Genomic DNA, 57,671 nt, shown 5'->3' with positions numbered 1-57,671 from the left:
ATACCCCGTTTCTTGGTGAGAAGCTCCCGGGCAAGATATTCTTTACCATCTGCAGGGGACAAATAGTATATAAAGCTGATTGAGGTGGATATATGGCAAAGAAAATGAAAACAGAGGCAAAAGTCCTCTCCCAGAGGCTATTAGCCGACGGAATCTATGACATGTGGCTTGAGACGGAGATGGCAGCCGATGCCCATCCCGGGCAGTTTGTGGGAGTGTATCCCGCAGGCAAGGCAACACTTCTTCCAAGACCCATAAGCATCTGCGAGGTTGATGGTGCAAGGCGTGCCATCAGGCTGGTGTACAGAGTAGTAGGCCAGGGAACTGCTGAGTTTGCGCTCTATCAGCCGGGAGACTACATCAGTATTCTGGGCGTATTGGGAAACGGCTTTCCGCTTGATAAGGCAGAGGGCAAAAGAGTTCTTCTCATGGGCGGAGGAATCGGAGTTCCGCCTCTTCTTCAGACAGCAAAAGAGCTAAAGGCTGCAGGTAAGGCAGCATCTGTGACCTGCGTAATGGGATACAGGAACGCCGAGACTTTCCTGCGTGACGATTTTGAGAAGGCAGCAGAGCTTGTCATTGCCACAGAGGATGGCAGTATCGGAACCAAAGGGAATGTCATTGATGCTATTAAGGAAAACGGTCTTGAGGCAGATGTTATCTATGCCTGCGGACCAATGCCGATGCTCAGGGCCATCAAGGCTTATGCTTCAGAGAATGGCATGAAGGCATATGTTTCTTTGGAAGAGAGAATGGCCTGCGGCGTTGGAGCCTGTCTTGGATGTATCTGTAAGACAAAAGAGATCGATGAGCACTCACAGGTTAAGAATACAAGGATATGTACAGATGGACCTGTGTTTGATGCTGACGATCTTGACATGTGATGGTTGGAGGTGAAGCTTTGAAACTTTCTGTTAATATAGCCGGCGTTGAATTCAAGAACCCCGTGATGACTGCTTCGGGAACCTTTGGATCCGGCATGGAATATTCTGATTTTGTTGATTTAAGCAGACTTGGTGCTGTGGTTACCAAGGGCGTAGCTAACGTGCCCTGGGAGGGAAATCCGACACCGAGAGTTGCGGAAGTTTACGGCGGAATGCTAAATGCCATAGGACTTCAGAACCCGGGGATCGAGACCTTTGTCAAAAGAGATCTTGAGTTCCTTAAAGGGTATGACACAAAGGTGATCGTCAATGTATGCGGAAAAAGTATTCAGGACTATGTTGATGTGGTAGAGAGATTATCGGATGAGCGTGTGGATATGCTTGAGATCAATGTCTCCTGCCCTAATGTAAAGGAAGGTGCCATTGCATTTGGACAGAATGCCAAGGCCCTTACTGAAATAACCACCGAGATCAAAAAACACGCAAAGCAGCCTGTGATCATGAAGCTCAGCCCCAATGTCACCAGTATTTCAGAGATGGCAAAGGCTGCAGAGGCAGCAGGTGCGGATGCGATATCACTTATAAACACTATTACGGGAATGAAGATAGATATTCACAGAAGAAAGTTTGCTCTGGCAAACAGAACAGGCGGTCTTTCAGGCCCTGCCATCAAGCCTGTTGCCGTAAGGATGGTCTACGAGGCATCTCATGCGGTAGATATCCCGGTTATCGGAATGGGTGGAATAGCCACAGGAGATGATGCCATCGAGTTTATCATGGCAGGAGCAAGTGCTGTGGCAGTGGGAGCCATGAACTTCCATGACCCTTACGCAACAATTCATGTGATAGAGGGAATCGAGAATTACATGAAGCAGTACGGCGTAGAGGACATAAACGAACTTAGAAAAATACTGTGATAAAAGGAAAAAGAGGAAGAGCTTTTTACGGCACTTCCTCTTTTGTGTTACTAGCAACGGTATTAAGTTTCTACTTTCCCTGTGAGCTCGTCGAAACCTTTCATAACGGCGTCAAAGGTCTGTTTTGAAATATCAGGGAGCTCTCCACCCCAGGTCTTTTCGGCCTGTTTGTATCCCTTTTCAAATGCAGATCTCATCTTCTCGAGCTTTTCGGGATCGTCTCCTGCAAGCGCCTTGGCAAAATCAAGAATACGCTCTGAGGTCTGTTTAACGCCCCAATAGCCGTTTTCTGAAATGTCCTCCTGCGCCTGCGCTTTGGTAGCTGCGTCTACTGTGAAATCACCCTTTGCAAGGAATTTCCAGATAGAATCCTCATCATTTTCGCTGTTTGCAATGCCATAGGTCTTGGCCTGCTTGCCCATCATCTTGTGGACGATGTCCAAAAGCTGCTGTTGGCGAAGCGCATCATCTGCTTTCAGCTGTTGAATGATCTTGGTTCTGTCTGTCTCTTTCGATGAAACCTTGGAGGTACTTGAATTTTCCTCGGATTTCTCGTATACGGCAGCCGCTTCTTTTTTGACCTCTACCTCTTTGTCTTTTTTCTTGTCTTCGACAGGAGAATTAACGGTTGAAGTATAGGTCGTTGCGATGTTGTTAGTAACCTCGGTAACTCCGTTTACGCCCATATAGAACTCCTTTTCCGCACAGGTTAGCTAATACCGCGCTGAAACGAAACTATAGTTTACCTATTCTGACTATCGGCAATTTTTTGAAAAACTTAACCCCTGAAATAAAAATTTTTCAATTTTTTTGTATTTTTTTTCTTGTAATGGATTATGGATGGTGAGAAGATGTGAAGTAGCGGGGGATGTAGAGATTTCTTTTGCAAATTACCAGTAGGGGAGCGGATTCGTAAGATGAAGATAACCAGAAAAGCTTATGCCAAGATAAACCTGGGACTTGATGTAATCGGGAAAAGAGATGACGGCTATCATCTGGTGAAGATGATAATGCAGAACGTAGACATATATGACACGCTGACCTTTGAAGATAATGCCGGCGGGGAGATAACCCTTAAGGCTAATTCCGAGACCATTCCGACGGATGGAAGCAACCTTATCTGCAAGGTGGCAAATCAGCTGAAAGAGGAATTTGGTATTAAGGCCGGCGTAAATATCACTTTGGAAAAGAGAATTCCCGTGGCGGCAGGTATGGCGGGAGGAAGCACCGACGGAGCAGCAGCGTATCTCGCATTGAATGAGCTGTGGAATCTCGGGCTTTCCAAAGAGGAGCTGTGCAAAAGAGCTGTTAAGCTGGGAGCGGACATTCCATACTGCATTATTGGAGGAACGGCTCTATCCGAGGGAATAGGCGAGGAGCTTACCGTTCTTAAGGATGCCCCGGAATTCTATCTTGTGGTTGCAAAGCCTGCTATAGCTGTTTCGACAGGCTGGGTATATACAGAGCTTGATAGCAATGTTATTGAAAAACATCCTGATATAGATGGTATCAGGAAGGCCATTGAGGATGGCGATGTCAGAGGAATGTGTGACAAGATCCACAACGTACTTGAGCCTGTAACTACAGGTAAGTACAGCGTTATCAAGGATATAGAGAGAGTCCTTGAGGATAACGGAGCCGTAAGGGCTTTTATGACAGGAAGTGGTCCAACTGTTTTTGCTGTTTACGAGAGAAAAGAAGATGCCAGAAAAGGTTATGAGGCGGTCAAAGAATCCGGCCTTGCTCCGGAGCTCTTTTTAACAAAGCCAATTAATCCCGGCAAATGATCAGGTGAATTGTATGAAGAGAAATGTAGAGGTCAATGTTACAGGCATACATTCAAGAGAAGGTGAACCGACTGAAAAGGTTGAATCCTTGGCAGCGGGAATATATGAGCTTTTGGAGGACGGAAGTTTTATCGTCGAATATGACGAGGAACAGGATACCGGAGCCGGGAGCATGAAGGTCCACAATCGGGTGCATATAGGTGCCGATGGCAGGAAGATGGAGATTGTAAGAGGAGGAGCAACTACTTCAACGCTTACATTTGCCGATGACCTTGAGTATGATACAGAGTATGCAACGCCCTACGGAACCATGCTGATGAAGGTAAGGACCAAGAGCTTTGACTTTACCAAGGTCGGCGGAGACGAGGAAATAAAGCTGGTTGCGGATTATGACCTGGAGATTGAAGGACAGGTGGTTTCAAGTTCGATGATAGTTATAGACATAAAAAATGCGGTGGCAAGCTAAGTTGTCACCGCATTTATATTTTTTTATTATTTAACCATTTTTGCTCCGGCCTTTTCCTGAGCTTTAGCAACGAGATTCTTGAAGAATCCCTTCTTCTGCTCGGGAGCCTGAACCTTACCGTGAAGGCCCTTAACTTCTGTTACGTAGATACCGCTTACTGAAGCCTTAACCTCTTTCTTGGTAGGAACTGAGTCGAAGATCTTCTCATCACAGATAAGACTCATCACTCTGTTGCCGATCCTAACCTTGAGGATAGGAAGTCTTGAACCACGAAGGAGCTTGGGAGTCTGATCGATAACTGCCTGTGGAAGACCTGCTTCCTTGAGCTTCATTCTCTTCTTGTCAATGATCAGCATTGTGACTGTCTGCTTCATGGCATCGAGCTGAACCTGCTGCTCTTCCTGCTTCTTCTGAGCTCTCTTGCCGAGTATGAAAAGTGCAACACCAGCTGCAATCAGAACAACTAAAACTACAATTAAAACTATTAATCCTGTACTCAAAATGTAATCCTCCAAACTAAATAAAAAGTGCACTACCTATTCTAGCATTCTTTTTAGTTTTGCGCAATTAAATACTTTAATAAGAAGTTAGAGTGTGGTAGTATAAGAAATATTGTTTGAAGGAGTAACATATTATGAAGAAAAACTATAGAATAATCGCTGCTTTGGCAGCATCAATGGTTATGCTCTGTGCCTGCGGAAAAGAGGCAGCAACAGAGACAGCAACAACAGAAGCAACAGCAGAAGCATCAACAGAGGCTACAGCCGATGAGGCAGCTCAGTCAGATGCACAGGTTACAGCTGATGCAGCTGCGGAAGGGGCTTCCGGAAGTATCGACGTTTCAGGGCTTGAGGCAGTAACACTTAATGATGTTGACATCGACAGCCTGGTTAAGCTTGGAGATTACAAGGGAATCACACTTGATCTCAAGAAGACAGAAGTGACAGATGCAGACGTTGAGGACAGCCTTAAGAGTGCTTATTCTCAGAACCCTAACATGAAGGAAGTTACTGACAGAGCTATCGAGAGCGGAGATACAGCCAATATCGATTTCGTTGGAAAATACGCTGACACCAAGGAAGAGTTCCAGGGCGGAGCAGGACAGGGATATGACCTTGTGATCGGTTCAGGTTCATTTATCGATGGATTTGAGGATGGCCTTATCGGAGTTAAGAAGGGTGAGACAGTTGATCTTAACCTCACATTCCCTGAGGACTACGGCGCTGCAGATCTTGCTGGCAAGGATGTTATCTTTACAGTAACAGTTAACAGCATCAAGGTTGCAGATACTGAGCCTTCAGATGAGTGGGTTAAGGGTCTCGGCCTTGAGGATGTTGAGAACATGGATCAGTTCAGAGCACATCTTCGTGCAGAGCTTGAAGCTGATGCAGACACTCAGTACAATGAGGACCTCAAGAACGCAGCTGTTGAGATGGTAGCAGATAATGCTACAGTAGACGATATGCCTGAGAAGCTTTACAACAGATACTACATTCAGATGGTGGATTCACTTAAGAGCTATGTTCAGCAGATCTATTACACATACGGTGTTCAGGTTTCAGAGACAGAGTATGTTCAGACAGTAATGCAGAATAACGGTCTTACAGGAACTCCTGAGGATTACCTCAATGACCTTGCTAACCAGCAGACCAAGAGGATCATGGTTCTTCAGGCGATTGCAAACAAAGAGGGTATCGAGGTTTCACAGGAGACCATTGATAAGTATATCCAGGAAGACTATGACAATTACTTCAAGTCAAGCTACAACACCATTGATGAGTTCAAGGCATCCTTTGACTCAGAGGATTACAGAGAGCAGATCATGGCTGAGCAGGTTGCAGACTTCCTCGTAGAGAATGCAAATATTTCAGAATAATGTTATACTACATATAGTAGTAATTGGTTTTATTTGATACTAGTTGTTGAAATCAAAGCAAGGGGGTATTGGGATGAAAAGATTTTATTCTATCGTTGCCGTGATACTTTCCCTTGCTTTTTTTGTACTTACTCCGGTGCAGTCTTTTGCAACAACCAGTGAAGAACTCCAGGAACAGCAAAAGAAACTGGAGGAGGAAGAAAAGGCCCTGAAGCAGCAAAAGAAAGCGGCTGAGAGCCAGAAGGCAGCAAGCCAGAATAAGTTAAACGAGGCAAACAGCCAGATCTCGGAATCAACAGAGGGACTTGGAGAAACCCAGGAAGCTATTGATTCCACCAATGCTGAGATCGTTGGCCTGATGACAGATATTGAACTCATCAAAGAGGATATTGAAGATAAGACACAGCTGATAGAGCAGACCAATGCTGAATATGAAGAGGCCAAAAATCATGAGGAGACCCTTTATGAATCGATGGTACAAAGGGTTAAGTTCATGTATGAAAAAGGAAATCTGTCTTATGTACAGCTCCTGCTTACGGCTACAAGTTACGCAGATGCTTTGAACAAAGCTCAGTATATCGAACAGCTCTACGAGTACGACAGACAGAAACTCTCAGAGTATGTGGCAGCCAAGGAGGCAGCAGCTGCACTGGCGCAGAGGCTTGAAGAGGAAAAGGCAGAGCTTGAGGCCTCACAGTTTGAGCTTGAAGAGGAAGAAGCTTACATGGAAGAGCTTCTTGCTCAGTACAAGGCGACTTATGCAGACTATGAAGTTAAGCTTGCCAAGGCAAAACAGGACGCGGCAGTTTATACGGCTCAGGTCAAGAGCCAGCAGGCCAGCATTGCAGGACTTCAAAAGAAGATTGAGGATAAGCAAAAGGAAGTTGACGCAGCCAAGCAGGCTACTCAGAATGCATTAGAAGCAGAAAGAGCAGCTGCCGAGGCGGCTCAAAATACGGAATCTGACAGTGGTGAAACTTCATCGGGCAGCGGTTCAGGCTCAAACAGTTCATCAGGTGGCGGTAAGACCTATGCTGCAGCAGGAAGTGCTACCGGAAGCAATATTGCCAAGTATGCATGTCAGTTTGTCGGTAATCCTTATGTACCCGGTGGTACAAGCCTTACCAATGGAGCAGATTGCTCAGGATTTGTTCAGTCAGTTTACAAGGCCTTTGGAATAAGCGTTCCCAGAACCTCCTGGGGACAGGGATCCTACGGCAGAGAAGTTTCCTATGCGGATGCCCAGCCGGGAGATGTTATCTACTACGGCGGACACGTTGGAATATACATTGGCGGCGGACAGATTGTCCACGCCAGCACTCAGAAGACGGGTATTAAGTACAGCCCGGCAACTTACAGATCGATCATCACTGTAAGGAGATTTTTGTAAGGCAGTATTTGATGTTATAGCAGTTGAGATTTAGTTGTGAGGAGGAAGAATGGCTTCAGAAGAAAAGGTCATAGTCATTGACTTTGGCGGGCAGTACAACCAGCTTGTTGCCCGAAGAGTCAGAGAATGCAATGTGTACTGTGAGATTTATTCTTATCGTACGCCAATTGAGCAGATTAAGGAGATGGCGCCCAAGGGAATCATCCTTACCGGTGGTCCCAATTCCTGTTATGAGGATGGTGCACCTTCATACACCAAAGAGCTCTTTGAACTGGGAATTCCGGTTCTTGGACTTTGCTACGGCGCACAGCTTATGATGCACCTATTGGGTGGCAAGGTTGAGAAGGCTCCTGTAAGGGAGTATGGCAAGACCAATACTTTTATTGACGGATCCTGCGATACACTGTTTAAGGATATCGACAAGGAGACCATTGTATGGATGAGTCACTTTGACTACATCAGCAAGGTTGCACCCGGATTTGATATCATTGCACACACGGCAGATTGCCCTGTCGCAGCAGCTGCCTGCGAGGACAAGAAGCTCTACGCAATCCAGTTCCACCCTGAAGTTCTTCATACCGTTCAGGGTAAAGAGATTCTCCACAACTTTGTAAGGGATATCTGTAATACACAGGGAACCTGGAGAATGGACTCCTTCGTTGAGAATACGGTTAAGGAGATCAAAGAAAAGGTCGGCGATGGCAAGGTACTTCTTGCTCTTTCCGGCGGTGTTGATTCATCGGTTCTTGCAGCACTTCTTGCTAAGGCTATTGGAAGACAGCTCACCTGTGTCTTTGTTGATCACGGACTTCTTCGTAAGAACGAAGGCGATGAGGTCGAGGGAGTATTTGGACCAAACGGTAATTTCGATATAAACTTTGTACGTGTTAATGCGGCTGAGAGATATTATGCTAAGCTCAAGGGTGTTGAGGAACCTGAGAGAAAGCGTAAGATAATCGGAGAGGAATTCATCCGCGTATTTGAGGAAGAAGCTAAGAAGATCGGAGCAGTTGACTTCCTCGCTCAGGGAACAATTTACCCTGACGTTGTAGAGTCAGGACTTGGTGGAGAATCAGTTGTCATCAAGTCTCACCACAATGTTGGCGGACTTCCCGACTATGTTGATTTCAAGGAGATCATTGAGCCGCTTCGTCTTTTATTCAAGGACGAAGTCCGTAAGGTTGGTCTTGAACTCGGACTTCCCGAGTACCTGGTATTCCGTCAGCCATTCCCCGGCCCCGGACTTGGTATTCGTATCATCGGTGAAGTTACAGCCGAGAAGGTTCGCATCGTTCAGGACGCTGACTACATCTACAGAACCGAGCTTGCCGAGGCAGGTCTTGAGAAGCTCCCTGACCAGTACTTCGCAGCTCTTTCCAACATGCGCTCCGTAGGTGTTATGGGAGATGAGCGTACCTACGACTACGCCGTGGTTCTCCGCGCCGTTGAGACCGTAGACTTCATGACCGCAGAGGCATCAGAGATTCCATTCGCAGTTCTTCAGAAGGTCATGAGCCGCATCATAAATGAGGTCAAGGGTGTTAACCGCGTAATGTTTGATCTTACAAGTAAGCCCCCGGGAACGGTGGAGCTTGAGTAAAAAATCAAAACCCGCAAACCTAGTATTTTCAAGGCTTTGCGGGTTTTTTATTATCTTTTTTGCCTTTTTCTATCTGACGAATTATTTTTCTATGCAGGTCATCCTGCTTGGCTTCTTCGACGCTAAGGAAGTCAATTGGTTACAAATTGTAACCAGATGAAAATGAAATAGTGATAGATCTGAAACAAACATAAGTTGACGATAAAAAGCACATGATTTACGTCTGAAATTGAATTTTTTGAAATTGAGATATATGCCTCAAAATGGACTACATCTGGATTTGAAAAAATGCTATTTTAGACGTAAAGAACAGGCGTAAGGCTTGGGTGAATACTAATTCATGTCTTGGTATTGTCGGGGATTGTTTGATAAAAATGCATATTGTCAGACAACTGTTGTCAAATAATGCTTGTAGAAAGAAAACTCTGCTTGCTATAATAGTGCTCAATACATCTGAAATTCGAAAAATATGATTTCAGACGTAATAGTTAAAATGGCATCGTCCAAAATCGAGAAAAGTAAGATTTGAGACGTAAAATGGGAGCAGGATATGATATTACTTGTAGTAGATGTCCAAAAGGGCATAACAAACGACAGGCTTTATGGGTGCGAGAGCTTTATCAATAACATAACTGAATTGATTAACACAGCCAGGAGCAACCATACAGAAGTAATCTACGTTCAGCATGATGATGGACCGGGAACGGGATTTTCGATTGGGGATGAAGCTTTTGAAATCGCAGAGCAGGTGGCGCTAAACAAGGATGAAAAAGTCTTTGTAAAAACCATCAACAGCTGCTTTGGAAATCTCGATCTTACAGAATATTTGAAACAGACGGGTGAAAAAGAGCTGATGATTATCGGACTTCAGACAAACTTCTGTATCGACGCAACTATAAAATCTGCTTTTGAGAGAGGCTATAGAGTAATTATTCCAGAAGGGACCAATTCAACATTTGACAATGATTACATGGATGCAGAGACCACTTACAGGTACTATAACGAAATGATGTGGCCGAAAAGATTTGCGGAATGCGTATCGATGGAAGAAGCAATTAAACTATTGCAGAAAATCTGAGAGACAAGAACCCAGAAACACAAAAAACAAAGAACAAAAAGAGTAGGCGAGATATCATGGAACTTAGAAAGATAAACAAAGAAGATGCAAAAGCACAGTGGGAGTATACTACAGCACTTCCTGAAGATGAGAACGGCTTAACAAATCCATATAACGGAGTATCATATGAGGAGTATATAGATCAGGTTCTGCAAACCCTGATTTCCTATGAACACCCTGTTAATATGCCGGATTGGTTTGTTCCGGAAACATATTATTACCTTTGGGATGAAGGACATCTTGTCGGAGAATTTCGCATCAGACATCACCTCACAGAAGCTCTTAGGAATGGTGCAGGTCATATCGGTTATAGCATCAAAAGAGACGAGCGAGGAAAAGGGTATGGTACAGCCGGCTTAAAGCTAACGCTCCTAGAAGCGAAAAAGATTGTACCAGAAGATGAAATCTACCTTCGCGTAAACAAAGATAATATTGCATCACAGAAGGTAATGCTTAAGAACGGAGGAAAGATAGTCGGTGAAGATGAGGGGCACTTTTTTGTTCGAATACAGAAAAATACATAAATAGACAGTGGTAAAAGGCAATTCACTTTTTGCCAGCGAATTGCCTTTTTTGTTATATTCCTAAATCATTTTCAGGTTTTGTTTTTTCAAAACTAAAATACATATCGTACAAGGTCTTGATTACGGTAGAATTTTCACTTTTCTCTGCAAGTTCTCCCCAACCGGAGCCGTCTCTTTGATACGATAAATAGTTCAGACTACCGATAATGTAGTATTTGTTATCTACCATCATCAGCTTTGAGTGAGAACGATGACGATAACTTATGAACATTCCGGGATATTCTTTGTCGAATCTTTTATGCAAATCCATTATGTTTTTGACGGACCACTCAAAGCGAGTACCGGGCATTTCTTTTTTGGCTATTTTTTCCCTCAATCTGCTATCTGAATAGTCTTTGTCTTTATTATCATCCTTTAGTCCATAACGAATTTTTATTTTTACATTTCTTTTAAGGCAGCTTTCCATAAGGTCTGGAAATTCGTCGGATGCATATTTCCCCAGCCATGGAACAGCAATATCTATTTCACTACTAGCTGTTTTAAATGCATTTTTAAACTCATTTAGTATCTTATTCTCTTTTAAAATTGTCGAGCTCTTAAGCTCATTTTCAAGTTTTTCTTTGTCACGCTGCAGCTGGGAAATCTTATTATCCTGCAATGTGATTATTTCCTGGACCTTATTTTTCGCCTCCTCTAAAACTGAAATCTCTTTTTTGAGTTGTTTTTGCTTTTCTTCATTTTGGGTTATTTGCGTGGCTTGTGCTTGAATTACACCTTCATCATATTTCTTCTCGCTTTCCAATTTTTCAATTATATTATTAAGCTCAGTTGCTTTAGCACCCTGCGAATCTAATTTCTTTCTTCTTTCATCAAGCAACTTCTGTTTCAAATAGATATCGCTTTCAAGTTTATCATTATTATTTTTTAGTTTTTCATTTTCCTGATTAAGGGCTCCAATTACAGACACTTTCTCTGAAATAGCAGCTTCTAAATTCTTAATTTCAGCATGTCCTTGCTTTATGTCCGTTAACAGCTTTTGGTATTTTTCTTCATAAGTCTTATTAAGGTTATCTATTTCAATCTTCTTATCCTTCAAGTCATTTTCCAACTCTGATATTTTCTTATTTAATTCATTCAGTTTGGCTTGTAGCTCAAGCCTTTCAGCTTCGTCGACAATTGACTTTTCTAGTTGGCTCTTGAGTTCGTCACGTTCTTCTTCTAAGCGCTCTTTTTCAGCTTCCTTTGAAGCAATTTCCAGGTTCAATGTCTCCTTTTCAACTACAAGCTGTGCATTCTGATGTGAAAGATCGTTGAGTTTTACTTGGCTCTCTTTAAGTTTTACTGCCAGAGAGTTTATAATCTTTTTAGCAGAAATACCTCCCGTGGACACAGGTTCTTGAGCGTCTTTGATAATGCCATACTCTATGAGAACACGGCGTAAATCATCTTCTCCAAGCGCAATATCATCCGGCTTGGGAAGCCCTCGGAGTACCCCGGTCAAATTGATTTTTTTATCAACTTTATAGAAGATCTGACCACACTCTTGCTTTGTTGAAAACTTGATAAACAGTTGATCGTTGGTGGAAGGTTCGCCGAGAGCCTGAGGGTCTTGAGCCCTTAGTAGTTCAATAAGTCGTCTTTCTATTTTCTCAAACGCATTCCATTCGCATGAATCCACCATTGATTCAAAAAAACCGTTTAGCAGATTGAGTTCTGAATATGATGAAATCCAGAGCTTGCTGATTTGGCCCACCAGTATTTTTCTTAGAGCTATTTTCTGTTCATCGAAATGTTTAATCGCATCCTTAGCTTGAGATATGGTGTTTTCTCCTTGAAGGATCGATTCTTTTTTTCTTATTTTCTCGCTTTCTTTCTCCTTTATCTGATTATTTATGAATGAAACATCTGCATTGGATTCAGATAGAGATATATTGAGTGTTCTCAGATATTCATCATCTTTTTTTATCTCTGCGGATAGCCTGTCATTGTTTTCAGAAAGGCTTTTAATCTGACTTCTTATAAGGTCAATTTGCCCGGCAATAGTATGCAGAGCTCTAAGTCCTGCCTCATATCTTGTTGACAAATCCTGATCTATTTTCGAGATTGTGGTTTCATCTATCGAAACCGAAAAGGTCTTTCCATACCCTGTTCCACCTACTGCAATCACATAAGCCAGTTTTTCCAAAGAAAGCTTTTTCTTTGTAGAAAGGAACCATATGACCTCGCTTATTAGTCCGATTGCAATAACAAATAATCTGATCTTATTTATTTGCGACTGAGGAATGCCATAACCAGATAATTTGTGGCTTATATATATAAGCAAAAACAAAGTGATAATGATAATTACAATGGCGACAATTCCCCATATTGCCGGCAAGCGCTTTATTTTATTGACGCCCCTGTTTTTGCATTTGACTGTGAGATCATCGGCCATTTCCGCAGGAGACATCACTGAATAATGCTGCTTTCCATACAAAGCGGAAACAGCACGCATCATTGAAACGGAGAGCATATCATCGCTGCCACCCCGGACGCCAACTCTTTTTCCGTATTTCACAATATCATTTCTTGCTCGTGACATAAGAATGTCATGGGGTGTTCGAACAAGTTCATCAACCTTTGCTTCGTACAACACATTTAGTCCGGCGGGAATTACAGTTTTTTTAGCGTTTTTTCTAAAGATATTTGCAAGGCTTTTTACGGTCTGACCTACCCAGTTTGCTGGGGTATAAGACTCAATACAGGCTAGAAGCTCTGCAATTTCAGTTTTTGTCGTTTTTTCAAGTCCATCAATTATAGTTGACATACGGTTTCCTTTCTGACGGAATGATATCACACTATTAATCGTAAAATAATACGGCATCAAATTCAAGATGACGGGCGGATAGTACATGTTATAATGGTAACCGTTAGGGGAAGGAGTTGTATGAAGAGTAAAGTATCAAAAGACAGAATATGGATTGTAGCCCTACTGGTAGCACTGGCGCTGGGCTTTGCAATCTTTGTAATAGCAGCTCTGTTCATGGAAACAAAGAAGATCAGGGAGTTCAAGGTAGACGTATTTGTACTCAGCAATGAGTCTGACATATGCATGGCTGACGGCCCGGATGGAACAGTGAAGATGAGCGCTGACAATCTTCCGGCCATCTATTCGATAATCTTAAAGTCCAAGGGCAGGATTGTCTTTGGAGAGCCCAAGGTGCAGGATACAGTGGTGTTTAACTTTGAGTGCCATGATGAAGACTGGACCATGACAGTAGATGAGATTGATGAAGATAAGATCAGGATAAACCTTGAAGGCCCGAGAACTTATACCATGTACCTGAACAATAACAAGAATTTCGAGGCATTTCAGAAGGCAGCATCAGCCGAAGGTTACGTTAGTAAAAACAAGGTTATCAGGTAAAAAGACAGTTAATTTAAATAATTGTGTTGACAAAGCCCATCAATTAGCATAATGTAATAATTACTTGTAGCAAAGCAAACTAAGAAAGGAGGTAAGGACAATGTTAAAGACTAGAAATTATGTGGCAGTGAATATGGAAATTGTGGTTACCTCGCAGGAGTTTGCTCAGTAATTGGATTTATCTTGAAGCAATCAGGCGTGGTATCCGCATGGAGACCACGCTATTTTTATGGCTGTTTATGGCGGTAGGGTCTCCGGGCTTTACCGCTGTTTTTATATGAGGATGTGATAATTATGAAAAAGTATTTGATAAGGAACTGGTGGAGATATACCCTCGGCGGAATATCACTTATATGCAGCACAGCAATCGATGTGCTTCTTCCCTTCGTAACACTTTCCATGGTGGATGATGTCATCGTCGGAAGAAACATGGATATCTTCAGAAGAGACATCCTGTTGTTTGTGGCAGCAGGCCTGGGAAGAGCTTTCTTCCAGTTCGTAAAAGAGTTCCTTTGTGACATGTCGGGATGTCGCGTGGCATCCAGCCTTAGAAAAGATATGATGAAGCATATCTTCACGCTCCACAAGGGATATTTTGACAAGACCAACACCGGCGAACTCATGGCAAGGGTCAAGGATGACGCCGGAGCAGTCTGGGATCTGACCGGATTTGTTGGAATGCTGCTGACAGAGGCGACAGTTTACTTCATCGGAGTAGTCATCTGCATGATCAGGCTCAACTGGAAGCTCAGCCTTGTTCCCTTGGTGTTTATGCCTTTCCTTGCCTATGTGGCTCTTCATCTGGAAAAGACACTTAGCAAGGATTACGACGACATAAGTGAGAGAAATGCAGCCCTTACCAAGGTCGTTGAGGAGAACATTTCAGGCGTAAGGACCGTTAAGGCTTTTTCTGCCGAAGGCACTGAGATGAAGAAGTTCGATGAGAAGAACCTCGACTACGCTAAGGCCAACAAGAAGTTTGCCTCTGACCTTGCAGACTCTGATCCGCTCATCGGCCTTATACCTAAGGTTATGCAGGTGGCTGTGGTTGCAATCGGCGGCTATGCAGCGATCAAAGGAAGCATAACCTACGGAACACTTGTGGCATTCGTGTCATATTCCATCAACATCGTATGGCCCATCGAGAACCTTGGCTGGATGCTCTCACTGGTTTCTCAGGGACTTGCAGGCTACAAGAAGATCTCCAAGGTTCTTGGCACAATACCCGATATCACCGATCCTTCGGGAAAAGAACTTTCGGAATCAGCAAACGCTCCGGGACAGATCAGCTTTGAGAATGTAAGCTTTGCTATCGACGATAAGCCCATTTTAGAGGATGTGTCTTTTACCATAGAAAAAGGAAAGACTCTGGGTATCATGGGCGCAACGGGTGCGGGAAAGAGTACCATCGTCAACCTGCTTGAGAGATTCTATGACGTGACAGACGGATGCATTCGCATCGAGGGAAAAGACATTAAGGACATGCCACTTAGTGATGTAAGGGCCTTTTCATCAGTGGTAACCCAGGATGTATTTCTTTTCTCCGACACAATCACTGAGAATGTAAGACTTGGATTTAAGGACAGCATGGACGAGGTGACGGTAAGAAATGCCATTAAGAGCGCCCATGCAAAAGACTTTGTCGAGAAGATAACCGATAGCTACGAGGCGGTTATCGGAGAGAGAGGCATTGGTTTGTCCGGCGGTCAGAAGCAGAGACTTTCAATTGCGAGAGCCCTTGCCAAGGAGGCAGATCTTCTGGTTCTTGATGACTCCACATCTGCTCTTGATATGGAGACGGAAGCTGCGATCCAGCAGGAGCTTTTAAAGAAAAAAGACATGAGTAAGATCATCATCGGTCATCGTATATCATCGGTCAAGGACGCAGATGAGATCATAGTTTTGGAAAACGGAAGAGTAAAAGAGAGAGGAACCCATGCTGAGCTCATCGGAAAGAGGGGACTGTACTATAGCACCTACGAAGCCCAGTACGGAGACTATCGGAATGCTCTTGCGGTAAATGAGTAAGGAGGTGCATATATGGCAATAAACAGCACCAGAGAGGATGAGGATTTAAAGGAGAGCCTTAAGCTTGACGTCCTAAAGAGACTTCTTAAGAATCTTCTGGAATATAGGGGGAAAATTGTGCTGGTAACCGGACTTATTCTGGTGACGGTTGCCATCCAGACCACTTATCCTCTGCTGATAGAAAAAGTAATTGATGATGAGATCATAGATGGAAATGTCCGGGGGCTTTTTACCATGGCCGGATTTATGATAGTCCTGGCCTTTGTGAACTACGCAGCCACCAGGATCTGGAGGCGTATAATGGCTGTGATCTCCAACGACATGATCATGAACATCAGAAGAAGGCTCTATGTTCATATCCAGGAGCTGGGCGTAGACTTTTTTGACCAGAGACCATCCGGTAAGATCCTGGCAAGGATCACGGGTGATGTCAACGCGTTAAAAGAGGTTCTTTCGAGCACTATTACAACCCTGGCACCTGAGGCTGTGATGCTTGTTGCGATACTGGCTATCATGATCGTAAAGAGCCCGGTTCTGTCGCTGTCTGCGGCAGTTGCAGTTCCGATCATCATGCTGGGACTTTACTTCTGCGAGATCCTGGCCCACAAGAGGTGGCAGATCTGGAAAAAGAAAGATTCCAACATGACAGCATATATCCATGAGGGTATTGAAGGCGTATCCATTATCCAGAGCTTCAACGCTCAGGAGGAATCCTCAAAGGAATTCGACGGACTTGTTAATGAGGTTATTAAAGCCTTCAGAAATGCGGTAGTTATAACAGATATCTACAGTCCTACAATCGAGATTGCAGGCGGACTTGGAACGGCGACACTTTACTATCTGGCAGTTACAAAACTTAATGTTCAGCCGGAGTCCATAGGTACGCTTTCAGCTTTTGTTCTCTATCTTGGCATGTTCTTCAGTCCTATCAGAAACCTGGCCAACTACTACAACAAGCTGATAACTAATCTGTCATCAGCTGAAAGAGTATATGAAATCATGGACATGGATCCTCTTGTTAAGGACGGAGAAAGAGCTATCGACCTTCCCGAGATTGAGGGAAATGTTGAGTTTGATCACGTGACTTTTGCTTACCCCGATGAGCCGGATGTGGACATTCTCCATGACGTCAGCTTTAAGGCTAAAAAGGGAGAGACCATAGCTCTGGTCGGTCCTACAGGAGCAGGTAAGACGACCATTGTGAGCCTTATCAGCAGGTTCTATAACACCAAGAGCGGAAGGGTTCTGGTGGACGGATATGACATCAGCAAGGTGACAATCCAGTCACTTAGAAATCAGCTGGGAATCATGACTCAGGACAACTATCTCTTTTCCGGAACCATAAGGGATAATATCAAGTACGGAAGACCTGATGCCACGGATGAGGAGATGCTGGCGGTGTCAAAGGCTGTGCATGCCCATGATTTTATCTCACAGATGGAGAAGGGGTATGACACTGTTATCACAGAGCGCGGAGGCGGACTCTCCAACGGACAGAGGCAGCTTGTGGCCTTTGCGAGAACTCTTTTGACAGATCCCAAGATCCTGATACTGGATGAAGCTACGGCAAGTATCGATACCAGAACTGAGATCCTGGTTCAGCAGGGAATTGAGGAGCTTCTTAAAAAGAGAACTTCATTTGTGGTTGCACACAGGCTTTCCACTATCAAGAATGCGGACAAGATATTTGTGATCGATGACGGCGGAATCCTTGAGTGGGGCGATCACGAGAGCCTGATGGCAAGAAGAGGAGCCTACTATGAGCTCTACTCGGCGCAGTTTGTCAGCGCGTCGTAATGTTGTATAATTTACATTATGAAAGATATAGATAAGGACTACTTATCCTGCAGGTTATGCCCCAGAAACTGCATGGTTGACAGGACCACCACAAGGGGCTATTGCAGGGAACTGAATACTTTGCACGTATCAAGGGCTGCTCTCCATATGTGGGAGGAGCCCTGTATTTCCGGTACGTCCGGGTCAGGTACGGTGTTCTTTTCCGGCTGCAACATGGGATGTGTCTTTTGCCAGAACAGGAAGATCAGCCGTGGAGAAGTCGGTAAATTTATATCGACGGAGCGCCTCGTGGAGATATTCTTTGAGCAGCAGGAGAGAGGCGCAAACAATATAAATCTCGTGACGGGGGATATGTTCATCCCCACAATTGCAGATGCGATTGAGAGAGCCAAGGATCAGGGAATTAAGATTCCGTTCCTGTTTAATACCTCTTCATACCTGAATGTCAGCAGTGTGAAGCGCCTTGAGGGGCTGATTGATATTTATCTTCCGGACTTTAAATACATCAGGGAGGAAGATGCTGTTAGGTATAGCAATGCTCCGGGATACCCCGAGGCTGCCAGAGTCGCCATTGCGGAGATGGTAAGGCAGTGTCCTGAGTGCGTGTTTGAGACGGATGATAAAGGGCAGGAGCTTATTAAAAAGGGCGTTATTGTCAGGCATCTTCTTATGCCGGGTATGCTGATACAGGCCAAGATTATCACGAAATATCTGTATGAGACCTATGGTGATAGTATCTATATCAGCCTGATGAACCAGTTTACACCGGGAGAGGGGCTTGAGAAGTTTCCTGAGATCAACAGGAAGATCACGGAAGCTGAGTATAGGAGCCTTGTTGATTACGCGTCGAACCTAGGCGTAGTAAACGGCTATGTTCAGGAGGGTGAGACTGCTTCGGAGAGCTTCATTCCGGAGTTTGACTGTGAAGGGGTGTGAGTCAGTGGGGACGGTTCAGTGTGAGTCAGTGGGGACGTTTCAGTTTGACTCATTTTGCTTTACAAAATGAGTCAAACTGAAACGTCCCCACTGACTCACACTGAACCGTCCCCACTTACTTGCGCCCAAACTCCCCTGCAGGGGGTTGCAAAACCCCTTTCAATGGGCGAAAATATTAAATATAATTGTGATTTTATGGAGGGTTAATGCATGGATTATCAGTCAAGATATGAAGAGTGGATGAATAAGCTTTCTGACAGCAATCCCTTAAAAGCTGAGCTTGCTGCCATCGCAGATGATGAGAAGGAAAAGGAAGAGAGATTCTATCAGGATCTTGCATTCGGAACTGCAGGCCTTAGGGGTAAGGTTGGAGCAGGAACCAATCGCATGAATTTCTTAACTGTAGGCAAGGCATCACAGGGTGTTGCCGACTACATCGTTTCAAAGGGACAGGCAGCTTGTGACGCAGGTGTTATCATAGCTCATGATCCCAGACATTTTTCAAGAGAGTTTTCAGAGCTGGCAGCAGGAATCTTTGCGGCTAACGGCATCAAGGTTTATACCTTCCCGAGCCTTCGCCCTACACCTGAGCTGGCATTTATGATAAGACGCCTTCATACGGTTTCCGGAATCAATATCACAGCATCCCACAACCCTAAGGATTACAACGGTTACAAAGCTTACTGGGATGACGGATGCCAGGTTTCAGCAGAGGTTGCAGACGGAATGACCGAGTGCATCAATGCGGTAGACATCTGGTCCGGAATCAAGAAGTCCGACTATGATGAGGGCGTAAAGGCAGGCAAGATCATAGTTCTTGGTGAGGAGTACGACAGAGAGTATCTGGACAAGATTGAATCCCTGGCAATCCACGAGGGCGACGATCTTGATCTTTCAATTCCTCTTGTTTACACACCACTTAACGGATGCGGATCAATTCCGTTCAGGCAGATGCTCACAGACAGAGGCTTTACTAACTGGAAGATCGTTCCCGAGCAGGAGAATCCCGATCCTGATTTCACAACTGTCGGATATCCCAATCCCGAGGATCCCAAGGCCTTTGCTCTTTCTGAGAAGTATGGAAAAGAGTTTGGTGCAGAGCTTCTTATGGCTACCGACCCCGACTCTGACAGATTTGCTATTGAGATCAGAGATGACAACGGCAACTACGTTCCTCTTAACGGAAACCAGACAGGTTACCTTCTTGTAAACTATGTCCTTGAGGGACACAAGAGCGCAGGAACACTGCCTGCTAAGGGAGCAATGGTTAAGTCTATTGTTACCTCAACTCTTTCAACAATAATTGCAAAGGCTTACGGAGTTGAGATGTTTGAGACTCTGACAGGCTTTAAGAATATCTGTGGCAAGATCCCTTACCTTCACGAGAACGGCTATCAGTATCTCTTTGGCTATGAAGAGTCAGTTGGATATGCAGTTTGTGAGGATATCAGAGACAAGGACGGAATCTCAGCAGGAATGCTGGTTGCAGAGGCAGCAGCTTACTACCGCAAGCAGGGTAAGACCCTTTGGGATGTTCTTGGCGAGATCTATGCCAAGTACGGTTTCTTTGCAGAGGATGAGCCGAACATCGTGCTTGAGGGAATTCCGGGTGCTCAGCGTATCCAGCGCATGATGAAGTACTACAGGGAGAACATTCCTACAGAAGTTGCCGGTGCCAAGGTAGAAAAGGTCATCGACTACATAAACGGCTACGAAGACATTCCACCACAGAACGCTATCAGAATGTTCCTCGATAATGGCTCATGGTTTGCAATAAGACCAAGTGGAACAGAGCCCAAGATCAAGTTCTACTTCTATTCAAATCAGGATTCAAGAGAGAATGCGCTGAAGGTTAACGCCGATATCAAGAAAGCTACTCTTGATCTGATAAATTCTGTTGAGTAAGGGGATATATAAATGAGCGAGCACACACATACATATACACATGAGCATGACGGAAGTCAGCATACTCATACATATACGCATGATCACGAGAATGGTGCAGAACATCATGACCACGATCATCACGAGCATCACCACCATGATCATCCTATGGAGAACAAAGAGCAGGTAAAAGCTCTTTTGGACTACAATTACAAGCACAACACCAGCCATGCTGACGAGCTGACAAAGCTTGCAGATAAGCTTGAGAGCCTTGGATTTGCTGATGCATCAGCTAAGGTATCGGAGGCGGAAAAGCTCTTTTCCGAAGGCAATGCCAACCTTAAGGCAGCGCTTGATCTTATCAGTGGCGACTGATAGAAGGAGGTGTGATATGTGCCTTTCTACAGTTTATAAGAACTCCAAGCCGGATGAGGCAATCATGGAGTACGTAAGTACCATAACCTTTGATGGGGACAACGTCATCTGCACGGATCTCATGGGTGAGAAAAAGAGCTTTAAGGGTAAGCTCACCTTTGTTGACCTGACAGGCGGAGTCATCAGGATCGATTGTGAATAAGAACAAAAAAATAAGAGGCCATCGCTAGGTGCGATAGCCTCTTTTAATTTCTTAAAGACTTGTATCTTCTACGCTTTCCTTCATTGAGTAAGGCATTGCAGTTGCATCGGGGCGCTTCATGTTATCAAAGCGCTTGATCATAAGTGGCTCCCAAATGTAGTACAGGAATTTGCCATCCAGATCAAAATAGAAAACTGCGAAGAGGATGCCATAAATAAGTGCTGCAATCCTGAAAAGCTTGAAAAAGAATTTTAATATTTTACTCATAATTACTCTCCCTTTAATTACCAGCTGCCACCGTCATCAAAATCAAGAAGTGAAGGATCCAGTGGCTCCTCGCGCATTACGGTTGTCATGTAGTCGTTTATGATATCGCGGATCTCTGCGCGGGATACTGTTCTCTTATCCGGAAGAGCATGTGGAACCCAGATAGCATGGATGTTACGTTTGCGGAATTCGTCCTCGAATACTCCGTGGATTCCCTGCATTCCCTTACACTGAAGCTGGTCGTACATGATGACCATATCGCAGTTGAATCTCTCCATGTAATCAAACAGGGAAAGAATGTGCTCGTGTCCGCCAACTGCCATTGCACGCATAGGTGCTTTCTCATTGAACCATGCCAGATCCTCAAGAGCGTGCTCGTAAGTATCGGTACGCAGGTACTGGTCAAACATAAGTGAATCCATGTTGATTACGCAGTTGATACCCCAGCAGTTGTAAGCCCATGTGCACCAGTGTGAGTAGTAAAGAGGTGCGCAGCTCCATGCAATTGCACGGTGTCTGGTCTTTGGGAAGGTCTCGATCTTGTTCTTGACACACTTGTCCATGATGCGCTTTACATGTGCATCCATCTCATGCCAGATAGGTCTGTCACCATCCTGTGAGTAGTAGATTCTGTAAAGAGCCTGAGCAACACCGGTGATAGGATAGTAAGGAGTGTTGGCTGCAACGTCCCATTTCTCCCATTCAAACTCGGTGAGTTTGTTGAAGTTCTGTGCATATTTAACGTACTTATCCCAATCCATCTTGATGCCGAAGTTCTCTTCTACGAACTTCCATGCGCCTTCGATCTCTTTCTGACAGTTCTTCTGAACCAGAGGATCGTCATAGCGCATAGGCTGTGGCATAGCATAGAGCGGACGGTTTAAGAACCAGTCCTGAAGAACTGAAGTTGCAACGGATCCGTCACAGGCCTCGTTCGTTGTAAGCATAACCGGGCTGTAATCCGGATAATCGTCAAGGACAAAGAGTCCGTACTCAGCCTGACACATAGGACATGGATCTGCAGGAAGTCCGATGGACTGCGCTGCGTCAATGTAATTCAGAACTGTGTGGTTGTTTACGTGTACTGAAACGAAGTAGGGGATCATCTCAAGAGCTACGTCATCGAGTTCACCTCTCCAGCCGTAAAAGATATTTCCACTGAGCGTCTCGTTGTGGGCAATAGTCTTTTTCCAGGTCTCGTTCTCTTCTCCGCCGTTGAGCTTTTTGTCGGCCTCAAACATTCTCATGAACTGTCTGATGGTCTCACTTACCATTCCGCGGTAGTGCCATGCAGAAGCCTTCATGGCCTCGCCCCTTGTACCTTCAAGACCTCTGTCGAACCAGTGCATAACTGTAAGATAAGTCTGACCCATCCAGCGATATCTCATGGTTCCCTTGACGAAAGTAACAACGCCCTTAGGACCGCCGCCGTACTTCATGATATCAGTAACCATGTGAGCGTAGTTGTAAAGCCAGATCATGTTGAAGTAGTACATGGTGTCTTTTACGCCACGCCACTCACGGTGCTTGTAAAGTCCTGTGTTGCCGACGTAGAGATCACCAAGGCGTCTCTCTTCATGGGGCTTGCCATACCAGAAATCCCTGGCCATTTTCTTTACGTCTTTTGGTTTATTCTTTTCTTCCGGGCTCTTTTCTACAACGAAGAGCTCTCGATATTTTGCTTTTATGTCTTTAAGTCCGAATGCCATATATCTCAGCCCTCCTTCTGTATTTTCTTGAGCTCGATGCTCTCAACAAACGCCTGGAATCTGGTTCTTAACTGTCCTACGGCGTTGTTTACATATTCTTTCTCGATAGAACATACGGGGTAACCGAAGTCTCTTGGGATAACGAGTGTGTCGATGGTACGCTCATAACTCCAGTACTCGCAGAACTTCATCTGTGAAATGATGATACCGTCTGCCTTGTATTCCTTGGCAATATCAGCAAGGTACTGCTTACGAGCACGCATGATATGCTGATCCATGAAACGAGGACACTCGCTGGTCTCAAGGTAGTGGCGTGCTATAGCGCGAAGGGGAGTCTCACCCTCTTTTACCACGATCTCTTCTCGTCCGGGAAGAGAGCCATAGCAGTAGCGGTCAGCAACGACCAAAGCGCCGCACTCCTCAATGAGTTTGATGAAGTCAGGATCATCCTCCTCGGAGCCTGTAAGAACAACCTTGACTCTGTAGTTCTTCTTGGCATCGGGCTTTCTGGTCTTGAGCTCTTCTGCGATGTCTTTTAACTTATCGATGATAAGGTACTTGGGACATACAAGAGTTGCCAGCTGGATGACGGAGAATTCCCAACCTGTGATGGTGGGTTCGTCGAGCTTTCTGTAGCTGCCGATCTCCTGAATGAGACGGCAAACCTCATTGTGCTGCTCGATAGCTTTTAAAAGAGCTTCATCAGAAGTGTCGATGTCGAAGTGCTCTTTTAACTTATCCAGCACGTGAGCCTGTAGCTGACCTACATAGTGGTCGATGGAGTTCTCGTTTTTCTTGAATGGAACATCGGTGAATTCGCAGAAGAAATCAGGATTCTTGATGATGTCCATAAGCTGGAGATGCTCCTGGAACCTACAGGTCACAGTACAGGTTTCTGTTGCCATTTCGGCGTCAAGGAAGTTGAAGCCTCCCTCAAGAGCCCTCTCTAAAAGGCAACGTCCGTACATACAGGTACGGTTGGTCATGTAGTAGGTTGCCATGTCAGGCGATCCACTACGCGGTGCACGAAGACGCACTGAAAAACACCCCGGAAGGTCCAAAAGAACTTCCGGCATGAAGTAGCAGGTATAACCAAGAGCGCGCTTTCCGTCAGCTTTTGCCTGGCGAACAAGCGGATTGTTGGCTTCCTGCAAAAGGTCTTCGAGCTCAAAGATATGCACGAGATCTTTCATGTATTTGGTTTCCCCCTCTTGTAGATTAAAAAAGCAAAAATACCACAGGGCATTTTGCTTAAAAATATGCATAATATTTTCAAGCATATGATATCACATATCACAAAAAGTTAAAAGAATAAGGTAATACTCTTGTAGAAATTATACAATCCTTTATAATATAAGAGCAGGGTAATTAACTCTACGAGGGGGATTTATGGCACATAATACAGTTGTTATCGCATTAGCGGGCAAAGGTGGCGTTGGCAAGACGTCTCTTTCTGCTGCTATTGTAAGACTCCTTACTGAAAAAAGACCCGACGCCAAGATTCTGGCTATTGATGCAGATCCGGCGGTGGGTCTTTCTGTCGCTCTTGGGGTAGAAGTTACTGAGACTCTGGACCAGATAAGAAAGAGAGTGGCAGAGGATGTTACCGGTAAACTAAGGGATACCCAGGATATCCTGGCAGAAGCCAAGTTCAGGCTCTATGATGCCATGGCTGAGCAGAGAGGATTTGCATTTCTTGCTATCGGTAGGCCGGAGGCGGCCGGATGCTACTGCGCCATCAATACTTATCTTAAGAAGGTCATCGAGATGCTTGTAGATGATTTTGACTACGTAGTGATTGACGGAGAGGCAGGAATTGAGCAAATCAACAGAAGAGTTCTGGAGAAGGTAACCCACCTTGTGTGTGTATCGGATCAGAGTCAGAAGGGTCTTAAGATCATCGGTACTATCAGAGACGTGGCAGGCGAGCTGGTGATGTACGATGAGATCGGTCTCATAGTAAACAGGGCGCTGTTCCCTGAGAGAATTGAGGACAAAGAGATCGAGGGAGTTAAGGTTGTGTCCGTCATTCCTCAGGATGATGCCATGACGGAGAACGACATGGAAGGACGCAGCATCTTTGAACTTCCGCAGGATACCGGAATATTAAAGGGCGCCGACGAGGCCCTTAAAAATTTAAAAATCTATTAAAGGCATAGAAAGGAGGTAGCCGTGCAGGACCTAAAACATCTAATCAAATTCGAGAATCTATTGGATGATGCAGCCAACGATCTGGTCAAGGAAGCACAGGCAGAAGGGCAGTATGCTATCGGATACACCTGTTATCACATGCCGGAGGTACTTCTGAATGTTGATAATTGTTTTTCAACCCGTATGCGAGCTCCGCGTACAGGTTCGATAGACATTTCCACATATTACATGTCCAACTACACCTGCGAGTTTGCCAGAGCTCTTTTGGAGAGAGGCATCGAGGGTGGTTATGAATATCTGGACGGTGTAGCCGGTGTTGATGCATGCTCAGCCATGAACAGATGCTATGAGCATCTTGAAGTGCTTGAGTGCAACAAGAAGCCACACTTCTTTGTAACTCACACCGATGTACCCTACAAGGTAGAGGACTACAACGTAGATCAGGTTGCAACACAGATGCGCCTTAGACTTCTCGATGTTATGCACGAAAAACTCGGCACCGACGTATCGGACGAGGCAATCAGAAAAGCAGTAGAGGAACACAACGAACTCTGCAGAGTTGTCACAGAAATCGGAAACTTCAGAAAGCTGGAGAATCCACCTATTACAGGATATGAATTCCATGTCATCTCTCTTGTGAGCTACTGCTGTCCGACTGCCAAGATCCTTCCGCTCCTTAAGGAGACTTTGGAGGAGATAAAGACAAGAAAGCCTGATCCCAAGCCATGGTTCAGAGCAAGAGTTGCAATTGTCGGATCAGAGGTGGACGACCTTGATCTTACAAGACTTCTCGAGGAAGCAGGAGCGATGGTCGTAGCTGACAGATACTGCTACGGATCCTTCCCGGGAAGAGAAGAGATCAAGCTCAATGATGACGAAGATATCGTCAAGCAGATTGCAAGACATTACATGATGACTTCCGAGTGCCCAAGGTACATGGCTGAGGAAAAGATAAAGCAGAGGAGAGATACTGCTGACAGACTCGCCAAAGAGTACGGCGCTGACGGAATCATCTTTGAACAGATGAAGTACTGTGATTTCTGGGCATTTGAGAGACCTCTTGCCAGCCATATCCTCACTGAGGAGTACGGATGGCCGACGCTCTCCATTGACAGATCTTACAACGTACACAATTCGGGACAGCTGCGAACACGTTTCCAGGCTTTTGTTGAGGCCCTTGAGATTAAACGAATCAGAAGAAATGCCCAGGAACAGGAGGTGGTTGGATGAAATACATAGATCCCAAGAATTTCAGACTTAAAGACCACATCGACTGGAAAGCTCAGGCTGAGAACATGAAGGAGATCGCAGGCATCGTCGGAGAGCTGGTCAAAGAGACCGACTGGAAAGACGTTGCAGCAGCTGCAGGTAAGGACGCCAAGGGACTTAAAAAGCGTATTACCCATGAAGTAAATCTTCTAAGGAACATGTCTCCCGAAGAGGTAAAAGACCTTGTTCTTAACGGTGAGAAACAGCTTGGTAAGCTCTATGCCAACGGCAAGATGGCCACAGTAAGGCGTGAGTGGAGAGGTATAAAGGACACCGGAGTTGACTTCTATGAGTGGACCAGAATGTGGGGAATGCTTCTTGCAACCTTCTCAAAAGACCTGGTACCTGCTCTTATGGGAGCAACACATTACAGATGGATGATCTCATACTTCTGCTGTCACTCCTTCATGGACAAGAACACCATGGGACTTAGAGGAAGAGCTCTTAAGATGCACCACGAGCTCATCTATGCAATATTCAGATATGTTGCTGAGAATCTGGTTCTTCTTATGAAGGCAGATGAGAAGGTTGGTAACAGCACAGACCTTTCCAAGAAGATAGTTCTTTTCGACGAGATGACAATGTCACAGATCATGGCAGGATTCCCGGACCTCATCGGTATTCCTTATCAGCTGATGCCGGTATTCCTTCTCTCTGAGATCGACCAGCTGGCATGTATGCCATACATTGACGCAATCGAGTCCTATGGACTTCCGTCAGATACCTGCCCGGTTCCTTCATCAGAGTGCGGAGCGGTAGTTGTGGATGCTCTTCCTCACATGGGAGCATGTTTCATTTCCAGCTCAATGCCTTGTGACGGATCTGTTATGGCTTCCTCTTATACAAGCCGCAGATTTAAGGATCTTCCGACATATCACCTGGCATTCCCGGTAAGATATGAGGACGAGTCCATTATGGATGCAGCGGTAAAAGACATTAAGGGCTGCATCAAGTTTATCGAAGACAACACAGGTGCAAAGTGGAACTGGGATGCTTACTTTGCTGCCATGAAGAGATTTAACGAAGAGACCAAGTATGAGCTCCAGAAATGGGAGATCAACCAGACTCCTTATCCTCAGCTCATCGGACCATGCTACGAGCTGTTCCGCAAGTGGAACTACGAGATGGACGGAGGTCTCGATCCCAGAATCATCTCAACCTTCAAGAAGGTTGATAAGCTCATGCTCAAGGCTTATGAGAATAGGGATGAAGCATGGCGCGGCAAGATGAAGTACAGAGCGATCGTTTGGTCAATACCTGCTCACTACTATGCAAACTTCTCCAACTGGGCAGCTAACTGCTGGGGCGTAGATATCCTGGTAGAGATGGAGTCACTGAACTTCACCAAGCCTCTCGAGACAGAGGACAAGGAAGAGGCTCTTAAGGATCTTTCAAGACTCTACGAGAGAATGGTAATGAGAAGACACACCAACGGTGGATATGACCACGTTGTTACAGAGCTCTGGAGACAGTGCGAGGCATGGAACGTAGACTTCGTACTTATGTATCAGCACGTATCCTGCAAGAACATGGCTACTGTTCAGGGACTGTTCGAGGATCAGGCAAGGGAGAGAGGCATCAAGCTTTTGTGGTGCAGCCATGACCTTATGGATCCAAGAACCGTATCCCGTAAGGATATGAGATCAGAGTTTAACGAGTTCATGAGAACAGTTATGAAGGCAGAACCGGTTGATCCGTCACTGCTGGATTTCGAAGATGATACTACATGGTAAAGCCATGTGGACTTAAACAAATTAGTTAATATTTTCTTAGGAGGAATTTTTAAAATGAAATATTTCGGTGGATGTGACGTAGGATCAACATATACAAAGGCTGTAATTGTTGATGAGACAGGCAAGATGGTTGCAGGAACAACTGTAAAGAGCAAGATCATTGCTCAGGAGTCTGCAGAGATTGCCATGAAGGAAGTAATCGATCAGGTTGAGGGACTTAATAGTTCCAAGGATCTTGAGTACCTCATCGGTACAGGATACGGACGTAACAAGGTTCCTTTTGCTGACGAGAACATTTCTGAGATCTCATGTCACGCTATGGGCGTACATGTAACAAACCCTTCAGTTAAGGCTATCATCGATATCGGTGGACAGGACGTTAAGGGTATTTCAATCGATACAGACGGAACAGTTAAGAACTTCGCTATGAACGATAAGTGCGCAGCAGGAACAGGACGTTTCTTCGAGGCTATGGCTCGTTCCTTCGAGATGAGTCTTGAGCAGTTCTCAAACCTCTCACTCTCAGCTAAGAACGTTATTCCTATCACAGCTCAGTGCACAGTTTTCGCTGAGTCTGAGGTTATCACCCTTGTCGGTGAAGGAAAGCCTATGGACGAGATCGCTGCAGGTATCGAGATGGCTGTTGCCAAGAGATGTTTCGTAATGTCCAAGAAGGCAGGCGCTACAGATTCCATCACACTTACAGGTGGATGCGCTAAGAATGCCGGACTTAAGGCTGCCATCGAGCAGGTACTTAAACTCAAGGTTGTTGATCTTTCTATCGATCCTCAGCTTATGGGAGCACTTGGAGCTGCTGAGTATGCAAGACAGAAAGGCCTTGCTAAGTAATAAGTGAAAGGACTTATTAGGGATGAGTAAGACTATAAAGATCATTCTGAAAATAATAAAAATTCTTGCCATTGTCACAGGAATACTCTTTGTGATCTATTTCTGGAACCTTGATCAGAAGCTCATGGCCTGGGCCTATACACAGGTAAACAAGATTTTTGACCGCAAGAAAGCGGACATTAAGTTCTGATTGGAGAAGGTTCTATGAAGTTATATGATAATTTGATCGATGTGACAGTGGGGGAACTTGAGAAGGCACAGGGAAAGGTCTTTTCCTATGAAAAGACATCCCCCTGGAAATGTCTTGATAACACTGAGTTCATCATGCAGAGAGATGCTGCGCTTGAGCTTGGTTCAGCAGGACTTCCTTCGGTTAACTACACCTGTGTCACCACATCGGGGAAGATCCTTAATGACGAGATAGTCGTCTACGGAAAAGACATCTCGGAGATAAGCGGCCCTACAGCCTTTGCCAGGATTGTGATCCTTGAGACAGGTGATCTTGGAGAAGATGAGGACCAGGAGAAGGCTTTCCAGGCCATCAGAAATCTTGAGTTCGTAAGGTACCATGTTTTCCCTGAAGGCTACATGGTAAGAGTATCTTCCCAGAGCAATCAGGAACAGGTTCGCATCGCAAAGAGTGCCCTGAAGAAGGGAATAAACTTTGCCGGCGTGGGAGCAGCCTATATTTCCAAATACAAGGAGCTCGACCTGGTAAAGAAAGTCAGGGTTATTTTCATCACAGAAAAAGAGCTGGTAGAAGCTCTTATGCCAAATGCAGACAAAGTGGATGCCATTACCAAGACACTTACTCACATTCTGGACGGACTGCCAACGGACTGCGGTCACTGCAGCATGAAGCCGGTTTGTGATGAGGTCGAGGGCATGCGCGAGCTGCATCTTGGAAAGAATAAAAAATAAACGAAAGGAATTGCCTAAATGAAACAGGAATATGAATCACTGTTCACCCCATGGAAGATCGGCAATCTTGAGATCAAGAACAGGATTGTACTGGCGCCCATGGGTGGCACATGTATTTTCGGCTGGATGGAACCAGGCGGAAGTCATTTCGACAAAGAGGCAGCAAGGCTTCTTTTAAAGATTGCCAAGCACGACTGCGGACTTGTTATTCCGGGTATCGCTCCGGTAAAAGACATGCTCGGCGGAAAATGGCTGTATCAGAACAAGCGCAAATTCAGTGAACTGGCTGACTTCATGGATGAGCTCCATGCTACGGGAGCCAAGATGTTTGTGCAGATGACTGCCGGATTCGGCAGGTCTTTTGCCCTTACAGCTCCGCTTGCACTTCTTGCTAAGAATAAGGCTCTTAACACACTTGCTAAGCCTTACATCGATGCAGAGTATCTTACAGCAGCGCCTTCAGTTCTTCCTAACCGCTGGGCTGACGACGTAACAACACGTGCAATCACAGAAAAAGAGATCAAGGACATCATCTATGCTTTCGGAGAGACAGCAAGACTGTGCAAGGAAGCAGGAGTTGACGGTGTTGAAGTGCATGCTGTTCACGAGGGATACCTCCTTGACCAGTTCACACTTAAGTACACCAACAAGCGTACTGACGACTACGGCGGATCTTTTGAGAACCGTTATCGTTTCGCAGTAGAGATTGTAAAAGAGATAAAGAAGAAATGTGGGGATGACTTCCCTGTTTCTCTTAGATATTCCGTAAGGTCCATGACCAAGGCATTCCAGTACGGAGCTATGCCCGGAGAGGACTTCGAAGAGATCGGAAGAGATATGGAAGAGTCTGAGAAGGCAGCCAAGTACCTTCAGGATGCAGGCTACGATATGCTCAACTGTGACAACGGAACCTATGATGCATGGTACTGGGCACATCCACCGCAGTACATGCCTCAGAACTGTAACCTCGCGGATGTTGAGCACATCAAGAAGTTCGTTGATATTCCTGTTGTATGTGCAGGTAAGATGGAACCCGATGTTGGAGCAGCAGCCATCAGAGAGGGTGGCATCGATGCTATGGCTGTCGGAAGACAGTTCCTTGCTGATCCCAAGTGGGTATCCAAGCTTAAGAGAGGCATGGAGGAGGAAATACGTCCATGTATCTGCTGTCATTCAGCATGCTTTAACCTTACCAAGCACAACGGTACAGCCAATGATCAGGATCTTTCAGAGTCTGCAGGAATGTGTAAGTGCGCGGTTAACCCTCGCAGCATGCAGTCCAAGAAATACAGAGTTAAACCTACCGATTCACCTAAGAAGGTTGCCATCATCGGCGGTGGTGTAGGTGGTATGGAAGCGGCAAGAATCCTTGCTCTTCGCGGACATGAGCCTGAGATTTATGAGAAGACCAGCGAGCTTGGCGGTGTATTCATCGCAGCTGCAGCTCCTGAGTTCAAGGAGAAGGATAAACAGCTCATCGCATGGCAGAAGCATCAGCTTAAAAAGCTCGGTGTTAAGATCCACTTTAACTATGAAGTAAGACCTGATTCACTGCCATCAGCTGACGAGTATATCATCGCAACAGGTGCTGAGGCTAACAAGATCCCGATTCCCGGAGCAGCAGAGTATGCTATGGATGCTACAGATTACCTCCTTGGTAAGAAGAGCGTAGGAAACGATGTTGTTATCATTGGCGGAGGTCTTACAGGCTGTGAGATCGCTCTTGACCTCTTTAGAAAGGGCAAGAACCCTCAGATCGTTGAGATGAAGGATGACCTTATTGCAGTCAAGAACATGTGCCTTGCTAACACAAGTTACCTTCGTGACTGCTTCAAGACCAACAATGTTCCTGTATATCTCAATGCAGGTGTTAAGCAGATTAACGAAAAGAGTGTTGATGTTAACCTCAAGGATGGAAGAACAATTACTCTTCCGGCTGACAATGTTATCATGTCAGTTGGATATCATCCTATTCCACTCCTTCAGGCAGCTAAGAACGTACACCTCCTTGGCGATTGCCAGAAGGTTGGAAATATCCGTTCAGCTATCTGGGGTGCATGGGACATCGCAATGAAGATTTAAATAATGATAAATTAAAAGCTCCGCTGTTTTGTGACAGCGGAGCTTTTTTATGTTTGTCGTTATAGTCTGTTATGTATTCCTAGTTCCTCATGCATCTTGCGTTTTAGCTCATACATTCTCTGATCTGCAAGCAGATATACTTCATGAGATGTGGCGTTTTCTGCACATTCATGCCTGAAGGCGTAGCCCGTAGCAACACTCCTGTGATACTCGGAGTATATGGCGTTCATTACGTTTAGAGCGCTGTTCATTCTTCCAAGCAGTGCATCGACGTCTTTTTCTGTTGAATCTTCCAGGATGACCAGGAATTCATCTCCACCGATCCTTGCGCAGAACCCGGTATTGTCAAAGGTTGTAATAAGAACCTTGGCAAAATCTGTTATGTACTTATCTCCGGAAGGATGCCCGAACTTGTCGTTGACGTACTTAAGGCCGTTTAAGTCAACGGAGATAATACAGTAATCGAGATTTGTCTTATCAAGATCCTCCATCTTTTTGTCTGCTTTTGCTCTGTTGGGCAGATTGGTAAGACCGTCTGCATAAGCCAGGTGCGAAAGTGAAGCATGTTCCTGCCTTTGGGCATAAGCACCTGTGATAAACACAAGATAGTTGGCAAGCTGGCAGACGACAAACACAAGACATCCGGCATCAATGGTTGCAATGCTGAGGAAGCTGGCATTTGGCATATAGTGGTAATTGGCCATGTAATAAATAATAAGATGTATCAGCTGTGCCAGTGCAAAGATAAACATTCCAAACATCTGTATCATATCGGATTCGGAGATATCTCTTTTGCGGATATTCCTGATGAGATAATAGGTTATCACTCCAAATCCGAATGCGCCTGCTGCGTGATAGATCGGCAGCGTAACCTTCATATGGATTCCGAAGATATAGTGAAGGACATACTGGGCAATGGTTACGCCTGTGGTCAAAAGAGCAGCTGTAAGATAAAGTTTCTTGTTCTCAATTTTCTGTATCAGATACAGGAAAAGATAGCAATAAGGCACAATAAGGTACATGGTGAAAAACTCAACCTCTGTCTCAAATCTGGTGTAAACAAAGGGCGAGAGTATGCTGTAGTAGGACATGATCCATGCTGACAGGTTCATACAAAAGATGGAACCTATTAGGAAGGATCTGATGTCCGGTACTGAGCTTACAAAAAACATTGTGATGCAAAGGAAGGAAAGACCAAATACCATCAGGAACATGCCGGTTGCGATTATGGGCAGATGCCTGTGGATGAAATCTCCCTCGACATCGGGCTGGCTTCCGAGCATAGGTGGATTAAGGTCCTTAAAGGCGCCCTGCTCACTTACTTTCATGATGAACTTTAGCTCTTTTCCCGCATAATCAGTGGGGAGCGTTATGAAATGGTAGGTCTTACCTAGGAATTTTTTTTCTTTGTAAATGTCTGATCCGAAATCGAAGATTTCCCTGCTGTCGAGAAAGGCGGTAAGGGTCGTGTATCTGCTCTTGAACAGTATTACGGGAAATGGGATATCGCCCAGATCCGGTAGTGTCGTGTACATTACGATGTTATCGCCTCTCTCAAGATGGCCGTTGGTGATGGACATAAAGCGGGTGAGAGGAATGTCTTTATTAACAATGCCGTTTACGGTAATGACCCAGCCCTCGTCCAGCTCGGCCATGGGGTACTCTGCAGTAAATGACATGCAGGTACGGATAAAAAGGCTTACGCAGGCAGCTAATATCAGTGCACAGATTATAGGGAGAATGCGTTTTTTACTCATCGCGATCACCTCCCTTTTCCAGCATCTTTCCAAGAAGGTCATCGTAAAGTCTTCCGAGGGTCTGTCTGTGATGCTGATTTTTCATGGCATACATGCGCTGATCGGCAAGAAGATATACTTTCTGTGCCGGTGAGCCGGCTTTTAGTTCTTTATCCCTGCTGGAAGCATAGCCCCAGGAAGCGGAGAATCTAAGGGTTGTGCTGCCGGAATTTCTGTGTTCCATCTGATCGGCAAAGCATGCCAGATCTCTCTGGGTTCTTTCTTCGTCTATAAACGGGAGAATGACGATAAACTCATCACCGCCCATTCTTCCGATGAGTGAGGCGTCGGTGAAGCTGTTCTGAAGTATTTCCGAAAAGCCGCTAAGGAGCTTGTCTCCCATGTCGTGGCCATAATTGTCATTGGTGTATTTAAGGTAATCGAGGTCCATGCTTATTATGGTGTAGTCGCCGGACAACTCTGCAAGAGTCTGTTCGCAGCGGGATCTGTTGGAGATACCTGTTAAGGCATCACTGTAAGCAAGGCCTTCAAGCTGCGTTTTTATAGTGGATTCGTTGATGAATTCTATGCAGTGGAAGAAGAAGTTAAGAAGAAGGCTCATGATGAAAACCAGGGCACCAACTGTGGTGAAGGTGATCTCAACCTTGGCCTGGCCTGTGGAGACGAACTTCAAAATGTTGTAAGCAACAATATCTATCATGGCACAGAATACGAATAGAATAAGACCTATGATAAGGATCTGAGTAGAGACTATTCTTGCGCGAACAATGTCGGCATCATTATCATTGGAGGCTTTGATTACTGTATGTATGAGTGAGAATATTAAAAATATGCCTTCTGTCAGAGCAAGAATGTGAAGCGTGGTGACGAAATTACAAATGTGCACCAGATTAGTAAAGTGAAGGACGGCTGTCATTATTCCAAATAAGACATTTATGATAAACAAAGCCTTGGCAGTGCGCTTAAAGCTTGACTGACCTGTCACAACAACAAAGCCCATGATGGCAGCAGGAATAAGATATAAAGTGATGTATTCAGCAAAGGTATAAAATGGCGGATTATCCGCTAGATACCAAAAAACATCGTTAAAGCTGAGTATATATATTCCGATGAGCAGCGATGTTAAGCCGCTGAATATAATACTCAGGTCATGATATCTGGAGAACGCCAAAAAAGGTGCCATGATGATGAGCAGGAATCCCAGATGGCAAAGGTATACACCAATTACCATGGGGAGACGAACGCCCTGTATCATGGTGTTTTTTATGTCGTTATAAATGCCAATCCTTATTGGGGATAAGCCGGAAAAGGCATCTTTGTTGCTGGTAGTAAGAATGATCGTCAGCTCTTTTCCCTGATAATCATCCGGGAGCTGTACGAAGTTCTCGTTCTTTGGGGCCATTTTGCCCTTTTCGATGTAATCTGTTCCGAAAGAATAGATGGGCTCACCATCTAAAAATACTTCAACTGAAGAGAGGATTGATCTGAATGAAAGTGCTGCAGGTGCAATCTGTTCATCGGGAAGAATGGTAGAAAGCTTAAGGACGTCGCCTGCATTTAGCGTTCCTAGGCTGGTCTTGGTTATGTTGTCAGGCTGCCAAACCTCATCTCCACGAGAAATAGTCCAGCCGGAATCCAGCTGAACTATTTTATTCTGTAATGGAGTATCGTACTTGTGTGTGCCAAGAAACAGCAGAAAAACAGTAACCAGAAGTACTGCCATTACTGACAACAAAGCTGTGCGGATTTTCACAGTCATTGCCACCGGGTAATCCTCCTGCTTTAGAAGTGTCCGTGACTTCCTCCGTGAGTGTGTCCGGAACTGGATGTGTGGACTGAACTTCCGCCTCCAAATGAGCTGCCACGTCCTGAAGAATTGTTGTCGCGGGGGATTGGAGTTCTTTGAAGGGTCTTATTAATGAATCTGTCCTCGCAAACTCTGAGAGTTGGTGAGCCTGCCTGATAACCACCGGCACCGGGTTTCATCTTGACGGTCTTTAAGTCTGATTTCATCTTAAGGATCGGGGCAAGACCCAGTAAAAGTCCGATGATAACACTGTATAGGCCAAAGCTCATATAGTCAGAAGCTGTGCGAATGGGTTTGGAATACACATCATAAGGTGTACCCTTGGAAGCCTCTTCGAGGAGCTTGTCACATTCCTTGACATAAGTTGTAAATGCACCGTTGTAGTCGCCATTTCGCAGGTCATCCATCATGGCGTTTACCATGTAGGCCTGACCGTAGTCCGTGAAGGTGTTAATCGCACTGCCGCTGGTACTGATGGCCCATTCTCTGTCGTACATGCTGAGCATAAAGAGAATACCGCTTTCATTGTAGTCAGCGCCGAAACCGTTGTAATCGAAATAGTCATCTGCGTAAGCCTGGATGTCTCCATCGTGGGCATTGGTCGTCAGCAAAACGATGTTGCAGCTCCATTTCTGACTGGTCTCGTCAAGCCTTGCAAGCAGCGCCTGCTCCTGTGAATCCGTAAGGAGATCTGCATTGTCAACAAGTCTTGGCTTTTGGCGACTTGAAGGTACTGTATTGCTATCCCAGAGTTTATCGGCTGCCAGAACCTTAACCGGTAACAGCAGTGTAAGGAGGAGCAAAGCCAATATCATTCTGGATAGATAGATTTTTAAATGTGTCTTTTTATTCATGGTTTGTCCTGAAGGTTACATTATGCAAACATGCAGAAAAGGCCGAAGGCTATAGCTGCTATTACACCGGCGATAGGGAAGTAGTACATGAGTGCTCTCGATAAAGAAAATGGGAGATTTCCCACAAACTTACCGCTCTGTCCGTTCATGGCAAAGAGGTAATTTCCTCCGTTCCAGGAAGTATTGAGGATATAAACCGGATAAAGAGCATACTTGCTGGACTCGTTGGAAGGAGTGCACTGTTCGCTTCTTGCCCGAAGCGTCGAGTAACCTGAAATGGTATTTCTGAAGTCGGTAATGGCGGAGGAATGCATCCTGCTCAGCGCCCTACCCTGGTCTTCATCGGCGTTGACGTTGTATTTGTTGGCGAGAAATCCTGCTAGATAACCCATGTTGAAGGGAACCATCTTGGACTGGTCGAAGGGTTCAAGTGATTCCATAAGGTCATCGGGCATCTCTTTGGAGCCGTCAACAGGAACTTTTTCAAAGCGCTCGGATCCAACCCTTGTAATATCGTAGTGGCTGGTCTCTGTGTAGTGATAGTTATGATCGCTCCAGGTCCTGACCTTGGTGGCATCAAAGGAAGCGCTGTAGTTCTGGGTTGCGTCAAAGAGCCAGAAGGGCACATAGATACCCTTGATCTCATCGATGTGATTCTGATCAAAGAATACCTTTGGCAGGAGCTTCTTGGATTTTACGTAACCTTTATAAGCCTCGATGGCATCATCCTTTGTCTTTTCAAAAGGAATGATGTAGTCGGGGGTGAACTTTCCTGTGAACTTTTCTTTTACAACGACGTTGTTACTGCAGAAAGGACATTTCATGGAGCCAAGCGACTCTGTGGCCAGGATTTCGCCGCTACAGGATCCACAGCGGTAGATGAACATCGGCTGGGAAGCGTCTGCCTCACCTTCGGCGGGATTTGTAACATAATCATCTGCTGATTCTCCGGCAGAGTCTGAGTTGTGATTGGCTATATAGTCCTTTACATCAAATTCCGAATCACAGAAGGGGCATTTGATCTTCTGGGTCTTCGGATTAAATTCCATTGCCCCGCCACAGGCGGGGCATTCATATTCGTGTAAAGCCATGATTTCCTCTAAATAATAAAATTAGTTAGGTCTTGGTGAGCCACACTGTGTGCAGAAGTTGCCAGAGTTTACAGTGCCACATGAGCATGTCCATCCGGCATCGGGCTTCTTAGCACCACAGTTAGGGCAGAAGTTACCTGTATTTACGTTTCCGCAGGAACATGTCCATGAACCTGCAGAAGGAGCTGCCATCTGAGGAGCAGCCTGAGGCTGAGCCTGCTGAGCCCCCATTGCATAGAGTGACTGTGCGTTCATTCCACCTGCCTGCTGAGCCATGTTCATTCCTGCAAATGCCATCATAGGACCTGTTGCAGTGTTCTTAGCTGCATCCTGCATAGCCTGTGCCTGAGCACTTGCAAGAGTAGCTGCAGCCATATTTGGATTCTTAAGAGCGCCGGCTCTCTGGAGCTCTTTTATTGTCTTTTCATCTTCTTCGGAAGCATTAACTGAGCTGATACCGAAGGAAGAAATCTTGATACCGTAGGTCTCTGTCCACTTCTTTGAAAGAACGGTGTTGAGAACGTCAGCGATCTCTGTTGTGTGTCCGGGAAGTGCACTGTAACGGATACCCATTTCTGAGATCTTTGCAAATGTAGGCTGAAGAGCTGTAAGGAGCTCACTCTTGAGCTGAGACTCAATCTTGTCTCTTCTGAACTCATCAGTTACGTTGCCAACGATGTTCTTGTAGAAAAGAACAGGGTCAACGATCTTATAGCTGTATTCGCCGTGGCAGCGGATATCGATATCCATATCAAGTCCAACGTTAGTGTCAACTACGCGGAAAGGAACGGGATTTACTGTTCCGTACTTGTTGCCGATGATGTCTTTTGTATTGATGTAATAAACTCTCTGATCCTTAGCTGTGCCACCTGCAAAGCTAAGTCTCTTATAGAATTCCTTAAAGGAGTTAACGATGTTCTCTCCAAGATCGCCATAGAAAATAGATGGCTCTGTTGAAGTGTCATATACGAATTCGCCTGCCTCAGCACAGATTTCAGTAATCTGTCCCTGGTCAACTAAGATCATGCACTGACCTTCGTTAACAGCAACGATCGATCCGTTAGAGATGATGTTCTCATTGCCCTTGCCCTGTTTCTTCTTACCTTTTGTTAGAAGCACATCAGAAGTGAGTGAATCACAATAGAAATAATCTCTCCAGGAATCAGAGAGTACGCTTCCGCCTGCTGAGAGTGCTGCTGAAATAAGCCCCATAACTATCTCCTTTCATACTAAAAAGCCATTTTTTATTTCCGAATTAATCTACTCGGTTACCTTATATTTTCTCACATTTAAGGTCAAAATTCCAATGTTTTGTGACAATTTCGCCCCCCTAAATGAGCCCCCGGGACGGAGTCAGTGGCTCATTTTTGATCCCTAGGGACGGAGTCAAGGGCTCATTTTTGACCCCCCGGGGACGGAGGTAAGGGATCATTTTTGGGGGAGCTGCTTCCGCCTGAGGGCCTGGAGCGCTGGTAAAAGACTACTAAGAAGCATCACATCAGGTCAGTTTTATAAGTCTTGGTTGGAAACTGTATATCGATCACCCCACAACTATCTTCTATGCAAAAAATAGTTGGAAATTTCAATAAGGGATTTTTTGTCTCACTGAGGAATTACATCACACGACATCCGTAGGCCGGTAGTTGTGATGCAGGAAAAACCTTAGGCATCAAATTTTCTTTCCCCCGACCCTCGAAAATCTTTTGTGATTTCCAACTAGTTTGTCATATAAAAATTTTTGTGATGCTTTTAAAAAATCGGTTCCAATCAATAGGGTGATATATCCTATTTTGTGATGCATATTTCCGTGTTCCAGATGAAAATGAGCCCCTGACTCCGTCCCCAGGGATCAAAAATGAGCCCTTGACTCCGTCCCGGGGGCTCAAAAGGAGTCAAAGAGAACCGTCCCCATTGACTCTAAAAGCCACAGTTACTACACTTAGTGTATATGAGGGCAAAAGAGATTACGGTTACCATAAATGAATATGGAAAAGTGCAAACCGTCGCTGCCACAAAGGGTGAGCGCCTAAAGGCAATCCTCGACAGAGCGGGAATCGTGTACTCGCTTCCCTGCGCAGGGGCAGGAAGGTGTGGAAGATGCAGGATCAAGTTCCTGAAAGGCGCGCCAATTCCCGGCAGTTTCGAGGAGAAGTTCCTGACGGATGAAGAGACGGAAGAAGGAATCAGAATCCTCTGCAGAACCGTGGTCTATGAAGACTGCGAGGTGGAGCTTCTTGAAAGTGCCAAGGAACATGACATATCTGCGCTGACTTTAGACGATGAGCCGGTAAATTCTCCCGGTAAGCTGGGCAAGCCAACAGGCCATGATGGTGAAACGACAAGATCCTACGGCATTGCCATCGACCTCGGCACAACCACCATCGCCGCAGCCCTGATATCAACCACTTCGGACAATCCCGGCTACAAGGTCTTTCAGACCGCCAGCTGCATCAATTCCCAGCGCCGCTATGGAGCTGATGTCATATCAAGAATTTCAGCTGCGGAGGATGAGGAGACACGAGAGGCCCTTCGCAGAACCGTAGTCACAGATATAGAGAATCTGATAAAAGAGCTGACGACAGCCGGAAGCATCACCTATATCGGTCAAAACCCGGACCTAAAGGCCATAACCATAACTGGCAACACAACCATGCTTTACCTCCTTGCCGGCAATGATCCGAAAAGCCTTGGCAGTTATCCGTACATAGCAGAGCATTTGGAAAAAGAGTGGATGCTATCAGACATAATCCTTGACAACATCCCGGACATCAGCCTGACGATCCTTCCCGGAATATCAGCCTTTGTGGGCGCAGACATCGTAGCCGGACTCTTCACCCTGGAACTTACCGATGATGAAAAGTTCTTTTTCCTTGATCTTGGAACCAACGGCGAGATGGCTTTCTACGACGGAGAGAGGCTAAGAGTTACTTCAGCTGCCGCAGGGCCTGTGTTTGAGGCAGGTGGCATCAGTTGCGGAACAGCATCAATTCCCGGCGCAATCGACCACATAACAATAGATGAAAAAGATCGCCATGTGACCACCCATACCATCGGCAACGCAGAACCCATCGGTATCTGCGGAACAGGCGTTATGGAGATAACCTCCGAACTTGTCAAAAATCACATCGCTGATGAGACAGGTCTTTTAACAGATGAGTACTTCGATGATGGCTTTCCGCTGACCAAAGACGGCAAAATAAGATTCACACAGCAGGATATCAGAAACGTCCAGCTGGCTAAGGCTGCGATTTACACCGGCGCAAAGACTCTTTTAAACGGAGATATTCCCGATAAGGTCTATGTTTCCGGAGGATTTGGAAGTAAAATATCACCAGAAAATGTAGAAGAATTACGTATGTTTCCAAGGGAATTTGATGGTAAGATAGTAGCAATCGGAAACTCTGCACTCAGAGGCGCTGCGCAGTATACAGCATGTGTCCTCTCCGGGTGGGAAAAAGAAACTGATGGGGCAGCGAAACTTGACCTCATAACCGAAAGCGCTGTGGTAACCGAACTGGCAACCACGGACGGATTTGATGAGGACTATATCGCAGCAATGAACTTTTGACGGAGGATGAGAAAATGATAGACGAGAGATGGGTATTTCATAAGGATGTTAAGGCAGAAGATCAGGGAAACGGCGTGGTAAGGCGCGTTCTTGCATACAGTAAGGACCTCATGTGTGTTGAGAACACCTTTGAGAAAGGCGCAATAGGAGCACTTCACCACCACCCACACACCCAGATCACTTATATTGTAAGCGGCAAATTTGAGTTTGAGATTGATGGGGTAAAAAAGATCGTGGAAGCCGGAGACACCATGCTCAAGATGAACGATGTGGTTCACGGATGCGTATGTCTTGAAGCCGGAATTCTTCTGGATATCTTTAATCCCATGAGAGAGGATTTTGTATGATCTGCGACAGCTGCGCAAATTATGTGTATGATGAGGACTGGGAGTGTTACACCTGTATGGTGAACATGGATGAGGACGACTACTACAGACTCATGTCCGGCAATAATAAGGAGTGCCCTTATTACCAGGATGGCGATGAGTACAAGGTTGTAAGACACCAGATCTGAGGGGAGAGTATGAAAATAGTATTTGAGCACCTCACAAAGAGGTTTCCCAACAGGAATAGGAAGATAAAGGATGAGGTGGTTGCTGTCTCTGACTTCAACTTCACGATTCCGGACGGCAAACTGGTGGGGCTTTTGGGGCCTTCCGGCTGTGGTAAGAGTACCGCGCTGAATCTTATCTGCGGACTTGAAAAGCCTACGGAAGGAAGAATATATTTCGAGGACCTTGATGTTACGGACCTTGAACCCGAGAACAGGGGAGTGGGACTGGTTTTCCAGAACTACGCCCTTTATCCGCATCTGACCGTAAGGCAGAATATCAGATTTCCTCTTGAGAACCTTCGCGGAGACAAAAAGCTCTCCAAGGAAGAAATGGAAGAGAAGGTCCAGGCAGCTGCCAGGCTCGTTCAGATCGAGGCGCTTCTTGACAGAAAACCCAATGAGATGTCCGGCGGACAGCAGCAGAGAGTGGCCATTGCCAGAGCACTGGTAAAGGTTCCTAAAGTTCTTTTACTGGATGAGCCCCTCTCAAACCTTGATGCGAGACTGCGGCTCAAGACCAGAGAAGAAATAAAGCGCATCCAGGTTAAAACAGGCATCACTACTGTGTTTGTAACCCATGACCAGGAAGAGGCCATGAGTATCTCAGATATAATCGTTGTCATGAAAGACGGCGTCCTTCAGCAGATGGGCAAGCCCCAGGAGGTTTACGACGAGCCGGAGAACCTGTTTGTTGCCATGTTCCTTGGAACTCCGCAGATCAACGTGTTTGAAGGCGCCATAAAGGGTGAGAAGGTGTACATCGGAGACGAGGCTGTTATGGATGCCAAGGGGGCAAAGGATAGAGACGTCTTCGTTGCAGTAAGACCCGAGGGCTTTATTGTTGACCCTGACGGACCATTGTCATGCACGTTTATAAACAGGGAAGTTATGGGCCGCGATACCAGTGTTATCGCATCGCACGCGCTTTTTGAGGGCGAGAACATAAGGGCGATCATACCTTCGGAAGAAGATGTTACGCCGGTAGACGGAATCGTGAGATTTTCCCTTAAGCCTTTTAAAGTTAAATTATTCGACAGGATCAGTGAGGAAAGGATACGGATTAAGTCATGAAAAAGAATCTGACGGCCTGGCTGTGTCTTCTTCCTGCGCTGGCCTTTCTTTTGGTATTTATGGTTTACCCTCTTGTTGATGTTTTCATCTATTCCTTTGAAGAGGGCTATAACTTCGCATCCCAGAGCTATTTCGGCGTTGGGCTTTATAACTACAACTATGTCCTTCACGACCCGTACTTCATTCAGGCATTGAAGAACACCTTCATTATCGTTATCATTACAGTTCCGCTCTCTACCGGAATCGCTCTTTTGATTTCCTTGGAACTCAGTAAGATAAGGTACATCAGGAATTTCTTTCAGACGGTTTATTTTCTCCCCTATGTGACAAATACTTTGGCTGTGGGACTTGTCTTCATGATCCTCTTTAAGAAGACGCCTTACTCCGACGGCCTCGTTAATATACTGATACAGTTCTTTGGCGGAAAGGGCGTGGACTTCATCGATGGTCCCTATTGGGCCAAGATGTTCGTTATGTGCTTTTACACCATCTGGATCGTTATGCCTTTCAAGATCCTGATACTGACCAGCGCCTTGGCATCGGTGAACCCCATGTATTACAAGGCTGCCAAGGTGGACAACACATCGCCCTTCAGGATCTTTTACAAGATCACGCTTCCGATGATATCGCCCATGGTCTTTTACCTGGTGATCACAGGATTTATCGGAGCGTTCAAAGCCTACAGCGATGAGGTGGCTCTTTTTGGAACTGACCTGAACGCTGCGGGGATGAATACCATCGTGGGCTACGTCTACGACATGCTCTACGGCAACAGCGGCGGATATCCGTCCTTTGCTTCGGCAGCGGCCCTGATACTGTTTGCCATCGTATTCACCATCACCACCATCAACCTCATGGTCAGCAGAAAGACTGTGTTCTACAATTAAAAGAGCTTTAAGAGGAATTTAGATAAATGGACAAAACGCAAGTAAAAAAACTTGAGAGAGAAAGCAGAATAAAAGAAGCTGCAAGAACAGCGCTGCGCTACTTTTTCCTGGCGCTCTGGGCGCTTTTGGTGCTGTTCCCGTTTTACTGGATGATACTTACTTCGGTAAAGAGCTATGGAGCGTACAACTCTGAGTACATCCCGAAGTTCTACACCTTAAGCCCTACCACGGCGAACTATATTCAGGCCTTCACGGCAGTGCCTCTTGCCAGGTACTTCCTGAACACCCTGATATTTACCGTAGTCACCACCGGTCTTATGATGATTGTCGTCATCTTTGCGGCTTTTGCCTTCGCAAGACTTGATTTTAAGGGAAAAGACATTGTCTTTTCAATGTTCCTTTCTCTCATGATGATACCTAACGAGCTGGTCATCATAACGAATTTCGTTACCATAACAAACCTGGATCTGCGCAATACTTATCTGGGTCTTATCCTGCCGTCGGTTACTTCGGTGTTCTATATTTATCTGCTCAAGGAGAATTTCGAGCTGATCCCGGAGGAGCTCTACAAGGCAGCCAAGGTGGACGGAACATCGGATATGAGATATCTGTTCAGGGTCATGATCCCGATATCAAGACCAACTCTTGTGACCATCATTATCCTGAAAGTTATTGAGTGCTGGAACAGCTACGTCTGGCCAAGACTCATTACCGATGATAAGAATTATTTCCTGGTATCCAACGGAATCCAGGAGATCAGAGAAAACGGCTTCGGAAGAGAAAATGTACCTGCCATGATGGCGGCGGTTGTAGTTATCTCGCTTCCTCTGGTAGTTCTTTTCCTGATCTTCAAGAGGAAGATAATGGAGGGTGTAGCTCGCGGCGGAACCAAGGGCTGAGCTTTGTGTGAGGAACAGTATGAAGAAGATTAGAGTTATGGCGATGGCGCTGGCAGCAGGTGCGATGCTGCTTACCGGATGCCATGGAGCCAAGGCCAACAAAGCTTTTGAGATTCCCGAGAGCTTTGATGAAAACAAACAAATACAGATCACCTTCTGGGCTAAGAACGACACCAACGTTGTGCAGAGCAGGATCTATGCTCAGGCTATAGAGGATTTTGAGAAGTTATATCCTAACATCACGGTAAACCTGCGTCTGTACACCGATTACGGCAAGATCTACAACGATGTTATTACCAATATTTCAACGGGCACAACTCCGGATGTCTGCATTACCTATCCGGACCACATCGCCACATACCTTACGGGCAATAACGTTGTGGTGCCACTTGATGACCTCATGGCAGATGCCAGGTACGGCCTTGGAGGGAGCGAGCTGAAATACGACTCACCAAGGAAGGATGAGATCGTAACCGAGTTCCTTGATGAAGGGATCATCGGTGATAGCCACTATGCGCTTCCCTTTATGAGATCCACTGAGGCCTGTTACGTAAATGAAACCTATGTAGAAAAGCTTGGCTTTACTCTTCCCGAAGTCCTCACCTGGGACTTTATGTGGGAGGTAGCCGAGGCGGCTACAGAGAAAAACGAAGACGGAACCTACAAAGTAAACGGACAGAACGTCATGATCCCTGTGATCTACAAGTCCACAGACAACATGCTGATAACAATGCTAAGGCAGGAAGGTGCGCCTTACACCGACAGTGACGGAAACGCCCTTCTTTTCAATGACGAGACAAAAGACATCCTGAAGACCGTTGCGCAGCATACAGAAACGGGGGCTTTTTCCACCTTCAAGATATCCGGATATCCGGCAAACTTTTTAAATGCCGGACAGTGCATCTTTGCCATTGATTCAACTGCAGGCTCCACCTGGATGGGCAGCAAAGCGCCTCTTCTTGATATCGCGCCGGACAAGGTTGTGGACTTTGAAACTAAAGTGATGCCCGTTCCGCAGTATGATACTTCGGATGTTAAGATGATCTCCCAGGGCCCTTCTCTTTGCATCTTCAATAAGAAAGACCCGCAGCAGGTTCTGGCATCCTGGATGTTTGCACAATATCTTTTGACAAACGAGGTACAGATAGCCTACTCAAAGACTGAAGGGTATATTCCTGTGACCACCAAGGCGCAGAACAGCCCTGAATATCAGGAGTATCTTGCAAAAGAGGGAGAGGACAACTCCGAGCACTATGACGTAAAGATAAAGGCAGTCAAGCTCCTTATGGATAACACAAAAAACACCTTTGTAACCGAGGTGTTTAACGGCTCCGCTTCAGTCAGAGACGCGGCGGGACAGCTCATAGAAAACGTGACAAAGTCCGTTCGCAGAAAAAAGACTGTGGATGATTCCTTTATAGAAGCTCAGTACAAAGAGGTAAAGTCGCTATACCACCTGGATCAGAGGAGCGCAGGTGGTGCATCCGGAGAGAAAAAAGCTTTAGGACCACTTCCCGGTGCGTCGAAAGCTCTTTTAACAGTGCTTGTACTGGCGTGGGCCTTGATAGGGCTTGTCGCCTTTAGGGAATACAACAAGAAAAAATAATGTGCTATAATCATTTTGCTAAAACAGTAGCACACACAAAAGGAGAAAAATTATGAAAAAGACATTGGCAGTAGTACTTACTATGGTAGTCGCTCTGTCGACTGCAGCATGCGGGGCTTCAGGAAGTGGCAAGTCAGCTAAGAGCGAAGGCGTTATGACTTACGCTGAATACGCAGCAGCTGAGCTTGATTCTGAAGTAGTTGTTGAGACTTATGTTCAGGCTAAGCAGTCATGGTGGGAGAACAAAGCAACCATCTATACTCAGGATGCTGACGGCGGATACTTCATCTATGAGCTTCCTTGCACAGAGGATGAGTACAACAAGCTTGTTCCCGGAACAAAGATCAAGGTTACAGGTTACAAGTCAGAGTGGTCTGGCGAAGTTGAGATCGTTGACGCAACTTATGAGATTGAGAGTGGTGACACCTACGTTGCTAAGGCACAGGACGTTACAGGTCTTCTTGGCAAGGATGAGCTTGTTGAGAAGCAGAACGTTTTTGCAGCATTCAAGGGCCTTACAATCGAGCCTTCAAAGGATGCAAACGGAGCTGATGTAGCTTACCTTTACAAGTGGGACGGCTCAGGAACAGAGGGCGATGACCTTTACTTCAACGCTTCTGTTAACGGCCAGACCTATACATTTACAGTAGAGTCTTACCTTTGCGGTGCTGACACAGAGGTTTACAAGGCAGTTCAGGGTCTTGAGATCGGTCAGACCGTTGATATGGAGGGATTCCTCTACTGGTACGAGGGTGCAAATCCTCACATCACAAAGGTTACAGTTAAGTAATCAAAGTCACAAATAAGCCCCATGGTTCTAGGAACTATGGGGCTTTTATGCAAAAAGGGGACAATTATGGAAACAGGAAAAATGCCAAAGATCACAAAGGAATGTGTTGAGAATGTAGTAGACAAGAAGTTCCTCCGGGTTTACGACTTAAAGTACGAAGAGGGAAAGCACTATTTTGATGCCTCAAGAAGATCGCTCGAAAACCTGGTTGCACCCATGAGCGAGGATGAGTTTAAAGCCATGATCCCGGACGCCGTAAGCTGCGTTGTTATCGTGGAGCTTCCCGGCAAAGAGCCACAGCTTCTTTTCTCCTATGAGTTCAGATATCCCACAGGAAGGCTCCTTTTAAGTGTTCCTGCAGGCCTTGTGGATCCTGAGGATAAAGAAAAAGAAAATCCCCTGATCGAGACAGCAAAGCGTGAGATCTTTGAGGAGACAGGCATTGTGGTGGATGAAAACAGAGATGAACTCTTTGTTATAAATCCGCTTCTGTTCAGCTCGCCCGGAATGACTGATGAGAGCAACGGCCTTGTCTGCGTTAAGCTCCACCTTGATAACCTTGATATGCTGGATCAGACCGGCGCTCTTGGCCAGGAATGCTTTGATGGATTCGAACTGGTAAATGAGGATAAGGCAAAAGAGCTTTTGAAGAAGGGAGTAGATGACAAGGGGCATTTTTACTCCGTATATACCTGGTCTGCGCTGATTTATTTTATATCAGGTTTATGGAAATAAGGGTGATTTCTTTATATAATTGAAATTACCTAGAGGAGGGTAAAATTATGAAAAACAGACTTTTGGCGGTATTTATGATCACAGTTTTATCAGCTGCCATGATGACAGGCTGTGGTAAAAAGGATGCACCCGTAGAAGAAGTTCCCGAAGTTGTGACTGAGGCATCAACTGAGGAGGCTAGCGTAGAGGCACCTGCCCCGGCGCCTTCAGATGCTGCAACAGAGGAAGTGTCAGATCCGCTCATCACAGCAGATCTTGATGAGACCATCGGAAACGGAATCCTTATAACCATCAACAATTTTTATAAAGCAGGCGAGACTCAGGGTGAGGGCCATATCCTTATGGACAAGGAAGAGCCTGATGAGAACGGCGAGATAAAGTGCTATGTGCTTGAGACCTTCGGAGCTTACGAGTTCCAGGACGGAAACTTTGTAAGATGCGCAGGTTCAGGCGTTATCCCTGCAGTTGTGACGGTTAAGGCCAATGATGACGGGACCTATGAATTCATATCAATCGAAGAGGCTGAAGACGGAAGCAACTTCGTTGATTCTATCAAGGAGAACTTTCCTGAGAAACTCTGGAGCAGATGCATCACCATCGAGGATGATGACAGAAACGAGCTGAATAAACAGGATAGGGCTTATGCCGAGGAGTACCTCAGCACTATCGGAAGAGAAGACGCCGAGATTGGAGATTATGGCGACTTTGAGCACACTCTTTTAACCGATGAGGGCGTATCCGTAGAGGTTTCCAACAAGATGGTGGATGTTCAGTCAGGAGACGGATTTGAATTTTTCTGCCCAATGTGGATAGGAGACCGTGAAGTTCTTGATGAAAATGTCCGATATACATATAAGACAGAGTATGACAAAAAGAAAAATGAGATAACATTCTCAAAGGTATTGTATGAGACAGGTGAAGTGCTGGAGTCATCAACATACGATGCCAAGACAGGTGACAAAGTAGAATAATTGATTTGATAGCAAGGATGCTAGCGAGACTATACTCGAAAAAAGGAGGGAACCATGAGCAATATTTCTGAGATCACTGCTGCAAATACCGGCGCTGCTCTTGAGACCAACAAGGCTCAGAGTGCCGGAAAGACCGGTAACTACGGCAAAACTGTCGGAAAGCCCCAGCTTAGTGAAGCCGGTGCTAAATACTACGAAGAACTTAAGAAAAAATATTCGGGCATGGACTTCGTTCTTGTAAGTAAAGACATGAAGGAAGTTGCCAAGCAGAATGCCAGCTCCTATGGCAATGCAAACAGGATGGTAGTTCTCATCGATGAAGAGAAGATCGAGAGAATGGCCACTGACGAGAATTATCGTGCAAAATACGAAGGCCTTATTGCCAAGGCTCAGTCACAGATGCCACAGCTTAAGTCCGTTATGGCTAATCAGCCCGGTGTTAAGACCATCGGAATGCAGGTTAATGACAACGGTACAGCTTCGTTCTTTGCTGTAATGAGCAAGTCCAATCAGGACATGACTGAGAAGCTTGCTGCCAAGAGAGCAGAGAAGAAGGCTGCTGAGAAGGCGGAGGCCAAGAAAGAAGCCAAAAAGGAGCAGATGGAGAAGCTCCGGGAAGGGCATCTTGATAAAACCGACAAGGTACCTGATGAGGAGGATTACGTTATCCTTCAGGCAGATTCCGTGGAGGAACTTGTCAAGAAGATTGAGGATTATAATTTCAGTCTGAGAGCGGATTCCGTTCAGACGCCATATGAAAAGAGTATTGGACAGTCTATAGATTTTAAGGGCTGACGATCCGGGGGTTATATGTACAAACTGGCGATATGTGATGATGAGAAAAGCTCTGCTGCTGAGGCGGCAGAGCTTTTGGAAAAATATAAGGCGGCTCACAGCGGCCTTGAATTTAGCGTGGATATCTTTTATACGTCCTTAGATCTTCTGGGGGCGATGGAAAAGAAGGTCTACGATATCTTTTTGCTGGATATCTATATTGATAAGATCAACGGTATAGAGCTGGCTGAGACCATAATGAAGAACAATGAGAATGCCCATATCATTTTCATGACATCCTCAAATGCTTTTTACAAAGATGCCTTCAGGATCCATGCAGCTCATTATCTCGAAAAACCTATTCTGCAGGAAGAGTTCTTTGAAGCCATGGACAGGGTTTGTACTGAGGAAGAGGAAGACCATTATTTGACCTTCAGAGAGAGCGGAGAGGTCCACAAGGTTTTAATGGATGATATTCTGTACGTGGAGTCTGAGGACCATTACAAGAGGATTGTAACCGGCGATGACAGTTTCCTGATCAGAAGTACCATGCAGGCTCTTCAGGAAAGCCTTGATCATCCTCAATTCTATGCCATGGGAGTCAAGAGCATTATAAATCTCAAGAGAGTTTTAAAGATCACCAAGGACTCAGTTGTTATGGAGAACGGAAAAGAGTTTTCGGTACCAAGAGGAACTTACAGAAGCCTTAGCGAGTTGGTACTTAAATATACATTCTAAATAAAAAAGTGAAAGCTCCCACAGATTGTGGGAGCTTTTATTGGATAAAAGCGGAGACGGCGGGATTCGAACCCGCGTGCCCCGGAGGACAAACGCATTTCGAGTGCGCCTCATTACGACCACTTTGATACGTCTCCATGCGCTTCGGACGATGCTCCGAAGCGTTTTTTATTATACTTTTTTAATGAACCATAGTCAACCGGATTACTTGGCAGTATGGACTGTATTAATGTATAATTACTAGTAGTGTGCATTTACAAATTTGAATATTCAAAGGAGGCCTTTTTCACATGATGAGAATTGGTATGTTGACTAGCGGTGGTGACTGTCAGGCTTTGAATGCAGCAATGCGCGGCGTTGTTAAGTGTATTGCGCACAGTGGTGAGGAAGTTGAGTTCTATGGCTTCAAGAACGGCTACAGAGGACTCATCTACAGCGATTTCAGAATGCTTACATCCAAGGACTTTTCAGGAATCCTGACAAAGGGCGGAACTATTCTTGGTAGCTCCAGAACACCTTTTAAGACAATCAGAGAACCTGATGAGAACGGACTTGATAAGGTAGAGGCTATGAAGCAGAATTATTACAAGCTTCAGTTGGACTGCCTTGTGGTTCTCGGAGGAAACGGTTCACAGAAGACCGCTAACCTCCTTTCAGAAGAGGGACTTAATGTAGTATCTCTTCCGAAGACAATTGATAATGACCTTTGGGGCACAGATATGACCTTTGGTTTCCAGAGTGCCGTTGACGTTGCGACCAATGTTATCGATAATATCCATACAACAGCTGACTCCCATGGCCGTGTATTTATCATCGAAGTTATGGGACATAAGGTTGGATGGCTTACTCTGAACGCAGGCCTTGCAGGCGGTGCAGACGTTATCCTCATCCCCGAAATTCCTTATGACATCGGCAAGATCTGTGACGCCATCGAGGCAAGAGATGCAAGAGGCAGCAGATTTACCATAATCGCTGTTGCAGAGGGTGCTATCTCCAAGAAGGACGCCAAACTCTCCAAGAAGGAATACAAGGAGAAGATGGCCAACTACAAGTACCCTTCAGTATCCTACGAGATAGCAGAAGCAATTCAGAAAAAGACAGGACATGAGGTAAGAGTAACCGTTCCCGGACACATGCAGAGGGGCGGAGCTCCTGATCCTTATGACCGTGTATTTGCATCAAGACTCGGAGCAGAAGCCGGACAGCTCATCCTCAACAAGGAATACGGCTTCATGGTAGCTTACAAGAACAGGGAGATCGTTAAGGTACCTCTTTCCGAGATTGCCGGCAAGCTCAAATACGTTTCGCCGGATGCCAGCATCATCAAGGAAGCCAAGATGCTTGGTGTATGCTTCGGGGATTAAGTGATTTTAAGTTTTGTTGGAGTAGTTTTTTACAATGGGTTATGTAGCACTATACAGGAAATTCAGACCCCCGGTCTTTGAGGATGTCAAAGGCCAGGATCATATAATTACAACGCTCAAGAATCAGATCAGATCGGACAGAGTTGGACATGCTTACCTGTTCTGCGGAACTCGTGGAACAGGTAAGACTTCTGTTGCAAAGATTTTGGCCAAGGCGGTTAACTGCGAGCACCCGGTGGATGGAAGTCCCTGCGGTGAATGCGCTATGTGCAAGGAGATCGCCGCCGGCAACAGCATGAACGTCATCGAGATCGATGCTGCGTCCAACAACGGCGTTGATAATGTCAGAGAGATCATTGACGAGGTCTCCTACTCCCCAACCAGAGGCAAAAAGAAGGTTTACATCATCGACGAGGTACACATGTTATCCGCCGGTGCTTTTAACGCGCTCCTGAAAACCCTTGAGGAGCCGCCGGAATACGTTCTGTTCATCCTGGCAACCACGGAGGTCCACAAGATCCCCATCACTATTCTCTCAAGGTGCCAGAGATACGACTTCCACAGGATTACCATCGATGATATCGAGGGAAGGCTCAGAACAGTAGTTGACGCAGAGGGTATAAAGGTTGAGGACAAGGCCCTTAGATACATCGCCAAGACTGCGGACGGATCCATGAGAGATTCACTAAGTCTTCTTGATCAGTGCATAGCCTTTAACTACGGCGAAGAGCTCACCTATGACAAGGTCCTGGGAGTTCTGGGTGCGGTAGACACTGAGGTATTCAGCAATCTCTTTTCCGCGCTCTACGAGCAGGATGTAAACAAGGCTCTGACAATCTTGTCGGATGTAGTTATCCAGGGTAGGGAGCTCACACAATTTGTTAACGACTTTGTATGGTACCTCAGAAACCTCATGCTGGTACAGGCTTCCGATCAGATGGAGGACGTGGTTGATATTTCAACCGACAATCTTAAGATGCTCAAGGAACAGGCAGCAGGTGTTAGCAGCGATGCAATTTTAAGATTCATAAGGATCTTTTCCGAGCTTAGTGCAAACATCAGGTATGCGACACAGAAGAGGATACTCATAGAGATCACGCTCATAAGGCTCTGCAAACCGCAGATGGACAAGGATGAACAGGACTCCTTCGAAGACAGGCTCAGGATCTTAGAGGAGCACGATGAGAAGAACAGCAAGGTCCTTAGCGGAATTCAGACGGGACAGATCGCAGTAGCATCAGCAGGAGGCGCAGGTATGGCGGCTTCGCCGGTGGTAAAAGAGAAGAAGACCTTAGAGAGGGCTGTTCCCGAAGATATACAAAAGCTTGTTAAAAGCTGGCCACAGGCCGTAGCAAGAATGGGTAACCCCATGAAGACTTACATGCAGAGAGCTAAGCTTAGCCTTGGCAATGATGACAGACTTCAGGTGGTTTTTGATAATAAACAGCTGGCAGACAAATACTCAAGCGGAGAGTTTGTGCAGGAGTTCCAGGATACACTGGATGCCATAATCGGCAAGCACGTTGAGTATGAGGCCAGATTCCTCGAACCCACCCAGAATTTCGAGGAGAATTACGTAAACTTACAATCCATCAATTTTGATGTTGTAACAGAAGATGAAGAAGAGGAGAATTAACAATGGCAAAAAGAGGCGGATTTCCCGGCGGCGGAATGCCCGGTAACATGCAGAACCTTATGAAGCAGGCGCAGAGAATGCAGCGCCAGATGGAGGAGAGCCAGAAAGAGCTCGAGACCAAGGAGTTTACTGCCAAGGCAGGTGGCGGAGCTGTAGAGGCTACCGTTATGGGAAACAAGACTTTAAAGAGCATCACAATCTCACCCGATGCAGTTGATCCCGATGATGTGGAGATGCTCCAGGATATGATCGTTGCAGCTGTCAACGAGGCTATGAAGCAGGCTGATGAAGCCAGCGGCGCAATGATGAATAAGATGACAGGCGGATTAGGCGGAGGCCTTGGATTTTAATGGAATTATACAGCGGACATATCAACCGTTTAATTGAAGAACTGGCAGCCCTCCCGGGAATCGGGGGCAAGTCCGCTCAGAGACTGGCTTTTTACCTGATAAATCTGCCCAAGGACAGAGTTAAGAAATTGGCGGATTCTATCGTGGATGCCAGAGAGAACGTGCACTATTGCGAGGTATGCTGTACTCTCACCGATGAGGATATATGCCCTATCTGCAGCAACCAGAACCGTGATCATCACACAATCATGGTTGTGGAGAATGCAAGGGACCTGGCAGCCTATGAGAAAACCGGCAAGTACGAGGGTGTCTACCACGTACTTCACGGGGCGATTTCTCCTATGCTTGGAATAGGGCCCGGAGATATCAGGCTCACTGAGCTTATGAAGAGGCTTCAGGAAGAGGATGTTGACGAAGTGATCATCGCCACAAACTCATCCCTTGAAGGTGAAACAACAGCTATGTATATCAGTAAACTTGTCAAACCCACAGGAATCAAGGTTACAAGGATAGCCAGCGGAGTACCTGTCGGGGGCGACTTGGAATACATTGATGAAGTCACGCTCCTTCGTGCTCTTGAGGGAAGAACAGAGCTATAAGGCGTGGCGCAAGCGATTAAGGAGGTCACAAATGGCAGTAAAAAGAGAGTTTTGGGGAGAGGCTCCAAGTGGTGCACCTATCTATGTGTATCATTTGACCAACCAGTCCGGTGTTGAGGTATGCGTTCTCAACTACGGTTGTACTATCAGAAATATCTTTGTACCTGACAAGAACGGCGAGAAGGTTGACGTTGTTCTTGGCTATGATGACTACAAGGAGTACTTTGGAAACGACTGCTTCCTCGGTGCTACTGTAGGACCTACAGCAAACAGAATTGCCAATGCCAAGTATTCGATAGATGGAAAAGAGTTTATCCTTCCCATCAATGATGGACCAAACAATCTTCATACCGATATGAACAACGGTTTCCACAAGAGAGTGTGGGACGCTGAAGAGGGCGAGAATTTCGTTACCTTCACGCTTAAGGTTGACGACGGAGATCTTGGATTCTCCGGAAACAGAGAGTTTAAGCTCACATATACACTTACAGATGACAATGCTCTTGAGCTTCACTACCATGCAACAAGTGATGCCAAGACTCTGATCAACATGACAAACCATGCGTACTTTAACCTGGCAGGTCAGGGCTCAGGAAGCTGTCTTGACCATGTCATGAAGATGTACACATCACATTACACACCTGTTATTGATTCAGCAGCTATTCCTACAGGTGAGATAGCTTCTGTAGAGGGAACACCTTTCGATTTCAGAGTTGCCAAGACAATCGGCAAGGATATAAACGCAGACAACGAGCAGCTTAAGTTTGTTGGCGGATACGATCACAACTATGCTATTGACGGCGCTGACGGATCAATGAAGGTATTCTGCGAGGTAACAGCACCTGCAACAGGAATCACAATGAAGTGCTCAACAGATCTTCCGGGATTCCAGCTCTATGCCGGCAATTTCCTGAAGCATCCAAACGGCAAGGGCGGAAAGGCTTATGTGCCAAGAGACGGATTCTGCCTTGAGACACAGTTCTATCCAAACTCAATCAATGAGGCCGGATTCCCTGACTGTGTATTTGGACCTGACAGAGAGTATGATACAAAGACTGTTTATCAGTTTGTATAAAGAAATAAAGGATATCGTTTGGAGGTTGGCATTTGGCTGAAGTACGTGATTTTGCCTCATATGCAGAAAAAGTTAATAACGGGAATTATAGTCAGAGGTCTTCCGAAGACGAACCTTCTTATAAGGAAAAGATAAGAAATCACAAGCTGGCGGTCTTGTTCAGGACCGCCGGCATTACCTTTGTAGTCGTATTGCTTGTTGCACTGATCTATCTTAGCTGGAGAGACAAGGAATATTCGGAGGCTCTTCTTGAGAACGAAGCACCTATAACCAACGGACTTGACTCAAAAGTATTGGGCCTTGGCGGACATGTCATTCAGTACAGTAAGGATGGTGTGAGCTGCATTAATCCATCGGGACAGGTTCTCTGGAATCAGACCTATGAGATGCAGAACCCTATAGCAAGGACATGTGGCTCGGTGGTGGCGGTTGGTGACTACAACGGCCACAATATTTATGTCAACAGCACATCAGGTTCCATGGGAGTTATTGATACCAATCTTCCTATCAGAGATTTCTGTGTATCATCCCAGGGCGTAGTGGCTGTAGTTCTTGACGGAACAGATGTAACCTGGATCTACCTTTATGATGCAGAAGGCAATACTATTGCCAACTTTAAGACCACCATGAAGGACAGTGGATACCCGATTGACATTAGCATCTCGCCAAACGCAGAGCTTGTGTGCGTATCCTATCTGTATCCTGACGAAGGCGCTCTTAAGACCAGTGTGGCGTTCTTTAACTTTGGCTCTGTAGGACAGAACTCTATAGACAACTATGCAAGCGGATACGAATATCCGGGAGTAGTGGTTCCTTATGTTCAGTTTATGAATACAAGTTCCTGCTTTGCTGTGTCTGATGACAGAGTGATGTTTTACACGGGAGATCAGAAGCCTGTCAGCCAGGCAGATTATTTTACCGGTGAAGAAGAGATAAAGTCTGTCTTTAACAGTGAATCATACGTGGGCCTTGTGTTCCCCAACAGCACTACCGATGGAGCGTACAGACTTCAGGTGTACAATGACAAGGGTGACAGCATACTTACTACCTACTTTGATATGGAGTGCTCGGAGATCATTTTCAATAACAAGCAGATCATCATATATAATGAAGACGAGTGCCTCATCATGGATATGAACGGGCACGTTAAGTACCATGACAAATTTGAAGTTCCGGTAAGGACAATGGTTCCAACCGGTATCAGAAGTAAATTCACATTGGTGACCGGAAACAGCGTGGTTACCATGAATCTGAAATAGGAGAAACAAATGAGTTTGGAAATTTCACAGATAGTGATCACCGTCGTTGTGGTATGTCTGTTTCTGTGGAGAATCTCATATGGAACAAATAATGGCCTGTTTGCGGAAGCAGCAGGCCTTATTGCTGTAATAGCATCTTACATTGCTGTGTACTATCTTATGAGTATTACAGGGAGCGTGCTTAGTAATAAGTTCGGCGAGGTTATCCCCAAGATCGGATACCTGGTAGCAGCGTTCCTTGTTTACAGTCTTATGACAGCTCTGGCCGGTGCGCTTCGCAAGGTAAAAGAGATACCGATTTTAGGAGGGCTGGACAGACTGCTTGGAGGAGTTCTTGGTGGAATAGAAGCTGCTATTATAATTTATATTGTTGAATTTATTACAGGATTCGATCTTTTTGGACCTGCAATAGCCGCTTGGAATCAGCTTTTTGGCTACATTCAAAAAACTTTTATAAAGAATTAAAAAAAGTAGTTGACATGCCAAACCTCCTATGCTATTCTAAATAAGCTGTCGCTGAGGCAGTGACAACAAAGCACCTTGACAAATAAACAGTAATGCAACCCTGAAAAATTCCAAGAGAATTATTCAGAAGTAACAAACCAAAAGTAATAACGGACAGAACGAAAAGCTAACGTTTTAGTTCTGGCTGGAATTGAACTTATTTTAACGTGAGAGTTCGATCCTGGCTCAGGATGAACGCTGGCGGCGTGCCTAACACATGCAAGTCGAACGGAGTTTACTCGCTGATGAAGCTTCGGCAGAATCTTGAGTAAACTTAGTGGCGGACGGGTGAGTAACGCGTGGGCAACCTGCCTCATACTGGGGGATAGCAGTTGGAAACGACTGATAATACCGCATAAGCGCACGAGATCGCATGATCTTGTGTGAAAAACTCCGGTGGTATGAGATGGGCCCGCGTCAGATTAGCTAGTTGGTAAGGTAACGGCTTACCAAGGCGACGATCTGTAGCCGGACTGAGAGGTCGGACGGCCACATTGGGACTGAGACACGGCCCAAACTCCTACGGGAGGCAGCAGTGGGGGATATTGCACAATGGAGGAAACTCTGATGCAGCGACGCCGCGTGAGTGAAGAAGTATTTCGGTATGTAAAGC

General features: G+C 45.6%; 54 protein-coding genes, 1 tRNA gene and 1 rRNA gene (1 of these 56 running past the window's edge). 44 read left to right on the top strand and 12 right to left on the bottom strand.

All coding sequences use genetic code 11. The features are described 5' to 3' along the window. The 3 genes in view from G633_RS0103365 to G633_RS0103355 are tightly spaced (at most 17 nt apart) and all read left to right on the top strand, a layout consistent with a single transcriptional unit that may run on beyond the window. Positions 1-83, top strand: partial view of a dihydroorotase gene (locus G633_RS0103365; protein ID WP_026519067.1) — the 3' end only. It extends 1,225 nt beyond the left edge of the window; the window shows 83 of its 1,308 coding nt (coding positions 1,226-1,308); the start codon falls outside the window, past its left edge; it ends in the stop codon at positions 81-83. A 9-nt stretch (positions 84-92) separates the two neighbouring features. Further along, a complete protein-coding gene (locus G633_RS0103360) occupies positions 93-884 on the top strand; it encodes a dihydroorotate dehydrogenase electron transfer subunit (protein WP_026519066.1) in 792 nt (263 codons plus the stop codon). 17 nt (positions 885-901) lie between these two features. Further along, positions 902-1,801, top strand: a complete 900-nt coding sequence (locus G633_RS0103355) for a dihydroorotate dehydrogenase (protein ID WP_026519065.1) — start codon at positions 902-904, stop codon at positions 1,799-1,801. A 62-nt stretch (positions 1,802-1,863) separates the two neighbouring features. Here the strand turns inward: G633_RS0103355 and G633_RS0103350 are convergent, their stop codons facing one another. After that, the gene (locus tag G633_RS0103350; RefSeq protein WP_026519064.1) at positions 1,864-2,487 is read right to left on the bottom strand and encodes a hypothetical protein; all 624 of its coding nucleotides are present in this window, start codon (positions 2,485-2,487) and stop codon (positions 1,864-1,866) included. A 231-nt stretch (positions 2,488-2,718) separates the two neighbouring features. Between G633_RS0103350 and ispE the strand changes: the two genes are divergently transcribed. Together ispE and G633_RS0103340 are read left to right on the top strand one after the other, a co-directional pair. Further along, complete coding sequence (gene ispE, locus G633_RS0103345) at positions 2,719-3,588, top strand: 4-(cytidine 5'-diphospho)-2-C-methyl-D-erythritol kinase (RefSeq protein ID WP_026519063.1); 870 nt, start codon at positions 2,719-2,721, stop codon at positions 3,586-3,588. Positions 3,589-3,601: 13 nt separating this feature from the next. After that, on the top strand, positions 3,602-4,054 hold the full coding sequence (locus G633_RS0103340; protein WP_026519062.1) for a DUF1934 domain-containing protein: 453 nt from the start codon (positions 3,602-3,604) through the stop codon (positions 4,052-4,054). Between the two features lie 26 nt (positions 4,055-4,080). Here the strand turns inward: G633_RS0103340 and G633_RS0103335 are convergent, their stop codons facing one another. Beyond that, positions 4,081-4,554: a hypothetical protein gene (locus tag G633_RS0103335; RefSeq protein WP_022767802.1), complete on the bottom strand. Its 474-nt coding sequence runs from the start codon at positions 4,552-4,554 to the stop codon at positions 4,081-4,083. A gap of 134 nt (positions 4,555-4,688) precedes the next feature. Between G633_RS0103335 and tig the strand changes: the two genes are divergently transcribed. From tig to G633_RS0103310, 5 genes are all read left to right on the top strand, one after another. Continuing rightward, complete coding sequence (tig, locus tag G633_RS0103330) at positions 4,689-5,930, top strand: trigger factor (RefSeq protein WP_026519061.1); 1,242 nt, start codon at positions 4,689-4,691, stop codon at positions 5,928-5,930. Between the two features lie 73 nt (positions 5,931-6,003). Next, entirely contained in the window at positions 6,004-7,320 is a 1,317-nt protein-coding gene (locus G633_RS0103325; protein WP_026519060.1) for a C40 family peptidase, read from the top strand. Between the two features lie 49 nt (positions 7,321-7,369). Further along, positions 7,370-8,920 (top strand): glutamine-hydrolyzing GMP synthase, encoded by a 1,551-nt coding sequence (guaA, locus tag G633_RS0103320; RefSeq protein WP_026519059.1) that lies wholly within the window; start codon positions 7,370-7,372, stop codon positions 8,918-8,920. A gap of 550 nt (positions 8,921-9,470) precedes the next feature. Further along, entirely contained in the window at positions 9,471-9,998 is a 528-nt protein-coding gene (locus G633_RS0103315) for a cysteine hydrolase family protein (RefSeq protein WP_026519058.1), read from the top strand. A gap of 56 nt (positions 9,999-10,054) precedes the next feature. Next, positions 10,055-10,561 carry a GNAT family N-acetyltransferase gene (locus G633_RS0103310; protein WP_022767797.1) on the top strand — a complete coding sequence of 169 codons (507 nt, stop codon included), beginning with the start codon at positions 10,055-10,057 and terminating at the stop codon, positions 10,559-10,561. Between the two features lie 52 nt (positions 10,562-10,613). Here G633_RS0103310 and G633_RS0103305 read toward each other — a convergent pair whose 3' ends face one another. Continuing rightward, entirely contained in the window at positions 10,614-13,367 is a 2,754-nt protein-coding gene (locus tag G633_RS0103305; RefSeq protein ID WP_026519057.1) for a phospholipase D-like domain-containing protein, read from the bottom strand. A gap of 120 nt (positions 13,368-13,487) precedes the next feature. Between G633_RS0103305 and G633_RS0103300 the strand changes: the two genes are divergently transcribed. From G633_RS0103300 to G633_RS0103270, 7 genes are all read left to right on the top strand, one after another. Beyond that, on the top strand, positions 13,488-13,967 hold the full coding sequence (locus G633_RS0103300) for a hypothetical protein (RefSeq protein ID WP_026519056.1): 480 nt from the start codon (positions 13,488-13,490) through the stop codon (positions 13,965-13,967). 294 nt (positions 13,968-14,261) lie between these two features. Continuing rightward, positions 14,262-15,995, top strand: coding sequence for an ABC transporter ATP-binding protein (locus tag G633_RS0103295; RefSeq protein ID WP_026519055.1), 1,734 nt, complete (start codon positions 14,262-14,264; stop codon positions 15,993-15,995). Positions 15,996-16,007: 12 nt separating this feature from the next. Then, positions 16,008-17,792, top strand: a complete 1,785-nt coding sequence (locus G633_RS0103290) for an ABC transporter ATP-binding protein (protein ID WP_026519054.1) — start codon at positions 16,008-16,010, stop codon at positions 17,790-17,792. A gap of 18 nt (positions 17,793-17,810) precedes the next feature. Continuing rightward, on the top strand, positions 17,811-18,728 hold the full coding sequence (locus G633_RS0103285) for a radical SAM protein (protein ID WP_026519053.1): 918 nt from the start codon (positions 17,811-17,813) through the stop codon (positions 18,726-18,728). A 210-nt stretch (positions 18,729-18,938) separates the two neighbouring features. Next, the gene (locus G633_RS0103280; protein ID WP_022767791.1) at positions 18,939-20,633 is read left to right on the top strand and encodes a phospho-sugar mutase; all 1,695 of its coding nucleotides are present in this window, start codon (positions 18,939-18,941) and stop codon (positions 20,631-20,633) included. A gap of 12 nt (positions 20,634-20,645) precedes the next feature. Then, the gene (locus G633_RS19045; protein ID WP_051154858.1) at positions 20,646-20,987 is read left to right on the top strand and encodes a hypothetical protein; all 342 of its coding nucleotides are present in this window, start codon (positions 20,646-20,648) and stop codon (positions 20,985-20,987) included. A 16-nt stretch (positions 20,988-21,003) separates the two neighbouring features. Next, the gene (locus tag G633_RS0103270; RefSeq protein WP_022767790.1) at positions 21,004-21,189 is read left to right on the top strand and encodes a CooT family nickel-binding protein; all 186 of its coding nucleotides are present in this window, start codon (positions 21,004-21,006) and stop codon (positions 21,187-21,189) included. 51 nt (positions 21,190-21,240) lie between these two features. On the opposite strand, the gene G633_RS0103265 is transcribed toward G633_RS0103270, so the two are convergent. Genes G633_RS0103265 through G633_RS0103255 form a run of 3 tightly spaced genes read right to left on the bottom strand, consistent with a single transcriptional unit; the run spans position 21,241 to position 24,358 of the window. Then, positions 21,241-21,456, bottom strand: a complete 216-nt coding sequence (locus G633_RS0103265; protein ID WP_022767789.1) for a hypothetical protein — start codon at positions 21,454-21,456, stop codon at positions 21,241-21,243. A gap of 17 nt (positions 21,457-21,473) precedes the next feature. Beyond that, on the bottom strand, positions 21,474-23,165 hold the full coding sequence (locus G633_RS0103260; RefSeq protein ID WP_022767788.1) for a 2-hydroxyacyl-CoA dehydratase family protein: 1,692 nt from the start codon (positions 23,163-23,165) through the stop codon (positions 21,474-21,476). Between the two features lie 5 nt (positions 23,166-23,170). Further along, positions 23,171-24,358: a 2-hydroxyacyl-CoA dehydratase family protein gene (locus G633_RS0103255; protein ID WP_022767787.1), complete on the bottom strand. Its 1,188-nt coding sequence runs from the start codon at positions 24,356-24,358 to the stop codon at positions 23,171-23,173. Between the two features lie 196 nt (positions 24,359-24,554). Between G633_RS0103255 and G633_RS0103250 the strand changes: the two genes are divergently transcribed. Genes G633_RS0103250 through G633_RS0103220 form a run of 7 tightly spaced genes read left to right on the top strand, consistent with a single transcriptional unit; the run spans position 24,555 to position 32,170 of the window. Further along, on the top strand, positions 24,555-25,316 hold the full coding sequence (locus tag G633_RS0103250) for a nucleotide-binding protein (protein WP_022767786.1): 762 nt from the start codon (positions 24,555-24,557) through the stop codon (positions 25,314-25,316). A 21-nt stretch (positions 25,317-25,337) separates the two neighbouring features. Next, on the top strand, positions 25,338-26,546 hold the full coding sequence (locus G633_RS0103245) for a 2-hydroxyacyl-CoA dehydratase family protein (protein ID WP_026519052.1): 1,209 nt from the start codon (positions 25,338-25,340) through the stop codon (positions 26,544-26,546). Next, the gene (locus G633_RS0103240; protein WP_242838822.1) at positions 26,543-28,318 is read left to right on the top strand and encodes a 2-hydroxyacyl-CoA dehydratase family protein; all 1,776 of its coding nucleotides are present in this window, start codon (positions 26,543-26,545) and stop codon (positions 28,316-28,318) included. The genes G633_RS0103245 and G633_RS0103240 overlap by 4 nt, the downstream gene beginning before the upstream one ends. A gap of 54 nt (positions 28,319-28,372) precedes the next feature. Further along, the gene (locus G633_RS0103235; RefSeq protein ID WP_022767783.1) at positions 28,373-29,167 is read left to right on the top strand and encodes an acyl-CoA dehydratase activase; all 795 of its coding nucleotides are present in this window, start codon (positions 28,373-28,375) and stop codon (positions 29,165-29,167) included. Positions 29,168-29,189: 22 nt separating this feature from the next. Next, positions 29,190-29,357, top strand: a complete 168-nt coding sequence (locus G633_RS19865; protein WP_022767782.1) for a hypothetical protein — start codon at positions 29,190-29,192, stop codon at positions 29,355-29,357. Between the two features lie 14 nt (positions 29,358-29,371). Next, entirely contained in the window at positions 29,372-30,088 is a 717-nt protein-coding gene (locus G633_RS0103225; protein ID WP_026519050.1) for a hypothetical protein, read from the top strand. Between the two features lie 18 nt (positions 30,089-30,106). Further along, complete coding sequence (locus G633_RS0103220; protein WP_022767780.1) at positions 30,107-32,170, top strand: oxidoreductase; 2,064 nt, start codon at positions 30,107-30,109, stop codon at positions 32,168-32,170. Positions 32,171-32,229: 59 nt separating this feature from the next. On the opposite strand, the gene G633_RS0103215 is transcribed toward G633_RS0103220, so the two are convergent. Genes G633_RS0103215 through G633_RS0103195 form a run of 5 tightly spaced genes read right to left on the bottom strand, consistent with a single transcriptional unit; the run spans position 32,230 to position 38,891 of the window. Next, positions 32,230-33,927 (bottom strand): GGDEF domain-containing protein, encoded by a 1,698-nt coding sequence (locus tag G633_RS0103215; RefSeq protein WP_026519049.1) that lies wholly within the window; start codon positions 33,925-33,927, stop codon positions 32,230-32,232. Further along, positions 33,920-35,686 carry a GGDEF domain-containing protein gene (locus G633_RS0103210; protein ID WP_242838826.1) on the bottom strand — a complete coding sequence of 589 codons (1,767 nt, stop codon included), beginning with the start codon at positions 35,684-35,686 and terminating at the stop codon, positions 33,920-33,922. The genes G633_RS0103215 and G633_RS0103210 overlap by 8 nt, the downstream gene beginning before the upstream one ends. Before the next feature lie 23 nt (positions 35,687-35,709). Further along, positions 35,710-36,588: a TPM domain-containing protein gene (locus G633_RS0103205; RefSeq protein WP_022767777.1), complete on the bottom strand. Its 879-nt coding sequence runs from the start codon at positions 36,586-36,588 to the stop codon at positions 35,710-35,712. Positions 36,589-36,608: 20 nt separating this feature from the next. Next, entirely contained in the window at positions 36,609-37,679 is a 1,071-nt protein-coding gene (locus tag G633_RS0103200; RefSeq protein WP_022767776.1) for a hypothetical protein, read from the bottom strand. Between the two features lie 21 nt (positions 37,680-37,700). Continuing rightward, positions 37,701-38,891, bottom strand: coding sequence for an SPFH domain-containing protein (locus tag G633_RS0103195; RefSeq protein ID WP_022767775.1), 1,191 nt, complete (start codon positions 38,889-38,891; stop codon positions 37,701-37,703). Between the two features lie 736 nt (positions 38,892-39,627). Between G633_RS0103195 and G633_RS0103190 the strand changes: the two genes are divergently transcribed. The 12 genes from G633_RS0103190 (at position 39,628) to G633_RS0103135 (ending at position 50,271) form a co-directional block, all read left to right on the top strand. Beyond that, complete coding sequence (locus G633_RS0103190) at positions 39,628-41,247, top strand: ASKHA domain-containing protein (protein ID WP_026519047.1); 1,620 nt, start codon at positions 39,628-39,630, stop codon at positions 41,245-41,247. A gap of 14 nt (positions 41,248-41,261) precedes the next feature. Continuing rightward, positions 41,262-41,594 (top strand): cupin domain-containing protein, encoded by a 333-nt coding sequence (locus G633_RS0103185; RefSeq protein ID WP_026519046.1) that lies wholly within the window; start codon positions 41,262-41,264, stop codon positions 41,592-41,594. Then, positions 41,591-41,761, top strand: a complete 171-nt coding sequence (locus G633_RS20055) for a DUF6472 family protein (RefSeq protein WP_022767772.1) — start codon at positions 41,591-41,593, stop codon at positions 41,759-41,761. The genes G633_RS0103185 and G633_RS20055 overlap by 4 nt, the downstream gene beginning before the upstream one ends. Before the next feature lie 9 nt (positions 41,762-41,770). Continuing rightward, complete coding sequence (locus G633_RS0103175) at positions 41,771-42,871, top strand: ABC transporter ATP-binding protein (RefSeq protein ID WP_026519045.1); 1,101 nt, start codon at positions 41,771-41,773, stop codon at positions 42,869-42,871. Beyond that, on the top strand, positions 42,868-43,758 hold the full coding sequence (locus tag G633_RS0103170; RefSeq protein WP_026519044.1) for a carbohydrate ABC transporter permease: 891 nt from the start codon (positions 42,868-42,870) through the stop codon (positions 43,756-43,758). The genes G633_RS0103175 and G633_RS0103170 overlap by 4 nt, the downstream gene beginning before the upstream one ends. Positions 43,759-43,784: 26 nt before the next feature. Further along, on the top strand, positions 43,785-44,657 hold the full coding sequence (locus tag G633_RS0103165; protein WP_026519043.1) for a carbohydrate ABC transporter permease: 873 nt from the start codon (positions 43,785-43,787) through the stop codon (positions 44,655-44,657). Between the two features lie 19 nt (positions 44,658-44,676). Next, positions 44,677-46,263, top strand: a complete 1,587-nt coding sequence (locus tag G633_RS0103160; RefSeq protein WP_035770622.1) for an extracellular solute-binding protein — start codon at positions 44,677-44,679, stop codon at positions 46,261-46,263. Between the two features lie 52 nt (positions 46,264-46,315). Next, complete coding sequence (locus G633_RS0103155) at positions 46,316-47,053, top strand: hypothetical protein (RefSeq protein ID WP_026519041.1); 738 nt, start codon at positions 46,316-46,318, stop codon at positions 47,051-47,053. A gap of 66 nt (positions 47,054-47,119) precedes the next feature. Next, on the top strand, positions 47,120-47,788 hold the full coding sequence (locus tag G633_RS0103150; RefSeq protein WP_196804224.1) for an NUDIX hydrolase: 669 nt from the start codon (positions 47,120-47,122) through the stop codon (positions 47,786-47,788). A 47-nt stretch (positions 47,789-47,835) separates the two neighbouring features. Continuing rightward, positions 47,836-48,759 carry a hypothetical protein gene (locus tag G633_RS0103145; protein WP_026519039.1) on the top strand — a complete coding sequence of 308 codons (924 nt, stop codon included), beginning with the start codon at positions 47,836-47,838 and terminating at the stop codon, positions 48,757-48,759. A 54-nt stretch (positions 48,760-48,813) separates the two neighbouring features. Further along, the gene (locus G633_RS0103140; RefSeq protein WP_026519038.1) at positions 48,814-49,554 is read left to right on the top strand and encodes a DUF6033 family protein; all 741 of its coding nucleotides are present in this window, start codon (positions 48,814-48,816) and stop codon (positions 49,552-49,554) included. Positions 49,555-49,569: 15 nt separating this feature from the next. Beyond that, positions 49,570-50,271, top strand: a complete 702-nt coding sequence (locus tag G633_RS0103135) for a LytR/AlgR family response regulator transcription factor (RefSeq protein ID WP_026519037.1) — start codon at positions 49,570-49,572, stop codon at positions 50,269-50,271. Between the two features lie 51 nt (positions 50,272-50,322). Here the strand turns inward: G633_RS0103135 and G633_RS0103130 are convergent. Continuing rightward, a tRNA-Ser gene (locus G633_RS0103130) sits at positions 50,323-50,408 on the bottom strand. Between the two features lie 153 nt (positions 50,409-50,561). Here G633_RS0103130 and G633_RS0103125 point away from each other — a divergent pair. The 8 genes from G633_RS0103125 to G633_RS0103090 all read left to right on the top strand — a co-directional run. Then, the gene (locus G633_RS0103125; protein WP_022767762.1) at positions 50,562-51,635 is read left to right on the top strand and encodes a 6-phosphofructokinase; all 1,074 of its coding nucleotides are present in this window, start codon (positions 50,562-50,564) and stop codon (positions 51,633-51,635) included. A 34-nt stretch (positions 51,636-51,669) separates the two neighbouring features. Then, positions 51,670-53,271, top strand: coding sequence for a DNA polymerase III subunit gamma/tau (gene dnaX / locus G633_RS0103120; protein WP_022767761.1), 1,602 nt, complete (start codon positions 51,670-51,672; stop codon positions 53,269-53,271). A 2-nt stretch (positions 53,272-53,273) separates the two neighbouring features. Then, positions 53,274-53,621, top strand: coding sequence for a YbaB/EbfC family nucleoid-associated protein (locus G633_RS0103115; RefSeq protein WP_022764712.1), 348 nt, complete (start codon positions 53,274-53,276; stop codon positions 53,619-53,621). Beyond that, positions 53,621-54,220, top strand: a complete 600-nt coding sequence (gene recR, locus G633_RS0103110; RefSeq protein WP_022767760.1) for a recombination mediator RecR — start codon at positions 53,621-53,623, stop codon at positions 54,218-54,220. Before G633_RS0103115 ends, recR begins: the two co-directional genes overlap by 1 nt. Before the next feature lie 31 nt (positions 54,221-54,251). After that, a complete protein-coding gene (locus tag G633_RS0103105; RefSeq protein ID WP_022767759.1) occupies positions 54,252-55,295 on the top strand; it encodes an aldose epimerase family protein in 1,044 nt (347 codons plus the stop codon). A gap of 32 nt (positions 55,296-55,327) precedes the next feature. Then, positions 55,328-56,554: a DUF5711 family protein gene (locus G633_RS0103100; RefSeq protein WP_022767758.1), complete on the top strand. Its 1,227-nt coding sequence runs from the start codon at positions 55,328-55,330 to the stop codon at positions 56,552-56,554. A 9-nt stretch (positions 56,555-56,563) separates the two neighbouring features. Next, positions 56,564-57,019 (top strand): CvpA family protein, encoded by a 456-nt coding sequence (locus G633_RS0103095; protein WP_022767757.1) that lies wholly within the window; start codon positions 56,564-56,566, stop codon positions 57,017-57,019. A 202-nt stretch (positions 57,020-57,221) separates the two neighbouring features. Beyond that, a 16S ribosomal RNA gene (locus G633_RS0103090) occupies positions 57,222-57,671 on the top strand; the annotation flags it as partial.

The organism is Butyrivibrio sp. FCS006, assembly GCF_000424525.1.
Lineage (GTDB): Bacteria > Bacillota > Clostridia > Lachnospirales > Lachnospiraceae > Butyrivibrio.
The sequence above is the reverse complement of the archived record's forward strand: the minus strand, read 5'-3'. Positions and strand labels throughout refer to the sequence as shown.

What these genes read in the sequence shown, in the direction of transcription:
- G633_RS0103235 (WP_022767783.1), top strand. Translation starts at nt 28,373, where the DNA reads ATGAAATATTTCGGTGGATGTGACGTAGGATCAACATATACAAAGGCT.
- guaA (WP_026519059.1), top strand. Translation starts at nt 7,370, where the DNA reads ATGGCTTCAGAAGAAAAGGTCATAGTCATTGACTTTGGCGGGCAGTAC.
- G633_RS0103185 (WP_026519046.1), top strand. Translation starts at nt 41,262, where the DNA reads ATGATAGACGAGAGATGGGTATTTCATAAGGATGTTAAGGCAGAAGAT.
- G633_RS0103285 (WP_026519053.1), top strand. Translation starts at nt 17,811, where the DNA reads ATGAAAGATATAGATAAGGACTACTTATCCTGCAGGTTATGCCCCAGA.
- G633_RS0103315 (WP_026519058.1), top strand. Translation starts at nt 9,471, where the DNA reads ATGATATTACTTGTAGTAGATGTCCAAAAGGGCATAACAAACGACAGG.
- G633_RS0103265 (WP_022767789.1), bottom strand. Translation starts at nt 21,456, where the DNA reads ATGAGTAAAATATTAAAATTCTTTTTCAAGCTTTTCAGGATTGCAGCA.
- G633_RS0103295 (WP_026519055.1), top strand. Translation starts at nt 14,262, where the DNA reads ATGAAAAAGTATTTGATAAGGAACTGGTGGAGATATACCCTCGGCGGA.
- G633_RS0103225 (WP_026519050.1), top strand. Translation starts at nt 29,372, where the DNA reads ATGAAGTTATATGATAATTTGATCGATGTGACAGTGGGGGAACTTGAG.
- G633_RS0103205 (WP_022767777.1), bottom strand. Translation starts at nt 36,588, where the DNA reads ATGAATAAAAAGACACATTTAAAAATCTATCTATCCAGAATGATATTG.
- tig (WP_026519061.1), top strand. Translation starts at nt 4,689, where the DNA reads ATGAAGAAAAACTATAGAATAATCGCTGCTTTGGCAGCATCAATGGTT.
- G633_RS0103280 (WP_022767791.1), top strand. Translation starts at nt 18,939, where the DNA reads ATGGATTATCAGTCAAGATATGAAGAGTGGATGAATAAGCTTTCTGAC.
- G633_RS0103190 (WP_026519047.1), top strand. Translation starts at nt 39,628, where the DNA reads ATGAGGGCAAAAGAGATTACGGTTACCATAAATGAATATGGAAAAGTG.
- G633_RS0103105 (WP_022767759.1), top strand. Translation starts at nt 54,252, where the DNA reads ATGGCAGTAAAAAGAGAGTTTTGGGGAGAGGCTCCAAGTGGTGCACCT.
- G633_RS0103255 (WP_022767787.1), bottom strand. Translation starts at nt 24,358, where the DNA reads ATGAAAGATCTCGTGCATATCTTTGAGCTCGAAGACCTTTTGCAGGAA.
- G633_RS0103240 (WP_242838822.1), top strand. Translation starts at nt 26,543, where the DNA reads ATGAAATACATAGATCCCAAGAATTTCAGACTTAAAGACCACATCGAC.
- G633_RS0103310 (WP_022767797.1), top strand. Translation starts at nt 10,055, where the DNA reads ATGGAACTTAGAAAGATAAACAAAGAAGATGCAAAAGCACAGTGGGAG.
- G633_RS0103150 (WP_196804224.1), top strand. Translation starts at nt 47,120, where the DNA reads ATGGAAACAGGAAAAATGCCAAAGATCACAAAGGAATGTGTTGAGAAT.
- G633_RS0103165 (WP_026519043.1), top strand. Translation starts at nt 43,785, where the DNA reads ATGGACAAAACGCAAGTAAAAAAACTTGAGAGAGAAAGCAGAATAAAA.
- G633_RS20055 (WP_022767772.1), top strand. Translation starts at nt 41,591, where the DNA reads ATGATCTGCGACAGCTGCGCAAATTATGTGTATGATGAGGACTGGGAG.
- G633_RS0103170 (WP_026519044.1), top strand. Translation starts at nt 42,868, where the DNA reads ATGAAAAAGAATCTGACGGCCTGGCTGTGTCTTCTTCCTGCGCTGGCC.
- G633_RS0103135 (WP_026519037.1), top strand. Translation starts at nt 49,570, where the DNA reads ATGTACAAACTGGCGATATGTGATGATGAGAAAAGCTCTGCTGCTGAG.
- G633_RS0103155 (WP_026519041.1), top strand. Translation starts at nt 46,316, where the DNA reads ATGAAAAAGACATTGGCAGTAGTACTTACTATGGTAGTCGCTCTGTCG.
- G633_RS0103360 (WP_026519066.1), top strand. Translation starts at nt 93, where the DNA reads ATGGCAAAGAAAATGAAAACAGAGGCAAAAGTCCTCTCCCAGAGGCTA.
- G633_RS0103305 (WP_026519057.1), bottom strand. Translation starts at nt 13,367, where the DNA reads ATGTCAACTATAATTGATGGACTTGAAAAAACGACAAAAACTGAAATT.
- G633_RS0103175 (WP_026519045.1), top strand. Translation starts at nt 41,771, where the DNA reads ATGAAAATAGTATTTGAGCACCTCACAAAGAGGTTTCCCAACAGGAAT.
- G633_RS0103340 (WP_026519062.1), top strand. Translation starts at nt 3,602, where the DNA reads ATGAAGAGAAATGTAGAGGTCAATGTTACAGGCATACATTCAAGAGAA.
- G633_RS19865 (WP_022767782.1), top strand. Translation starts at nt 29,190, where the DNA reads ATGAGTAAGACTATAAAGATCATTCTGAAAATAATAAAAATTCTTGCC.
- G633_RS0103200 (WP_022767776.1), bottom strand. Translation starts at nt 37,679, where the DNA reads ATGGCTTTACACGAATATGAATGCCCCGCCTGTGGCGGGGCAATGGAA.
- recR (WP_022767760.1), top strand. Translation starts at nt 53,621, where the DNA reads ATGGAATTATACAGCGGACATATCAACCGTTTAATTGAAGAACTGGCA.
- G633_RS0103210 (WP_242838826.1), bottom strand. Translation starts at nt 35,686, where the DNA reads ATGACTGTGAAAATCCGCACAGCTTTGTTGTCAGTAATGGCAGTACTT.
- G633_RS0103290 (WP_026519054.1), top strand. Translation starts at nt 16,008, where the DNA reads ATGGCAATAAACAGCACCAGAGAGGATGAGGATTTAAAGGAGAGCCTT.
- G633_RS19045 (WP_051154858.1), top strand. Translation starts at nt 20,646, where the DNA reads ATGAGCGAGCACACACATACATATACACATGAGCATGACGGAAGTCAG.
- G633_RS0103115 (WP_022764712.1), top strand. Translation starts at nt 53,274, where the DNA reads ATGGCAAAAAGAGGCGGATTTCCCGGCGGCGGAATGCCCGGTAACATG.
- G633_RS0103125 (WP_022767762.1), top strand. Translation starts at nt 50,562, where the DNA reads ATGATGAGAATTGGTATGTTGACTAGCGGTGGTGACTGTCAGGCTTTG.
- G633_RS0103145 (WP_026519039.1), top strand. Translation starts at nt 47,836, where the DNA reads ATGAAAAACAGACTTTTGGCGGTATTTATGATCACAGTTTTATCAGCT.
- G633_RS0103220 (WP_022767780.1), top strand. Translation starts at nt 30,107, where the DNA reads ATGAAACAGGAATATGAATCACTGTTCACCCCATGGAAGATCGGCAAT.
- G633_RS0103140 (WP_026519038.1), top strand. Translation starts at nt 48,814, where the DNA reads ATGAGCAATATTTCTGAGATCACTGCTGCAAATACCGGCGCTGCTCTT.
- G633_RS0103195 (WP_022767775.1), bottom strand. Translation starts at nt 38,891, where the DNA reads ATGGGGCTTATTTCAGCAGCACTCTCAGCAGGCGGAAGCGTACTCTCT.
- ispE (WP_026519063.1), top strand. Translation starts at nt 2,719, where the DNA reads ATGAAGATAACCAGAAAAGCTTATGCCAAGATAAACCTGGGACTTGAT.
- G633_RS0103270 (WP_022767790.1), top strand. Translation starts at nt 21,004, where the DNA reads ATGTGCCTTTCTACAGTTTATAAGAACTCCAAGCCGGATGAGGCAATC.
- G633_RS0103160 (WP_035770622.1), top strand. Translation starts at nt 44,677, where the DNA reads ATGAAGAAGATTAGAGTTATGGCGATGGCGCTGGCAGCAGGTGCGATG.
- dnaX (WP_022767761.1), top strand. Translation starts at nt 51,670, where the DNA reads ATGGGTTATGTAGCACTATACAGGAAATTCAGACCCCCGGTCTTTGAG.
- G633_RS0103250 (WP_022767786.1), top strand. Translation starts at nt 24,555, where the DNA reads ATGGCACATAATACAGTTGTTATCGCATTAGCGGGCAAAGGTGGCGTT.
- G633_RS0103300 (WP_026519056.1), top strand. Translation starts at nt 13,488, where the DNA reads ATGAAGAGTAAAGTATCAAAAGACAGAATATGGATTGTAGCCCTACTG.
- G633_RS0103325 (WP_026519060.1), top strand. Translation starts at nt 6,004, where the DNA reads ATGAAAAGATTTTATTCTATCGTTGCCGTGATACTTTCCCTTGCTTTT.
- G633_RS0103260 (WP_022767788.1), bottom strand. Translation starts at nt 23,165, where the DNA reads ATGGCATTCGGACTTAAAGACATAAAAGCAAAATATCGAGAGCTCTTC.
- G633_RS0103095 (WP_022767757.1), top strand. Translation starts at nt 56,564, where the DNA reads ATGAGTTTGGAAATTTCACAGATAGTGATCACCGTCGTTGTGGTATGT.
- G633_RS0103350 (WP_026519064.1), bottom strand. Translation starts at nt 2,487, where the DNA reads ATGGGCGTAAACGGAGTTACCGAGGTTACTAACAACATCGCAACGACC.
- G633_RS0103215 (WP_026519049.1), bottom strand. Translation starts at nt 33,927, where the DNA reads ATGAGTAAAAAACGCATTCTCCCTATAATCTGTGCACTGATATTAGCT.